This window comes from Sphingobacterium bovisgrunnientis (assembly GCF_009829085.1).
GTDB classification, from domain to species: domain Bacteria; phylum Bacteroidota; class Bacteroidia; order Sphingobacteriales; family Sphingobacteriaceae; genus Sphingobacterium; species Sphingobacterium bovisgrunnientis.
The window spans coordinates 1-57,671 of sequence record NZ_WUQY01000007.1; the positions used below are offsets into that span (position 1 = coordinate 1).

General features: G+C 36.1%; 54 protein-coding genes and 4 tRNA genes. 23 read left to right on the forward strand and 35 right to left on the reverse strand.

Annotated features, from left to right (window positions below):
* Positions 1 to 172 precede the first annotated feature (172 nt).
* Complete coding sequence (locus GOQ16_RS05105) at positions 173 to 571, reverse strand: hypothetical protein (RefSeq protein ID WP_160068319.1); 399 nt, start codon at positions 569 to 571, stop codon at positions 173 to 175.
* A 189-nt stretch (positions 572 to 760) separates the two neighbouring features.
* Between GOQ16_RS05105 and GOQ16_RS05110 the strand changes: the two genes are divergently transcribed.
* The 3 genes from GOQ16_RS05110 (at position 761) to GOQ16_RS05120 (ending at position 1,786) form a co-directional block, all read left to right on the forward strand.
* A complete protein-coding gene (locus GOQ16_RS05110) occupies positions 761 to 1,273 on the forward strand; it encodes a CinA family protein (RefSeq protein ID WP_160068320.1) in 513 nt (170 codons plus the stop codon).
* Between the two features lie 17 nt (positions 1,274 to 1,290).
* Positions 1,291 to 1,512 carry a hypothetical protein gene (locus GOQ16_RS05115; RefSeq protein WP_160068321.1) on the forward strand — a complete coding sequence of 74 codons (222 nt, stop codon included), beginning with the start codon at positions 1,291 to 1,293 and terminating at the stop codon, positions 1,510 to 1,512.
* Between the two features lie 70 nt (positions 1,513 to 1,582).
* Positions 1,583 to 1,786, forward strand: a complete 204-nt coding sequence (locus GOQ16_RS05120; protein ID WP_160068322.1) for a hypothetical protein — start codon at positions 1,583 to 1,585, stop codon at positions 1,784 to 1,786.
* Between the two features lie 36 nt (positions 1,787 to 1,822).
* Here GOQ16_RS05120 and GOQ16_RS05125 read toward each other — a convergent pair whose 3' ends face one another.
* Entirely contained in the window at positions 1,823 to 2,335 is a 513-nt protein-coding gene (locus GOQ16_RS05125; protein ID WP_149915722.1) for an RNA polymerase sigma factor, read from the reverse strand.
* Positions 2,336 to 2,616: 281 nt separating this feature from the next.
* Between GOQ16_RS05125 and GOQ16_RS05130 the strand changes: the two genes are divergently transcribed.
* A complete protein-coding gene (locus GOQ16_RS05130) occupies positions 2,617 to 3,120 on the forward strand; it encodes a hypothetical protein (protein ID WP_160068323.1) in 504 nt (167 codons plus the stop codon).
* Positions 3,121 to 3,239: 119 nt separating this feature from the next.
* Here the strand turns inward: GOQ16_RS05130 and GOQ16_RS05135 are convergent, their stop codons facing one another.
* Complete coding sequence (locus GOQ16_RS05135; RefSeq protein WP_160068324.1) at positions 3,240 to 5,396, reverse strand: ATP-binding protein; 2,157 nt, start codon at positions 5,394 to 5,396, stop codon at positions 3,240 to 3,242.
* Positions 5,397 to 5,875: 479 nt separating this feature from the next.
* Between GOQ16_RS05135 and GOQ16_RS05140 the strand changes: the two genes are divergently transcribed.
* Positions 5,876 to 6,532, forward strand: a complete 657-nt coding sequence (locus GOQ16_RS05140; RefSeq protein WP_160068325.1) for a response regulator transcription factor — start codon at positions 5,876 to 5,878, stop codon at positions 6,530 to 6,532.
* Positions 6,533 to 6,603: 71 nt separating this feature from the next.
* Here GOQ16_RS05140 and GOQ16_RS05145 read toward each other — a convergent pair whose 3' ends face one another.
* A complete protein-coding gene (locus tag GOQ16_RS05145; RefSeq protein ID WP_149915726.1) occupies positions 6,604 to 6,834 on the reverse strand; it encodes a hypothetical protein in 231 nt (76 codons plus the stop codon).
* A gap of 221 nt (positions 6,835 to 7,055) precedes the next feature.
* Between GOQ16_RS05145 and GOQ16_RS05150 the strand changes: the two genes are divergently transcribed.
* Both GOQ16_RS05150 and GOQ16_RS05155 read left to right on the forward strand, forming a co-directional pair.
* Positions 7,056 to 7,265: a hypothetical protein gene (locus GOQ16_RS05150; protein WP_160068326.1), complete on the forward strand. Its 210-nt coding sequence runs from the start codon at positions 7,056 to 7,058 to the stop codon at positions 7,263 to 7,265.
* Positions 7,266 to 7,500: 235 nt separating this feature from the next.
* Positions 7,501 to 8,460, forward strand: coding sequence for a manganese catalase family protein (locus GOQ16_RS05155; protein ID WP_160068327.1), 960 nt, complete (start codon positions 7,501 to 7,503; stop codon positions 8,458 to 8,460).
* A 176-nt stretch (positions 8,461 to 8,636) separates the two neighbouring features.
* On the opposite strand, the gene GOQ16_RS05160 is transcribed toward GOQ16_RS05155, so the two are convergent.
* Positions 8,637 to 9,227 (reverse strand): hypothetical protein, encoded by a 591-nt coding sequence (locus GOQ16_RS05160; RefSeq protein WP_160068328.1) that lies wholly within the window; start codon positions 9,225 to 9,227, stop codon positions 8,637 to 8,639.
* A gap of 212 nt (positions 9,228 to 9,439) precedes the next feature.
* Here GOQ16_RS05160 and GOQ16_RS05165 point away from each other — a divergent pair, with 212 nt between their 5' ends.
* From GOQ16_RS05165 to GOQ16_RS05175, 3 genes are read left to right on the forward strand one after another with little or no spacing between them, the layout of a single operon-like run.
* Complete coding sequence (locus tag GOQ16_RS05165) at positions 9,440 to 10,579, forward strand: zinc-dependent alcohol dehydrogenase (RefSeq protein ID WP_160068329.1); 1,140 nt, start codon at positions 9,440 to 9,442, stop codon at positions 10,577 to 10,579.
* Positions 10,580 to 10,598: 19 nt separating this feature from the next.
* Complete coding sequence (locus GOQ16_RS05170) at positions 10,599 to 11,078, forward strand: hypothetical protein (protein WP_160068330.1); 480 nt, start codon at positions 10,599 to 10,601, stop codon at positions 11,076 to 11,078.
* Positions 11,079 to 11,084: 6 nt separating this feature from the next.
* Positions 11,085 to 11,348 carry a hypothetical protein gene (locus GOQ16_RS05175; RefSeq protein ID WP_149915731.1) on the forward strand — a complete coding sequence of 88 codons (264 nt, stop codon included), beginning with the start codon at positions 11,085 to 11,087 and terminating at the stop codon, positions 11,346 to 11,348.
* 702 nt (positions 11,349 to 12,050) lie between these two features.
* Here GOQ16_RS05175 and GOQ16_RS05180 read toward each other — a convergent pair.
* The 7 genes from GOQ16_RS05180 to GOQ16_RS05210 all read right to left on the reverse strand — a co-directional run bounded on the left by GOQ16_RS05180 (position 12,051) and on the right by GOQ16_RS05210 (position 23,175).
* On the reverse strand, positions 12,051 to 13,136 hold the full coding sequence (locus tag GOQ16_RS05180) for a hypothetical protein (RefSeq protein WP_160068331.1): 1,086 nt from the start codon (positions 13,134 to 13,136) through the stop codon (positions 12,051 to 12,053).
* A gap of 9 nt (positions 13,137 to 13,145) precedes the next feature.
* Positions 13,146 to 14,288: a glycosyltransferase family 4 protein gene (locus tag GOQ16_RS05185; protein WP_160068332.1), complete on the reverse strand. Its 1,143-nt coding sequence runs from the start codon at positions 14,286 to 14,288 to the stop codon at positions 13,146 to 13,148.
* A gap of 92 nt (positions 14,289 to 14,380) precedes the next feature.
* The gene (locus GOQ16_RS05190) at positions 14,381 to 15,109 is read right to left on the reverse strand and encodes an SDR family oxidoreductase (protein WP_160068333.1); all 729 of its coding nucleotides are present in this window, start codon (positions 15,107 to 15,109) and stop codon (positions 14,381 to 14,383) included.
* 6 nt (positions 15,110 to 15,115) lie between these two features.
* Positions 15,116 to 17,299: a hypothetical protein gene (locus tag GOQ16_RS05195; RefSeq protein WP_160068334.1), complete on the reverse strand. Its 2,184-nt coding sequence runs from the start codon at positions 17,297 to 17,299 to the stop codon at positions 15,116 to 15,118.
* Positions 17,300 to 17,473: 174 nt separating this feature from the next.
* Positions 17,474 to 19,303: a glycoside hydrolase family 15 protein gene (locus tag GOQ16_RS05200; RefSeq protein ID WP_160068335.1), complete on the reverse strand. Its 1,830-nt coding sequence runs from the start codon at positions 19,301 to 19,303 to the stop codon at positions 17,474 to 17,476.
* A gap of 24 nt (positions 19,304 to 19,327) precedes the next feature.
* The gene (locus GOQ16_RS05205; protein WP_160068336.1) at positions 19,328 to 21,529 is read right to left on the reverse strand and encodes a bifunctional alpha,alpha-trehalose-phosphate synthase (UDP-forming)/trehalose-phosphatase; all 2,202 of its coding nucleotides are present in this window, start codon (positions 21,527 to 21,529) and stop codon (positions 19,328 to 19,330) included.
* Positions 21,530 to 21,654: 125 nt separating this feature from the next.
* Positions 21,655 to 23,175: an FAD-dependent oxidoreductase gene (locus GOQ16_RS05210; RefSeq protein ID WP_160068337.1), complete on the reverse strand. Its 1,521-nt coding sequence runs from the start codon at positions 23,173 to 23,175 to the stop codon at positions 21,655 to 21,657.
* Between the two features lie 146 nt (positions 23,176 to 23,321).
* Between GOQ16_RS05210 and GOQ16_RS05215 the strand changes: the two genes are divergently transcribed.
* Complete coding sequence (locus tag GOQ16_RS05215) at positions 23,322 to 23,777, forward strand: hypothetical protein (protein WP_160068338.1); 456 nt, start codon at positions 23,322 to 23,324, stop codon at positions 23,775 to 23,777.
* A gap of 607 nt (positions 23,778 to 24,384) precedes the next feature.
* On the opposite strand, the gene GOQ16_RS05220 is transcribed toward GOQ16_RS05215, so the two are convergent.
* From GOQ16_RS05220 to GOQ16_RS05230, 3 genes are all read right to left on the reverse strand, one after another.
* A tRNA-Leu gene (locus GOQ16_RS05220) sits at positions 24,385 to 24,469 on the reverse strand.
* 5 nt (positions 24,470 to 24,474) lie between these two features.
* Positions 24,475 to 24,550: transfer RNA gene (locus GOQ16_RS05225), tRNA-Gly, on the reverse strand.
* A gap of 204 nt (positions 24,551 to 24,754) precedes the next feature.
* Positions 24,755 to 26,785, reverse strand: coding sequence for a M3 family metallopeptidase (locus tag GOQ16_RS05230; RefSeq protein ID WP_160068339.1), 2,031 nt, complete (start codon positions 26,783 to 26,785; stop codon positions 24,755 to 24,757).
* A gap of 362 nt (positions 26,786 to 27,147) precedes the next feature.
* On the opposite strand from GOQ16_RS05230, the gene GOQ16_RS05235 reads away from it, so the two are divergent.
* From GOQ16_RS05235 to GOQ16_RS18000, 7 genes are all read left to right on the forward strand, one after another.
* Positions 27,148 to 27,696, forward strand: coding sequence for a YeeE/YedE family protein (locus tag GOQ16_RS05235; protein ID WP_160068340.1), 549 nt, complete (start codon positions 27,148 to 27,150; stop codon positions 27,694 to 27,696).
* A gap of 1 nt (position 27,697) precedes the next feature.
* The gene (locus tag GOQ16_RS05240) at positions 27,698 to 28,114 is read left to right on the forward strand and encodes a DUF6691 family protein (RefSeq protein ID WP_240140962.1); all 417 of its coding nucleotides are present in this window, start codon (positions 27,698 to 27,700) and stop codon (positions 28,112 to 28,114) included.
* Positions 28,115 to 28,125: 11 nt separating this feature from the next.
* Entirely contained in the window at positions 28,126 to 28,905 is a 780-nt protein-coding gene (locus GOQ16_RS05245; RefSeq protein WP_160068341.1) for a sulfite exporter TauE/SafE family protein, read from the forward strand.
* A gap of 16 nt (positions 28,906 to 28,921) precedes the next feature.
* Entirely contained in the window at positions 28,922 to 30,286 is a 1,365-nt protein-coding gene (locus tag GOQ16_RS05250) for an MBL fold metallo-hydrolase (RefSeq protein WP_160068342.1), read from the forward strand.
* Positions 30,287 to 30,297: 11 nt separating this feature from the next.
* Positions 30,298 to 30,927: a Crp/Fnr family transcriptional regulator gene (locus tag GOQ16_RS05255; RefSeq protein WP_160068343.1), complete on the forward strand. Its 630-nt coding sequence runs from the start codon at positions 30,298 to 30,300 to the stop codon at positions 30,925 to 30,927.
* Positions 30,928 to 31,030: 103 nt separating this feature from the next.
* Positions 31,031 to 31,504 (forward strand): 23S rRNA (pseudouridine(1915)-N(3))-methyltransferase RlmH, encoded by a 474-nt coding sequence (gene rlmH, locus GOQ16_RS05260; protein WP_160068344.1) that lies wholly within the window; start codon positions 31,031 to 31,033, stop codon positions 31,502 to 31,504.
* A gap of 49 nt (positions 31,505 to 31,553) precedes the next feature.
* Entirely contained in the window at positions 31,554 to 31,676 is a 123-nt protein-coding gene (locus GOQ16_RS18000) for a hypothetical protein (protein ID WP_262886247.1), read from the forward strand.
* Positions 31,677 to 31,856: 180 nt separating this feature from the next.
* Here the strand turns inward: GOQ16_RS18000 and GOQ16_RS05265 are convergent, their stop codons facing one another.
* Genes GOQ16_RS05265 through GOQ16_RS05275 form a run of 3 tightly spaced genes read right to left on the reverse strand, consistent with a single transcriptional unit; the run spans position 31,857 to position 33,848 of the window.
* Positions 31,857 to 32,309 carry an NUDIX domain-containing protein gene (locus GOQ16_RS05265; RefSeq protein WP_160068345.1) on the reverse strand — a complete coding sequence of 151 codons (453 nt, stop codon included), beginning with the start codon at positions 32,307 to 32,309 and terminating at the stop codon, positions 31,857 to 31,859.
* 8 nt (positions 32,310 to 32,317) lie between these two features.
* Positions 32,318 to 33,112, reverse strand: coding sequence for a 3-keto-disaccharide hydrolase (locus tag GOQ16_RS05270; RefSeq protein WP_160068346.1), 795 nt, complete (start codon positions 33,110 to 33,112; stop codon positions 32,318 to 32,320).
* A gap of 4 nt (positions 33,113 to 33,116) precedes the next feature.
* The gene (locus GOQ16_RS05275) at positions 33,117 to 33,848 is read right to left on the reverse strand and encodes a hypothetical protein (protein ID WP_149912569.1); all 732 of its coding nucleotides are present in this window, start codon (positions 33,846 to 33,848) and stop codon (positions 33,117 to 33,119) included.
* Between the two features lie 131 nt (positions 33,849 to 33,979).
* Here GOQ16_RS05275 and GOQ16_RS05280 point away from each other — a divergent pair, with 131 nt between their 5' ends.
* Entirely contained in the window at positions 33,980 to 36,400 is a 2,421-nt protein-coding gene (locus GOQ16_RS05280; protein ID WP_160068347.1) for an alpha-ketoacid dehydrogenase subunit alpha/beta, read from the forward strand.
* A 4-nt stretch (positions 36,401 to 36,404) separates the two neighbouring features.
* Here the strand turns inward: GOQ16_RS05280 and GOQ16_RS05285 are convergent, their stop codons facing one another.
* The 6 genes from GOQ16_RS05285 to GOQ16_RS05310 all read right to left on the reverse strand — a co-directional run bounded on the left by GOQ16_RS05285 (position 36,405) and on the right by GOQ16_RS05310 (position 42,195).
* Positions 36,405 to 37,271 (reverse strand): ROK family protein, encoded by an 867-nt coding sequence (locus GOQ16_RS05285; RefSeq protein ID WP_160068348.1) that lies wholly within the window; start codon positions 37,269 to 37,271, stop codon positions 36,405 to 36,407.
* Positions 37,272 to 37,356: 85 nt separating this feature from the next.
* The gene (locus GOQ16_RS05290) at positions 37,357 to 37,659 is read right to left on the reverse strand and encodes a hypothetical protein (RefSeq protein ID WP_160068349.1); all 303 of its coding nucleotides are present in this window, start codon (positions 37,657 to 37,659) and stop codon (positions 37,357 to 37,359) included.
* Between the two features lie 46 nt (positions 37,660 to 37,705).
* The gene (aroC, locus tag GOQ16_RS05295) at positions 37,706 to 38,797 is read right to left on the reverse strand and encodes a chorismate synthase (protein WP_149912565.1); all 1,092 of its coding nucleotides are present in this window, start codon (positions 38,795 to 38,797) and stop codon (positions 37,706 to 37,708) included.
* Between the two features lie 156 nt (positions 38,798 to 38,953).
* Positions 38,954 to 40,204 (reverse strand): 3-phosphoshikimate 1-carboxyvinyltransferase, encoded by a 1,251-nt coding sequence (gene aroA / locus GOQ16_RS05300; RefSeq protein WP_160068350.1) that lies wholly within the window; start codon positions 40,202 to 40,204, stop codon positions 38,954 to 38,956.
* Entirely contained in the window at positions 40,204 to 41,316 is a 1,113-nt protein-coding gene (locus GOQ16_RS05305) for a chorismate mutase (protein ID WP_149912563.1), read from the reverse strand. The genes aroA and GOQ16_RS05305 overlap by 1 nt, the downstream gene beginning before the upstream one ends.
* Before the next feature lie 54 nt (positions 41,317 to 41,370).
* Positions 41,371 to 42,195, reverse strand: coding sequence for a prephenate dehydratase (locus tag GOQ16_RS05310; RefSeq protein WP_149912562.1), 825 nt, complete (start codon positions 42,193 to 42,195; stop codon positions 41,371 to 41,373).
* A gap of 542 nt (positions 42,196 to 42,737) precedes the next feature.
* Here GOQ16_RS05310 and GOQ16_RS05315 point away from each other — a divergent pair.
* Together GOQ16_RS05315 and GOQ16_RS05320 are read left to right on the forward strand one after the other, a co-directional pair.
* Positions 42,738 to 43,595, forward strand: a complete 858-nt coding sequence (locus GOQ16_RS05315) for a DMT family transporter (RefSeq protein ID WP_160068351.1) — start codon at positions 42,738 to 42,740, stop codon at positions 43,593 to 43,595.
* Positions 43,592 to 44,209 carry an IMPACT family protein gene (locus GOQ16_RS05320; protein WP_160068352.1) on the forward strand — a complete coding sequence of 206 codons (618 nt, stop codon included), beginning with the start codon at positions 43,592 to 43,594 and terminating at the stop codon, positions 44,207 to 44,209. The genes GOQ16_RS05315 and GOQ16_RS05320 overlap by 4 nt, the downstream gene beginning before the upstream one ends.
* Positions 44,210 to 44,213: 4 nt before the next feature.
* Here GOQ16_RS05320 and rodA read toward each other — a convergent pair whose 3' ends face one another.
* From rodA to GOQ16_RS05360, 8 genes are all read right to left on the reverse strand, one after another.
* Positions 44,214 to 45,485 (reverse strand): rod shape-determining protein RodA, encoded by a 1,272-nt coding sequence (gene rodA, locus GOQ16_RS05325; RefSeq protein ID WP_160068353.1) that lies wholly within the window; start codon positions 45,483 to 45,485, stop codon positions 44,214 to 44,216.
* Positions 45,472 to 47,451 (reverse strand): penicillin-binding protein 2, encoded by a 1,980-nt coding sequence (mrdA, locus tag GOQ16_RS05330; RefSeq protein ID WP_160068354.1) that lies wholly within the window; start codon positions 47,449 to 47,451, stop codon positions 45,472 to 45,474. Before mrdA ends, rodA begins: the two co-directional genes overlap by 14 nt.
* A gap of 13 nt (positions 47,452 to 47,464) precedes the next feature.
* Positions 47,465 to 47,989, reverse strand: coding sequence for a rod shape-determining protein MreD (locus GOQ16_RS05335; protein ID WP_160068355.1), 525 nt, complete (start codon positions 47,987 to 47,989; stop codon positions 47,465 to 47,467).
* Positions 47,982 to 48,827, reverse strand: a complete 846-nt coding sequence (gene mreC, locus GOQ16_RS05340; RefSeq protein ID WP_149912556.1) for a rod shape-determining protein MreC — start codon at positions 48,825 to 48,827, stop codon at positions 47,982 to 47,984. Before mreC ends, GOQ16_RS05335 begins: the two co-directional genes overlap by 8 nt.
* 102 nt (positions 48,828 to 48,929) lie before the next feature.
* Entirely contained in the window at positions 48,930 to 49,952 is a 1,023-nt protein-coding gene (locus GOQ16_RS05345) for a rod shape-determining protein (RefSeq protein ID WP_149912555.1), read from the reverse strand.
* 161 nt (positions 49,953 to 50,113) lie between these two features.
* Entirely contained in the window at positions 50,114 to 51,781 is a 1,668-nt protein-coding gene (locus tag GOQ16_RS05350; RefSeq protein ID WP_160068356.1) for a M1 family metallopeptidase, read from the reverse strand.
* Positions 51,774 to 52,217: an acyl-CoA thioesterase gene (locus GOQ16_RS05355; protein ID WP_160068357.1), complete on the reverse strand. Its 444-nt coding sequence runs from the start codon at positions 52,215 to 52,217 to the stop codon at positions 51,774 to 51,776. Before GOQ16_RS05355 ends, GOQ16_RS05350 begins: the two co-directional genes overlap by 8 nt.
* 111 nt (positions 52,218 to 52,328) lie before the next feature.
* A complete protein-coding gene (locus tag GOQ16_RS05360; protein ID WP_160068358.1) occupies positions 52,329 to 53,591 on the reverse strand; it encodes a DUF819 family protein in 1,263 nt (420 codons plus the stop codon).
* A 115-nt stretch (positions 53,592 to 53,706) separates the two neighbouring features.
* On the opposite strand from GOQ16_RS05360, the gene GOQ16_RS05365 reads away from it, so the two are divergent.
* The gene (locus GOQ16_RS05365; RefSeq protein ID WP_160068359.1) at positions 53,707 to 54,978 is read left to right on the forward strand and encodes a Gfo/Idh/MocA family protein; all 1,272 of its coding nucleotides are present in this window, start codon (positions 53,707 to 53,709) and stop codon (positions 54,976 to 54,978) included.
* Positions 54,978 to 56,048, forward strand: coding sequence for a Gfo/Idh/MocA family protein (locus GOQ16_RS05370; RefSeq protein WP_160068360.1), 1,071 nt, complete (start codon positions 54,978 to 54,980; stop codon positions 56,046 to 56,048). The genes GOQ16_RS05365 and GOQ16_RS05370 overlap by 1 nt, the downstream gene beginning before the upstream one ends.
* A gap of 64 nt (positions 56,049 to 56,112) precedes the next feature.
* Here the strand turns inward: GOQ16_RS05370 and GOQ16_RS05375 are convergent, their stop codons facing one another.
* The 3 genes from GOQ16_RS05375 to GOQ16_RS05385 all read right to left on the reverse strand — a co-directional run bounded on the left by GOQ16_RS05375 (position 56,113) and on the right by GOQ16_RS05385 (position 57,410).
* Positions 56,113 to 57,066 carry a glycoside hydrolase family 43 protein gene (locus GOQ16_RS05375; protein WP_160068361.1) on the reverse strand — a complete coding sequence of 318 codons (954 nt, stop codon included), beginning with the start codon at positions 57,064 to 57,066 and terminating at the stop codon, positions 56,113 to 56,115.
* Between the two features lie 177 nt (positions 57,067 to 57,243).
* Positions 57,244 to 57,328: transfer RNA gene (locus GOQ16_RS05380), tRNA-Leu, on the reverse strand.
* A 9-nt stretch (positions 57,329 to 57,337) separates the two neighbouring features.
* Positions 57,338 to 57,410: transfer RNA gene (locus GOQ16_RS05385), tRNA-Gly, on the reverse strand.
* Between the last annotated feature and the right edge of the window lie 261 nt (positions 57,411 to 57,671).

Sequence of the window (57,671 nt, forward strand, 5' to 3'; positions counted from 1 at the left end):
AACCGCCGTATGCCGAACGGCACGTACGGTGGTGTGAGGGGTCAGGTAATCAAATAATGATTACCTTCCTACTCTATGTTTAAATGCGTGTAGAAAATAATAGCGCAGTCACTCGAAAAAGTGCTGCGCTAACTATATAGATTTGACTAATTGTGGATTGTTAAATGTTTTGTTAGAGGATTTGATCATCTTCAATATCCTCATCAATCATATCGTCTTCCTCTTCAGATGGATCGATGTCTAAATCATCAATTTCTTCATCAGGCTCTATTTCATCTAGGTCGGGTACAGGTTCTTCCATTGGGATATCATCAAGATTTTCGTCACCTTGTCTTTCTTCGAATTCTTCCGGATCAGGCATATTTTCTTCTTCGCCTGCAGGCATTGTCTCGTCTAAAGTTTGACCTGGTTTAATTAAGTTTTCTTCGTCTTGCAATGTTTCGTTTACATCAGAATCGTCACTATCTATTGTTCCAGGTGTGTTTCCTATAGTACCTGGATTATTACTTTCCATCATAATGCAAACCATTGGACCTAGTCCTTGCGTTGCTGATATTGTTTGTGCTTTCATAGTAAATAAGATGTTAATGTACTCTAAGAACCAATGAATGAGTTGATTAGTTTTAAGAAATAATACGTTAAATGGGGTGTAATAAACACGTGTTACTGGAGAATTATGGCGTATTAAAACTTAAAATCTAAAGTATATTCAACTATTAGGGGTTTCAAACGTTAATTCTTAAGAAGCATAAAAGATAATATGAGCAGAAACATAATAGATGAACGCAGTTTATTTCGTTTGGGAAGTTGGCTTTCGGATAATAAGTTGAAGCTAGTATGCGCTGAAAGTATGACTACAGGTTTTTTGAGTAGTACTTTCGGTTTAGAGGTTTGTAGCGGAGATTATTATCTAGGTTCAGTCGTTTGTTATGATAACAAAATGAAAGAAAGATTGTTAGGTGTCTTACCTTCATTGATAGAAACGCATACAGCAGAATCACAAGAGGTAACTTTAGCGATGTTGCGCGGTCTGCAGAATCTGGTGCCATATTCGGATGTATACCTCAGCATAACAGGACTTGCGTTTGACAGTTCAAATCCCAAGCAAAACCGTCCAATAGGACGTGTTTATTATGCTTTTAGCTATAAAGGAAATCAACATGTTGTCGAGAAGCAATTCAAAGGAAATGCAGGACAGATTATCATTGCTACCTGTAATAGTATTTTTTCTGATTTGTATTCTTGGCTACAATCACTGCATACGAATTCATAAACTTTAAAATTAACGATATGAAAAATTTAAGCATTTTATCAATTTTCTTATTGTCCTTATTAATGAGTTGCGGGCAATCAACTAATGAATCACAAGAGAATGACGAAAATTCGCCAGGACCAGTAACTGAGGCGGATAAACAGCGGTATAATTTAAATTCCAATGATGAACTCATATACGGCACGGTGGATACTTTAAATCAAGATTCCCTTCGTCTAGACAGTTTAAAGAAACCCTAGTTAACATCTAGGTGGCATAAATTCTGAAGCGAAGAACAAATAAATTTTTACACATCATAAATCACATAATATGGCTACGATACATGAAGATAAACCACTGGGTAGGGATATGCATAAAAAGAAAAAAGAAATCTTAACAAAAGATGGTCACAAAGAAATTGATCGCGATATTAAATTGGATGGTGATGCCGAAGCTGGTGTGGACCCTCAAGTCGAGCAGCTGAATGACATGCCCAATGATCCAACTGATATGCCCAAAGAAAAGAATGAATAAATACAAAAATGGTGTTCAACAGGAACACCATTTTTACTAACTCGCGTATTTTACTTTTAACCTTTTTTGAAGTGTTTTACGAATGATATGTATTCGTGATTTGATTGTGCCTTCGGGAATACCGTACATTTCAGAAAGCTCTCTGTATTTATAACCATCGATATAATTATTAAACATTTCGCCGTGTGCAACTGGTAGTTCTGCGATAATTTTAGAAATGTCCCCCAACATCATTCTCTTATCTGAACTATCCTCTGTATAAGGCTCTGAGGATAAACTGTGGTTGTAATAATACATACTGATGTCATCATAGTTTTGCTGATAACTCAGACGTTTGTATTGGTTTATATAAATATTGCGCATGATTACAAAAAGCCATGATACGACGCGTGGATTGTCAAAAAATTGATCCATGTATTTCAAGGCACGAATAAACGTCTCTTGTACTAGATCATTAATAGCTTCTTGATCTTTTGTGAATTTCTTTGCTAAGCCTTTTAGGATGCGCTGATACTCTAGTAGTTGGGTGTTAAACGCTTTGTCTTTCATAGATGTATGTTTTTAATAGTTGCTGCAACAGTACTTACAAAAACAGTGCATATATTTCTGATTTGGTGCCATTCAGGTATTTACTAAATGATAAAAAGTAGATACTTCCTCTATACGGAGATTTAGCGCAATTCAATATGGGTTTACTGCGTACTTATACGCGCTTAAACCTGGTGTAAAGTGTAAAGCTTTTGTTTTTTTACTGCTTTTGCTAAAATGTAGGTTATCGCCTACAACATTAACTATTCTAAGATGTTATTCTAGTATAAAATCTGACAGGTATGAGATTGATTATTTATTTATTAGGAAGTTTGTTTTTGATATCGTGCTCGAGTGCCCCTAAGAAAAATCTGAAGGAATCAATAGCACTGGAGGAAATAATTTACCAACGAACAGAGGGATTACTTTTATTAGAGAAAATCCTACATAGCTCGCATTGCGAAAATACCAATATGATTTGTGAGAAAATCAAACTTTTCTATGCGGAAAGTCAGCCTGAATTGCTTGGATTGTGTACGAATAAAGAGCTTAATTTGACAATGGCTACTTATGAAGAGATCAATGAGGATGTAGAAGTACTTTTTCAAGATAGTACTACATATGCTGATTATTTGGCCGATAAATTATTGACCAATTTGCATAATCAAAAGAAATTCTACCTACAAATACTGGAAGATCGCGAACTTGCTTCTTTACATATGTATACACTTGATTCTTATTTGCAAATGATGTGTTTTGTGGACGATATGAAATATATGCTTGATGAAACATATGCTGTTCAATAATAGCTAAAATCTAAATCGACCGCTAATAGAATTCGAATAAATTTATCCAAATATTATTACGTTTAGGGTTAAATTGATAGCCAACGGTGTCTTAATTTCTTTAAGACGCCGTTAGTATATTATGATGTTTCTGAAGTATCCAAAATAACTTTAGGGAAATCCATTACCATAGGAAATTTCATTATTACGGTAGTTCCTACATCCACCACAGAGCTTACTTGAATTTCACCCTCGAGTCTTTCGATAATACGTTTCACCAGAGACAAACCAATACCACTTCCTTTGTAGTTGTCGGTATTCATAGCGCGACCAAACATTTCAAATATATGACTCAGATCTTCTTCTGGAATTCCAATACCATTGTCTCTGACTTCATAACAGACGTAATTATCTACTATGCTGCTCGAGACATGTATTTTGGGTTTGTCCAATTGTTGGCTGTATTTTATAGCATTACTAAGTACATTAGTGAATATCTGATATACCGCACTTTTCTCACCCCATACAGGAAGGAGCTTACCAAATGTTACCTCACATTTATCATCTTCATAAGCCAGCTCCGTTTCTTCCACTATTTTACGAAGCATGTATTGTAGCGGTATAGTATCTTTAGTTATTTTATTGATTTTATCCTTAGAAAGATTGACGATGTTATCAATGATATCCTGAATATTTTGTAAACCCATAGTGATGGTACTAAACCATTTCTCTTTTTGGTTTTCGTTGATGTTCCCATTTTTTGATTTAAGAAAATCAATACCCATCTTCAATACAGATAAAGGATTTTTTAAATCGTGAGATAGGGTATAGGTAAACATTTCCAACTCATTGTTGAGTTGTGAAAGAGTCTTGGCTAAATCTTTATTTTCGATGAGCTTTTGCATCATCGAATGATTAAGCGTGTTTTTTAATCCATCTAAGAGATTCAGTTCTTCGTCATTCCAAGGAATGGCCGTTTCGTAAATGGTCTCTTCATAGACATCAAAAGTATAGGGGCTTTTTTCACTTATCGTCATCTTTGTTTCTGTTGAAATTGTTTCATTTCGAAACCAAATGATGTAATAATCCTTGTTGATGTCTACGTTGTAAGCAAGTAAGCCCGCAAATGGCAATGATTTCTTAAAATTATCTTTATGGTTTTTCTTAAAGTTATGATCAATAAATACTGTTAAATCACTGTTTTGCTGCAAGTAATTGATGATTTCAAAACAGGTTTCGGTAGTGGGTGTCTCGCCTTTGAGGAAAAGATCTCCTTCATTGTAGATAGCGATCCCATCCGCCCTTAGCATCCAGCGTAAGTTATCCATACTTTCTACCAATGCACAGTTTATAGTTTTATGAAAAGACAATCGCTTGATCAATGAATCCTGAAATTGTTGAACTTGCATATTTATGTCAATCAAACCTTGTTGAATGAACATTTCGTACTTACTCATTGCATTTTGCACAATAAAGGTGCATATCTTTCTGGTCTGTAAGTCTACATGCTTTTCCTTAATGTTTTGTGCTACGACCATTCCCCAAAATTTCCCTTTTAGGTAAAGTGGAAAAAAGAGTGCTGTTTTTATGCCTATGAATTGATAATATTCAGCTGTGAGGTCAGGAACGCATATCAGTTGGGTTGATTTTAAATCTATATTTTGATCAATGGTATAGAAATTCTGGGGTTGCTCATGGACATTAGCCAAGAATCGATACGGTGAATGCTTGAAATGTTCAATTAGCACCTCGGGAAGAAAATCCTTCGAAAAGTATTTGTTTTCAAGAGGCTCTGAGGATATATGACTGTTTTCAGCTATAATACTACAATTGCCAGTTTCTAGGACTTGTAGAACGAATACTCTGTCAAATTGAATTATCTTGTTTATAGCTTTACATACAAGCTTCCAGTTTTTGTGATGGTTGCTGTCAAATAAAAAACCTATTTCATTAAGATCACTTGTCGAAATATGTTTTTTGACCTGACGTTCTGCTTCAATATAAATGTGGTTATCTTGCTTGCTTATTTTTAAGTAGTACGGCTTGCTATTTATCTTACAGGTGATTACTGATCGCGGAGAATTACCTTCAAAATAGGATTCTATGACGCTCTTCACCTTATTAAAAGAGCTTAAGCTGGAAAATATTTTTTTAAAAAGATCTTCTGCAGAAGTGTTTAAAATATTTTGTGGTAAAATATCAAATTCAGAAAATAAATTTTGAGAGATGCCCGTAATCTTTAGGTTAAGATCTAAAACAATTAAATGCCCGAATTTCTGAATTCTTATAGTGTCCAAAGCTGTGTATTAGGTGATGCAATACATAAAGATATTATAATTCAATACATCTACGAAATCTCAATGGAAATTAACTTAGGGTGAAATTTTACTTCTTAAGTATAAAAATATAGGCTTTGTAGTCTTTTAGTGTTCGAAGAGGTAATTTATTGTTTTTGTAATTATTTTATTAAGAACTTTTGTTGTTTATGTTAAAATATTATTTTTTTCACTGTGTTAAGTTACTCAAAAATACCGTATTAGTACCTGGGATTGTATATTTATACCATTTTTTGAAATTTAAATTTTACTTGTAGTTAATAGTTGCCCTTTATTGTGTTGTTAGAGAGTTGTTTATTTAGCAAGAGGTACATTTTCAAACTTTGGGTAGTATAAATTCCCTGAAAAAGTTTGTTCCTCACGTAAAACAGAGAATTTGGCAAAATTTTTGTTGTTAAATTGTCATCTATGAAAAACAAGCCTAATTAATAATTCTTTGTATGATTAAAGTTATTTTAGTGGAGGATCATTTGGTAGTAAGAAATGGTATTAAACTATTATTGGATTCTTCGGGGGAAATAGAAATTATAAGTGAGGCGCGAGATGGGAGTGAACTTATGTCTTTACTCAGCGATGGTTTACAACCTGATGTCATACTATCTGATATCAACATGCCATTGATGGATGGGCTTGAGGTCACAACATATTTGTCCGAAAAGTATCCAAATATTAAGGTAATATTATTATCAATGCTGAATACCGTTGACCAAGTTATTGATGCATTCGGACGTGGCGCTAAAGGTTACTTAGTGAAAAACGTGGGCTACAACGAATTGATATTCGCAGTGAAACATGTGGCAAGCGGGGGACGATATGTGTGTGAAGAATTGACTATGTTGATGTTAAATATTCTTTCTTCATCTTCTTCATCGGTAATACTGAAAAAAGAAGTTGATATGGAACTTGACCTTTCAGAACGAGAAATAGAAGTCCTACAATTGATCAGTGAAGGCTATACAAATATGGAAATAGCGGATAAACTATTCTTAAGCAAAAGAACTGTAGAAGGACATCGGCAAAGTCTAATCACCAAAGTAAAAGTCAAAAATTCAGCAGAACTTATAAAGTTTGCTGTACAACATCATATGGTCAACTAACTATTTAAAGAAATCGCCATCACATTAATTGTTGATGGCGATATTCATTTAGTTACCTTTAATAAATCGAATTAATCGTGTCCTTCAGTTTTCACGATTTTATTATAAATGCCGAATAACAAAAATGGCGCTACCCATTGGCCAATAAATAGTGCATCCTTATCTCTACATAAGCATTTCAATGTAGCTGATGCGACCATTGCTGTTACGGCTACGGCCAGATACGTTGTAGAAGGAAGCTTTGAAGTCTGTTGTTCAATTTGTTTGGTCGTCTGACCTTCGTTTGGAGTTGTTAGTGCCATAATATTAATGTTTATGTGTGAAAAATAATATTGTTTACTAACTAACAGCCCTCAATTTATTGTGTTCAAGATATTTATAAAACAAGTATAAATGCAACAACACCGTAAAAATCCCCATTCACCCGATTGAATTACGTTATTTTTTGTTAACTCAACGTTTTGATTATCTGTATGTTCAGTTGTAAGAAAAGAATTATTTAGTAAACACTAAAACACAACGTATGAAAAATCTATTTTTAATTATCGTCACCACATTGTTCCTAAGTGGAATAGTGGCCTGTTCAAATTCTAATAATAACAATACAGAAGAAGATGGTCATGCTTTTGATTCGACCAATACGATGTATGATGATGGACAGAGTATCCACGATACAATCGGAAGAGATACATTATCTACAGATTCGCTTATACCACCGACCCCAATGAATTAATCTAAATACAACAGCATAATAATATTTTTTCAGTTAGTTATAGGAAAGAATATTTTACTTACAGAAAGAGAAAGAAGCCTACTTTGATAAGTAGGTTTTTTTTGTTTCATACTACAGGGTTAATACGCATTAAATTACTGCAAACACTTGTATTTCAGAAATTGACAACGATGCTGTAAAGCAAATGTTCGAGTAGTACAAAGCATAAATTATTCACACTAAAAAATCAATGCTTATGTTCTACCATGTAAAAAATCTTATTCATCCTATAGTGGATGATCAGCCGGATCCATCAGCAGCCAATGCACTACAAGAAGGATTGGGTGGACAATTTGGAGAAATGCGTACCATGATGCAGTTTCTTTTTCAAAGCTTCAATTTCCGTGGAAATGGTATTCCATATCTTGATTTAATTCAAGGTATCGGACTAGAGGAAATCAGCCACGTAGAATTAGTAACCAAAACCATTTCCAAATTATTGGATGGAGCGCCAGGTTATTATGGTGACAAGTTTGACACGCCAAGTGCAGGAGGTGTTCCATCGATGGAGATGGCTAAAGAGCAACAAAACCCACATCATTTCATTATGGGTGCACAAGGCGCGTTGCCTGTTGATGCCGCTGGAAACCCGTGGAGTGGCTCTTATGTACACAATCACGGGAACTTGGTACTTGATCTTATGGACAATCTAGTGCTAGAAGCTACTGGTCGTCTTCAAAAATCCCGTATCTATCAAATGTCCAGCAATAAAACTTTGCGATCCACTATTTCTTTCTTAATAGTGCGTGATGAAGCACATCAAATGGCTTTTGCTAAAGCGCTAGAAACACTGGGTGTCAATTGGGCTAAAGTGTTGCCTGTACCCAAATTTGATGCTTCACAATTCCCTGAAGTACGTAAACTAATGGATCAAGGCATACATCGTGAGCAATACACATTCCGTTTAGATGGGTCGATGATGGACCAAATATTCCAAGGTTCATCTCCGTCTAATGATGGGACTGAACTGGTGACGATGGCTGAACCGCGGGAGTCCTTCCCTAATCCAATAGCACCGGAACGACCAGAAGAATTTGCGCCAGGCTTAGATCCTGAATTGCAAAAATTAGCGGATGCCTTTGAAGAGTTTAAGGAAAAAACCTTGAAGGATATGGAAGATAAAGCTGGTCCAAATCCACGAAACCCAGAAGGATAATAAAATGTGTCTGTGTTTTTATAGTTCCAATAGTTCATAGGGAACAACAAGCCCCTGATGCTATTCAGGGGCTTCATTTATGTATTGGATCATTAAACTTGTTGTAAATAAATATAGTCGGATTGAGTGGCATACGTATAAACAATTGCTATTCTATAATCCGTAAGCTTAATATTTTACTTTGCTAAACCATCAATCAATGCTTTCCATTGGGGGTAAGAAGCCCCAAGTTTCGCGCCTAAGCCCACCAAGAAATTACGTATGTTATCTAGTACATTTTCTGTTTCTGTATTTATGACTTCATTTCTACCCGCATAATGTAAGCTTACGCTATTTCCTTCTTGCTTGATCACAATATTGGAAGATGTATATTTCTTGAAAAAATGTGCTGCATCATCCCCCAGTGTGCTGGGGTCAGGACTTGGTTGTAGGGAGAGAAATGTTTTCCTTTTGTTTTGATGATCGTATTGATCAAGCGAGGTCACTTTTACATAATCATATCCACCAGCCGAGGGACTGCCAGGCCCAGGGATATCAATTCGTATAAAGTCATTTTTCTTTACCCTACGCATTTGTACTTCTTTTTTCTCATTAACTATAACAAATTCTGCAGATAATCCCACAGCGATTTTTTGCCAAGCATTTACATCAATAAGTTTTTTGACGATTTCTCTATAGCGATTATAGGCCATTGTTTCATTCGGCAAAGTTAATTCTCTCGAATAATCTAAGGATTTACCTACTACCTGTTCTGGAATCTTGCTCATATGCTTAAGTATTTAGTTTACAATGAATAAATAGCTAACACTTCCTGTGGATAATCGTTGAAATGAAATAGGATAACAGGTAATAATTACCTAATCGTATAAATACGGATAACATACTTAATTAATACGCCTTTTGTAAAACGTGTCAACATGTAAGGGTATCGGCTGGTTCAATCGGTAATCATACACACTAGTAATTAAAAACTCTGCCTATGAAAGCAATGAACTATAGAGGGCCTTTTCGCATTCGAGTCGATGAGAAACCAATGCCCGAAATTTTACACCCGAGAGATGCAATTGTACAGGTGACAAGAGCTTGTATATGTGGATCAGACTTACACTTATACCACGGTATGGTTCCAGATACACGTGTGGGAAGTACATTTGGACATGAGTTCATAGGTATTGTGCGTGAACTCGGTAGTGGCGTGACTAACTTAAAAGTTGGTGACAAAGTATTGGTGCCATTCAATATAGCATGTGGTGAATGTGTTTTTTGTGTGCAAGGCTTATTTGCCAACTGCCATGAATCCAATACGATGGCTACAGCAGCAGGTGGTATATTTGGTTATTCGCATATTGCAGGCGGCTATGATGGCGGACAAGCGGAGTTTGTGCGTGTCCCCTATGCAGATGTAGGTCCCACCGTTATTCCAGAGGGTATGGACGAGGAAGACGCACTTCTATTGACCGATGTACTCCCGACGGGTTATCAAGCAGCAGAAATGGGTGGAATACAAAAGGGAGATACTGTAGTTGTATTCGGTGCAGGGCCAATAGGTATTATGGCTGCTAAATGTGCATGGCTTTTCGGCGCTGAACGTGTAATTGTTATTGACCATTTGGAATATAGGCTTGATTTTGTAAAGAAATACGCCAATTGCGAAGTTTATAATTTTAGATCCATTGAAGATCCTGTTTTATTTATCAAGCATATTACGAATTGGCTGGGTGCCGATGTATGTATCGATGCCGTAGGTTCGGATGCATGCGGAAATGCCATGCAAACTATTACAGGTAAGAAACTACTGTTGCAAGCAGGAGCTGCTACAGCATTACATTGGGCAGTGAATTCCGTTAAAAAGGGTGGAATCGTTTCTATTGTGGGTGTTTATGGTCCTACAGACAATTTGGTTCCAATCGGCAATGTGGTGAATAAAGGGATTACAATTCGTGCCAATCAGACATCTGTCAAACGCTTATTACCTCGTTTAATTGAGCATGTACAATCAGGCGTATTGAGCCCAAAAGATATAATTACACATCGCTTTTCACTGGAAGAAATTTCAGATGCGTACCGAATATTTTCTTCAAAATTAGATGAATGTATTAAGCCTGTAATCATTGTATAACTCTTAAAACTTAAAGACTATGAATGTAGTAACAACAGATACCCCTATAAAAGATAGTTGGGCTATAGACGAGAATGTAGAAAATGACCCAACTTATCCGATGCGCAACCGCAAGAATACGAAAGTACCTTCTCGGCCTGAACAGCAAATAGCACGTGTCGAGATATTACAATCCATTGAGCGTCCACACTACAGTGCGGTCTTCGGCGAGACTGTGCCTCCATCAGGGCTGAGCGGTCAGCTACGTAGGTATGCTTTTCAACATAGCGAATCGCGGTACCGTCATTGGTTGCCACTTCTATTGGCTGATCGGATCAATGTAGTAGAAGAGTTGGTGAAAGATGTAAAGAATGGACATATACCCAATCTTTTCGTCGAGATGGGAGGACGAGCATTGTGGAAATATGATAAGGCTACTTTGTTTAAAAAGACAGCATTTTATGCCCTAGGTACACTCGCTGCCGTTTGGGCAGTAAGACGAATTTTTAGTAATAAATAGCAGCATATGGCAGTAATGTATTTAGATACCATACACAGATTTAAGATTATAAAAAGTACTAAGGGAAAGTTTGATCTTACATTCAATGAAGTAGTGTATCAGGAATGCGAAGATCAGGATGAGGTCTTGTATTTGTTAAAATCAATTCAGCGCGAATATGAGAATAATCCCTGTTATGAATTATTGCATGGAATGAAAGATCGTCTATCTGTGTGTTTTCGTAATACCTACAATGATGAAGATGTATGCTTTTATTCTTCAGATGAATAGTTTTTTCTACCTATAATCACATCTATATCTACAACTAGAAGATTAGGCTTTTATTAGTCTAATCTTTTTGTTTATATGTAATATTCGTTACCGAAATATCGGAAGATTCTCTTACTTATGTCACGATTAATTAATGTAAGATTGAATTCAGTAATATGTTTAAAATAATAGATTGAGTAGTTTCTTTACACTATAATTAGGTATTGAATCCCAATTAATACGATAAAGAATGAATCAGGAATAGCTTTACAATTTTCCCATTGGACCAATAGATTGCTGACTAAACATATATGATACTTTATACCTTATGGGGTTTCCTTCGGTACTTGTTTGGAAAAAAGTCCCTTTTTCCGAAGGACACCCGAATAAGACCCAAACAAAATATGTGAAAGTGTTCAATTTCGGTCAAATTCTTGTATCCGATTTTTACGGCTCTACTTATGATTTTAATAAATCGAAGTATTGATGTAGTCTTTGATATTATAAAATTTAATGTCACTTTAGAAAGTTATTACTAAATTATGAAGTTTAAAGTGATACATTTTCTAATGGAGAAGATTTATAGTATTATAATTGATCTATATAAGGAAAATACAATGACATATATTTAAATTAAATAAAAAAAGGCGTTAAAAAACCAAGTTTTATCGCCTTTATATATAAAGAGAGAATGAGTCTTTTTATTATTCGTATTCCTGATTTTTAATAGATCTCGTAATGAATATAAGTATGCGCTAACCAATAACTAATGGTGCTTTCAGCTCCTTGATTTTGATTCACTGCATCCTTATCTATACCATCGCGACAACCTTTAGTGGTGGCATCAAAGATTACTGCATTCAATCTGTTATTACCATAAAACCAATTGAAGCAATCTTTGGCTTTACCATAAAATTTTGGAGCATTGTTTATTTCTGCTAGTTTATGGTACATCAGTATTAGGGATGGTATCTCGATAGGTTGTTCCCCGACACAAGATTTTGAACCGTTCTTTTTATACCAACCTGCATTACCAATCAACTCTAATTTATCATTTTTGAATATAATTTCATCTAAGAAAGCAGCGCTATCCAGACTATACATGAGGTACTTCTCTTCAAACAATATGCCTTTTGTAAGCATCAAGCTGTATGGGATTATGGCATTATCATAACTAATAATTTCCTCATACCATAGCCATTCGTCCGTAGCTGATTTCTCGTATTCATTACTGATGAAATCCGCTAAGAGGTAAATCTCTTGGATTAAATCCTTTTTGTATTGTTTGGAGTGAAACATATAAACCAATCCACACAACGCGTAAGCGGCAGCTCGTATAGATTTTATGTCGGAGATGTGCGTGTATGCCTTGTCTATTATTTCCTTTAACAATTGTTGTACATGCTTACGATCGTCATTATACATAAGGCTACCTAGAGCCCATATTGTGCGTCCAAAAGCATCTTGAGTGCCATATTTATCTAAGAATTGATGATCAAATGCTAAGAAATTCCCAAACTGGCCATTGTCACGTTGCATATAATGAATAAAGGCTAGATAGGTATCAATCAATTTGTCGCAAGAATGTGGATACACACGATTAGAAAGTCCTGCTAGCATTAGCGCACGCGAATTGTCATCTAAACAATAGCCGTGATTATAATCGGGCGTAGCAAATTTGGCGTGTTGTGCGATACCTACTGGATTAGTCAGGCGTCGGATATGCGCTAAGTCTATCTGTGTATCGTGCGCATAAAATGGAATTTCTTGATAGTGCTGAAATGTACGTTGATGCGAAGTTAATATCATAAGAATAGATTAAGCACGTTTGAATAATTTTCTACTATTGGTATATGTTGTTGCAATCAATTTGGAATAACGGTTTCCTACATTTGGCCACTGCATTTTTTCACCATGCTCACGTGCATTAGTTCTGTATTTTGCTAGCGTCAATGGATTTTGTACCAGTTCATTGATAATTTTAGCAAGTTGCTTGGCATCGCAGAAGTCAAATAATAATCCTCTTTCCTCTGCCAAAAGATCTTTCGCATACAGGTAGGGGGTAGAAATAACTGCTGCTCCTGCACCCAATGCAAAGGAGAGTGTACCACTGCTGATTTGATTTTCATTTGGGTAAGGTGTGACATACATATCACAGGCTGTTAAATATTCGGCTAGCTGCTCATTGGTTGCAAATTCATTGATGAATTGCACTTTATCCGAGATGCCTAATTCCTGGCATCGCTTTATGAGCTGATTTCTATAGGCTTCACCTTCTTCTTTGATTACATTAGGATGGGTGATACCGAGGATGAGATATTTAAAGTCTTTATCCTCAACATCCTTAACCGCTTCAATAGCTGTCTCAAAGCCTTTGCCACGCCCCAAGAAACCAAAACTTAATAATACTTTCTTACCAGTCAAACCAAGCTTTTCTTTAGCGGAATCGTGTTTGTAATCGAAAACTGGTACACCATGAGGAATCATTTCAATCTTACGAAATGGGATCTTGTAAATCGAATGCAACATATTCACCGCCCAATTGGTCATCACTGTAACCATACTACTTATTTGCCCAATTTCTTGTAAGACGATTCGCTCTTTTTCAGAAGGTTTTGGTAGTATAGTATGAAAATTAGTAATGATGGGAATATGTAATAATTTGCACAAAGTCAGAATATAATCGCCACTTTCTCCACCAAAAATACCATACTCGTGCTGTATAATACACACGTCATAGCTGCTATTGATAAAATTGGCAGCTTGAACATAACTTTTTAATTTATCCTTCTCAATGCTATATACGACCTCTTCGGGGAAGCTGACGGCATCACAATTCGTAATAGCTGCAATGTGTACGGTGTCTGTTTTGGCTATTTTAAGGCTTTTGTATAAGTCATGCGCGAATGTGGCAATGCCACACTTCTGAGGTGTATACGTCGATAGTATGATCGTTTTCATAGTGGTGTTGACAAAATATATTAGTGCAATAGTTCTAATACCTTAACAACAAATAAATTGACAAATAGTTGTAGGTTATAATTACTAAAATATTAAATAATTTGTTTTAGCGGTTTTACTTTAATCTCGCAAAGGTCTACACGCTTTGGTTGCTGTAAGACGAAGAGTACTACATTGGCTATGTCTTCTGTTGTCAACATTGTCTTTTCTGCTTGTTTTTGTCGTTCTTCGTCCGGTGTAGTGGATTGCATATCCGAGCCTACCAGGCCTGGTTCAATTAAAGTCACACGGATATTAGATGGATTAAGCTCTTTGCGTAATGCTTCAGAGAAACCACGTATTGCGGATTTAGTCGCTACATAGCCAGAGCTTTCTGCATCTTTCGTGGTCGCACTCATTGAACCTATTTGAATCATTTCGCCTTCGATACCTTTTTGTTTCATTTTTTCGCCAACAAATCCGGAGAGCCACATGTACGAAAGTAAGTTGGTATTCAATAGATAATGTAAGTCTTGAATGGATTTTCCTTCTACAGCGTCATAACCAATAGCTGCGTTATTTACCAATACATCAAAAGAACCATATTCAGCATCCCAATCTTTTATTTGTTGTTCGAATGCTGTAAGATTTGTCACATCCGTAAGTGAGAAGTGGAAGCGATGCGTTAATCCTAATACCGCGATATCTTTTTTGAGATCTTCCAACTTTTCTTCGCTTCTGCCGATAAGAAATATAGTGTAGTCATGTTGAGCTAGTAATAACGCTATGGCTCTTCCAATCCCAGCTGTTCCGCCTGTTAATAATACTTTTTTAGTTTCCATAATGATTTATTTACGTATGAATTTTAGTGTGTCGTCTGCTTTAATCTGATGGTACTCTTTGTTGGGTTGTTTTTTCCTATTTATTTCTACTTGTATCGAATTTGTTTTAATCCATAAAATGCCTTCTTGACTTGTAGCGCCCAGTATTTGTATTTGCTTTTGTTTATTCCCGTTCTGTATCAAGGGAAGCGAAGAAACGACATAGGTATCCTCATCTAGTTTAACAACGTGATGAATACAAAGGTTGAGAAAAAGTGCGGCTCCATATACTTCTTGTCCGACTTGCCCCATTGCTTCCCATCCATCCCCCAGGTCTTCAATTGGAATATTAATAGTAGGATTTACATAGCCCGTCTTGGCTTTGTCCGCGAATATGTCTGTGGGAAGAAATGGTGGGAAATAATAAGGAAGTCGGTGTAATGCGTACTGTATGTATTCGCTCATGAAAAATCGTAGGTATGGCGAAATGGATATTTTCTTTTGATGTATAAGGTGAACTATTCGGTTGAATATCGCTACTGTCTCGTGTTCTTCGAATGGTGCGGTATACAGTGTTTTTCGTAAAGGAAATAGTGCAAAAAAAGTTTCCCTTTCTTTGGCATTGCCATACTTCATATCCCAAATCGCACAATTGCGTATAATATTACCCAGAAATACTTCAGCTATTTCCAAATACTTTTTGTTGGATGTCATGACATATAATTCCAATAAAGCTTCTGCGGTATAAGCTGCATTATTGGATTGGTATAATGAATCTAAATCTACAGATTTGAGTTGATTGGCTGCACGTTTGGCTTCGGTTAAATACACATCCTTGTTGTATAGTTTATAGCTCTTGAGCATGATCTGAATGTATAGCCCAGCGGTATCCACTTCTCCAAATACGTCGTGATTTCCTTCGTCCTTTAATACTTCTAAGGTGTAGATGTTGAAGAAAATTGGCCAATCGTAATCAAAGGCTTTGGCTGCTCTTCGGATATACAATAGAGACTTTTGAAATTGTTCTTCGAGTATATTATCCTTAAAACCTTGTTCAAATAAGAAAGCTAACTGTAGCAACGGATAGAGTAAGTACCAACTGTCCATGATAAAAGACCGTTTTTGCTCCTCATCAAAATCGAGTAAATAAGAATCGGCAGGTAGCCAACGGTGGATAACACCTAACTCTTCGTCGTAAAAGCGAGCTATATTTATTGTAAACTCTCGGATGATTTGCTCAGAGAGCGGAGTGCCGAATTGCTGATGGTATTCAAACAGTGGTCTTAACACAGCCATTTGCACCATACTTTCGGGCGGAGTCTCATAGCTATTAACATAAGCATTGAGATAGGCTGCATCTTGCACTTGTTTCCAACAGCCTTTATGTTCGGAAAGATCCTGCAGTGTTTTAGTCGCATTCTCTAGTATATCTACGACCTTCTTTTTAGGTTTCTGTAGACTAGGATAGATGTGATAGAGTAGACGAATATAAAGATTGGATGCGTGCCGTGCATTTTGCGGTTTTTGATTAGAGTAACTTACAAAAGTTTGTTGGATGCAATAGCTTTCCCCTGGAGGTAATGGCAATTTCGCACGTGGGAATTTAAAACCAAGCTGAGGCCATTCTATCTTTACGGTGTCCAAATAAGATACTTGTGTGTATTCCGCTATTTGTTGGACTGCTCCTAGGTCTTGAAGATAGAGTAGACAACCTGAAGTTTTCTTTCCGAAATCAACAAAGCAATGCCCACTTCGTCCTTCTATTTGTTCGATGTGTTGTGTAGGAGTTTTGGGTAAATCATAATCATTTGTTAATAATAATACTTCACGATCTTCTTGCTGATGAATATGTTGCTTTTTACAGTCAAGATAAGTGCTTGTATTTAGTATTATGGATTCTTCCTGAGATAGATCGACGGATAATATTATATTAATAGTACCTACTACGACAGGAAACACTAATTCAACCTTTTTATCTGATTTAGAATTAAAATGTATTGATTTTATATCGTTAGGTAATGCGCCTTGATAAAGACGTTGGATTAGAATATGTTTGTTTGGGAGATGTACTTTTAAAAGCAATTCATTGTTGCAATACAAGAGTTGCAAGAAATAGTCAGTATAAGGTTGGTTAAGTAATTCTACATAATTGCTGCTTTTTAAATCTTCACATAACTGTATTGTATTCAGCGTCATATAGTTTTTATCCATAGGTAAATTTAGCTTGTTATCATATCTTCATTCCTTATAAGTATGAACAAGTTATACTATAGATAGTTTATGAATATGTTCGAGAATCGTTTAGGGTATTTATAATAAATACAAAAGCCTTAATATGCATTATAGCACATTAAGGCAGATTGTGTAAGTGAAATATTAAAAAGATTAATTTTGTTCGGAGATAAAATTATTCATTTCGGCATTTTCGAAAAATGTAGGTTTATCCAATTTAATAGCGATGCGGTAAGCAGCATTCATTAGTCCTACATGACTGTAAGCTTGGGGGAAATTACCCCATTGACTGCCGTCTTCTTCGTTGATGTCTTCACTGAATAACATCAAATGATTACCGAAGGACAACAATTGCTTAAAAACAGATTGTGCTTCTTCTACGCGGCCAACACAAGCTAAAGCTTCCACATACCAAAAGGCGCAAACTAAAAAAGTAGACTTTGGTTTTCCAAAATCATCTTTATGCAGGTAGCGATAAAATAGACCGTGATTACCTTTGAGTTCGTCTTCTAAGACGGCTAAATGCTTCTTCGCTTTATCCGAGTTAGGATCTAAATAACCCATCATAATCAACTGCAAAGTCGAAGCATCCAGATTAGAAGAGTCTGTTGAATTTGTATATACTCCACGCTCTTCATCATAACAAGCCTCAATATATGTCGCTGCTTTTTCTTGCAAAACTAAAGCACGTTGTTCTATTTCTTTAAAGCCGTTTTGACGCGCTATTTTTAAAGCTGCGGTTGCGCCAGCCCATTGAAACAAATTCGAGTAACAATGTCTTTGTTGGAAGTTCCGAAATTCCCATATACCTGCATCGGTTTCATCTATTGTGTTTTCAATTTTGGTAAGAATAAAATTTGTCCATTCTTCTGCTACCAATTTATTTTGGTATTTGAATCGTTGATCCGTAAAGAGCGGTAATAACGCAATCAGTGCTTGACCGTATACGTCATTCTGCACATGTTCGTAGGCCTGGTTACCAATACGAATAGGGGTGTTTCCCAGATAACCCGCTAAATGATCTAAGTGAAATTCCTCTAACTTAGTTTTACCCAGAATGCCGTACAAAGGTTGTAATCGTCCTGTATCTGTCTGTGTGATGTTAGCAATGTAGGAAGCGTATTTTTCCATTTCTTCAAAATGACCAACATGACTCAGTGCTGTCAAAACATAAAAACTATCACGTAACCAACAAAAGCGATAATCCCAATTACGTCCCGACCCCGGAAACTCAGGAAGGCTGGTAGTGCTGGCTGCAATAATAGCTCCTGTATCTTCAAATTGATGTAGTTTCAGCGCCAGAGCAGAACGAACAACCTGCTTTTGATAGAAGGATGGGATAGAAGCATTCTTCACCCATTTCTGCCAATAAACAATAGTACGACGTAAGAAGTCCTCGCAGGTACGCTCAATCGGTGCCTCAAAAGGACTCCCAAACGTCAAAATCATATGTATGGGGCGATCTAAGACATGAGGTATATCATCAAAAAAATGATTGATAGGCATATCTGTCGCTAGACGTAGTTTTATATCTCCTTGTTCGAATTGGATGTGATTGCTTCCTCTGTTTACATGGAATGTTGTTTTTCCATATTGATAGACTGGTTCACAGCGCACACGAATACGGGGTCTTCCTTTTAATGGTTCCACCTTACGGATCAGTGTTAGTGGTTTAAAATAACGCTCATACTGTTCGAAGCGTGGCGCAAAGTCCGTAATTCTGTAGGATCCTTCTTTAGTGGTAATTTCTGTACAGAGGATATTGGTATTTTCGATGTAATATTGTTTGGATTCGTAATCCTCATCTACAGGTTTTATATCAAATTTTCCTCCTTTATCTTCGTCTAACAAACCTCCGAATACAAAGGAGTCTTGAAAAGTAGGCCAACACAACCAACTTATATTTGTGTCTTTGTTTACATGTGCAATAAATGCACAATTTCCAATTATTCCACTGTTATAAATGTGTTTTGTATCTAACATGCTAATTTTTTAGGTGAAGAAATATTAAACAGATTGATAAGTAGGTTGCGCGAACTTTTTAATGAGTTTTAATACTTCTTCTTGTGTTTCAATATAATATCGAGCGGCAGACTTGCGACTACCAACCTTGACAGTGATGGAATCAGCAGGTAGCTCTAGGAACATATCCTCATCCGTAGCGTCATCGCCAATGGCGAATATAAAGTCAGGTTTGAAATCATTAACGATTTCCATCGCTGCTCTACCTTTGTTGAGTTCACTATTTTTAACTTCAATTACTTTGTTACCCATTAACAATTGCAGACCGTGATGTGGTAACAAATAGCGTAAATGATCTACAAGCTCCTGTGCCCTTAGGTTACCCAGTCCGCTTTGTACTTTACGGTAGTGCCAAGCTAACGAATAGTTCTTTTCTTCGACTACAGAGCCCGCCGTCATGTTTGTGAATTTGGTCATCACGTGTTTGATTGGGTATTTCCAACGTGTGGAAATGTGGGTTTTGGTATGCCAAACAAACTCGGGATAATTACTCCAAGCTCCATGTTCTGCTACTAAATAGTACTGTTTATCTGCGAACCAATCCGATAAAGTGTCATGTGGTCTACCACTGATGATCACAATTTGATTATGGGGATTGGACTGCAAATCTTCCAATACTTCGTATAAATCATTTGTCGGTGTAGCTTCGCTTGCATTATTGTTGAAGCCAATCAATGTGCCGTCGTAATCTAAGAAGAATAGACACTTTTTACTTTCGCTATATTTTGACAAGAAATTCTGTAAAATCTCAGGGTTAATTCTTCTCGCACGTTCTTCCTGTTGAATAGATTTAATTTCTTTTAATCTTTTGAAGAATAAGCGAACCCAGTGTCTAATATTGAATTTCTTTACAATTTCTAGACTGTCATCCAAACGCTTCCGTTGTTCCTCTTCGGGCATATTTATCGCTGTACGAAGGGCTTCACAAATTTGTTGTGTTGAGTGCGGGTTAACTAGAATGGGGCCGATAAGCTCTTTGCTTGCGCCAGCCATTTCACTCAATATTAAGACCCCATTGTTGACTTCCTTGCTGGCAATAAACTCCTTACATACTAAGTTCATGCCATCGCGAAGCGAAGTCACCAAACAAATATCCGATGCAACATACAGCGCGGACAACTCTTTAAAATCGTAAGAATTATAAAAATAGCTGATAGGTGTCCATTCGTTATTGCCGTAAACAGCATTAATTTGCCCCACCATGCGGTTAATTTCATCATGAAGCTCTTTGTACTTTGGTACGGTATCGCGTGACGGCACTACCAGCATATACAAGATTACTTCATTCTGAAATTCGGGATATGTCTTGAGCAGCGCTTCAAATGCACGTAAGCGCTCAATAATTCCTTTGCTATAGTCCAAGCGGTCAATGCTTAGAATAAATTTTCTATTATTGTAATATGTACGTATTTCTTGAGCTCGTTCTTGAATCTCTGGCGATTGCGCCATATTGTTGAATTTATCGTAGTCAATCCCCATCGGAAATACTTCGACGTACACACTTCTTCCGCCACTACGTAAACAATTGTTTTGAATGGGTATTCCCAAGATATGTGTACAAGCATTCAAGAAATGCTGTGTATCATTGTACGTGTGGAATGCGATTAGATCTGCACCCAATAAGCCTTTCAAGAGTTCATCACGCCAAGGAATTCCACGGAATAACTCATCTGGTGGAAAAGGGATATGTTGAAAATAGCCAATAGAAATACGACTATTATATGCTCTTATCAATTTAGGCAAAAGCATTAATTGATAATCGTGTACCCACACCTCATCCAGATCTGCTATATCTTGTTCCATTACGATAGTAGCAAATTTTTTATTCACAGACTCGTAGGTGTTCCAATACCATTCATCGTACACTGCGTAGGAGGGATGGTAATGAAATATTGGCCAAAGGACTTCATTGGAGAAGCCTTCATAGTAGCCTTCTAACTCGCATTCTGTTAAGAAAACAGGAATTAAGTTGAGGGATTTTAATTTTTCGGTAACATCAATTTTCTCAAGTTCGTTTTCAGGTACAAAACCCGGCCAGCCTATCCATATATTTCCATCTTCTTTGTAAATAGAGCCGAGACCTGTAGCCAGACCACCCTCACTTGGAATAACAAGAAGCTCCCCATTGCTTCTTTCAATTCGTACGGGTAATCTGTTTGAAACGATTATAGTTCTTTTTTTGTGCATAGTAAATTTGAAAACAGTATAAATGAAATGTATAGGTAGCGAATATATACCGTCTATATAACTAACAGTTTATAACGCTTGTAGTTTTAATTAATTTGAATCCGTGCTTTCAGTATATGTCATGATTACTGTGTTTTTTCGTTAACACGCTCTAAGCCAGTAGTTGTAGGGCCAGTCAATATTTTTCCATTAATATTGAATCTAGAACCGTGGCAAGGACAGTCCCAAGATAATTCCGCATTATTCCAGCGGACTTCGCACTGTGCATGCGGACATGTGCTCTTCAAGATGTGTAGTTCACCGTCTTTTTCTGCAAACACGGCATAAGAATTACCTTCGTATTTAACTACTTTAGCTTCTCCTTCTTTTATTTCTGCTAAGGAGTGTATTCGTTCCATACTTACTTTATCACCAATAAAGTCTTTGACTACTGTTGCATTTTCTTTTACAAAAGAGGTGAAGCCTGCTGTAGGTTTGAATCGCTTAGGATTGAATAATTTTGCATATGAATTTTCGCCTCCGATAATCAAATCTGTTATAATAGCTGATGCTAATGTTCCGAATGTCATACCATTTCCACGAAATCCTGTTGCTACAAACATTCTACCATCACTAGAGGGTAATACCCCAATCGATGGAAGGCCATCTGCAGGTTCGAAGTATTGACTTGACCAAGCATATTCTACCGTATCCACCTCAAAATGTGTTCTGCAATAGTTTTCTAATTTCGCAAAGCAAGAACCAGTATCGTCAGAATGTCCAGTTTTGTGGTCTTCACCGCCTGCAATAATTAATTGTTTGCCATCAATTTCGTGTGTGCGGTAATAATGGTATGGATCGTGCAAATCATAACCAAGCGTGGTAGGGTAGTTGTCATTCTTTAAAGTAAATGCAATTGCATAACTCCGGTACGGCGCTGTCGTAAAATGCAAAATGCTAATTCCTGGTGGTGTATGTGTTGCGTATATACCGTGCTTCGCTTGAATTTCGCCTAGGGAGGTTTTGAAGGTAACACCTTCGCTATCTTCTTCGTGAGATTCTACTAAGCAATTTTCTACAATCATTCCACCTGCTTTAATATAGGCTTCCGCTAAGGCTTTCACATATTTTATGGGATGGAATTGTGCTTGTTTGGGAATATGTACGGCTTTTTTGAAAGGTATTGGATAGTCGATTTCATCAATATATGTCATTTCGTAACCGACTTGTTTCGCACCATCCACGATATCATCTAATTGTTGGACTTGATCATCATCAATAGCAAAAAGCTGTGCATTCTTATACTCAAAATCACAATCAATTTCGTGACGTGCTACATTGGCTTGAAATATATGGATGGCTTCTTTACCCGCTTGCACTAGAAGTTTGGAGTTCTCTAATCCAAACTTACTAATAGTTTCTTTGAAAGTAGTGTCGAAAAAATCATTCAAATGAGCTGTAGTACCGCCAGTCGTTCCAAACCCAATATTATTAGCTTCCAGAAGAATACATCTTAAGCCAGAAAGCTGTAGGCGATAAGCAGTAGAAACTCCTGTAATTCCACCACCAATAATAGCCACATCAAACATTTGATCATGTGTGGGCAAATTTTCGAGCCTCTTAGTCTCTGCTTGCCACATGCTTTTGCGAGCTCCGTCTCTGAACATATCCTATATATTATTGTTATACAATTACGATGATTTGTACCCAACGAACAGTTATTCTTAAGAATCGTTGGGCAATTTTTAGGAATGCAGATGGGAAAAGGAAAATCATACAGATTTTAGTGAATTATTAAAATGAATGAATTGATATGGAAAAGTTTGAGAAAAGGTTGGCAACCTATAAAGAAAAATATGGCGAGGAAAAGCGTCAGAGTAAATTTAGTTATAACCAAAGTGCTGAACAGATAATTTATCGAAATGAAGCCTTACGTACTGGTCAACGTGATATGTATGCGGAATATTTAGGTGCACACCATGATCTGGATGAGTCGAATGAATTAAAGGCGTTTGATAGTATTGCACCCCGAGTAATGAAACTAGATAGACCTTCTTTTTTGGCTTGGGCTACAGATAAGGGAATTGAATTAGTCGAAAGTGATATTTATATTTTTGATGAAGATGCTATCCTAAAAGGTATACGTCTGGATGATACTGAATTGGAGGATTATGATGTAGAAGCCAGCTGGGACGATCTTGTACATAATTTGCACAAGCCCGAAGATCTTGCAAAGGAGCGAGCTTACTTTTGGGTGTTGGATGAATAATTCTTATTTAAATTTATGGATTGATTTCAATAAGTTAAACTATGTGTGGCTTCTGCTATATTTATTTTCTGAGAATCAATGGCAGTCCATTGATATAGGCTTAGTAAAAAATAAAATATCCAAGTTATGTCGAACCGATTGGGTACTATAGCGAAAAAGATTTTGTGTTTTGGATAGAATTGTGTTTGGAATATAATAAAGTACTTATGCAATCTAAGAAATAGTAGATGAATAAATCTGAATTTGAACTTGTTCTAAGAGAATTTATGCTGATTGTTTATCCCTCAAATGAAGAAGTTTCGTGTATTAATTTTAGAATCACATTTGTGATATGAAATATGGGGCAGAGGATTAAGTTTGGAGGGCATTATTTTGCTGGGGATAATTATATTCCAATAAATCTAATTAAGATTGAAAAATTGAAATGTCGTCAGTTTTGTGAAAGTATAGAATTGTTTCGCAGTCATAATTTGGTATCTGCCAAATGGAATACAATAGATTTAACACTGGACCAAGATAATTTAATAAGCTATAGTTTTAGGTGGGAGGAAGAAGAAAATCGTGAGAATTTAAAACAAAAAAAGCCCGACAATATTGTCGAGCTTTGTACCTAGGGCGGGAATCGAACCCGCACTCCTTTAACAGGAACAGGATTTTAAGTCCTGCGTGTCTACCAGTTCCACCACCTAGGCAACTCTGGAGCGAAAAACGAGATTCGAACTCGCGACCCCAACCTTGGCAAGGTTGTGCTCTACCAGCTGAGCTATTTTCGCTTTTTTAAGTCTTTCAATTTTGTTTCGAACATCGCGTCCGTCCCGATTTGATGATGCAAATATAGAGCTATAATCCATTTCTGCAAAATGTTTTTTAAAATAAAATGCCTTCTTACATCGGTAAAAAGGCATTTGTTTGATAATCAGTGATAATAAATTTTATTAAATTATACTAAATACTGTATAGAAGTATGTTTAATTTAATTATTTCAGCAATCCTGCTCTTCTTAACAACGGATCAACTTGCGGTTCTTGCCCTCTAAATTGCTTATAAAGCTTCATGGGATGAACCGTGCCACCTTGCGAAAGGATATTATCTTTAAATTTTTCTGCAATTTCCTTATTAAAAATTCCATTCTCTTTGAAATATTCGAAAGCATCAGCATCCAATACTTCCGCCCACTTGTAACTGTAATAGCCAGATGAATATCCGCCATTAAATATATGGGAGAATGACGTGCTCATCGCATTATCCTCTACATCGGGGTAGAATTGCGTAGAAGCGAATTGCTCTTTTTCGAATTCTTTAACATTCGAAATGGATGAAGGATCTTTACCATGCCAGCCCATGTCGAGCAAACCGAAGCTCAATTGACGTACTGTTGCCATACCTTCAAGGAATGCAGCAGATTCTCTGATTTTTTCAACCAATTCCATTGGAATAATCTCACCTGTCTGGTAATGTTTAGCAAATAAGGTTAAAGCTTCTTTTTCATAACACCAGTTTTCCATAATTTGACTTGGTAATTCCACAAAATCCCAATAAACTGAAGTGCCAGAGAGGTTAGGATACTGTGTATTTGCCAACATGCCATGCAATGCATGACCAAATTCATGAAATAGCGTCGTTACTTCATTGAATGTCAATAAAGCTGGTTTAGTTTCTGTTGGAGGTGTGAAATTGCAGACAATAGAAACATGCGGTCTTTCATTAGTGCCATCTTTAATATATTGCGGTTTGAAAGAAGTCATCCACGCACCTTGACGTTTGCCTTTGCGCGGAAAGAAATCGGCATAGAATACAGCAACAAAATTATTATTTCCATCTGTCACTTCATATGTCTGCACATCTGGATGATATTTGTCAATGGTTTGTACCTCGGTAAATTTCAAATCAAATAGTCTATTGGCAATCTCAAATGCACCTTGTAATACATTTTCTAATTTGAAATAAGGTTTCAAAAGTTCGTCATCGAGCTGGAATTTTTCTTGTTTTAGTTTTTCGGAATAATATGATCCATCCCATTTTTCCAATTGCTCAATACCATCTTTTTGCTTAGCAAATGCTGTAAGTTCTTCGAATTCGTATTGCGCTGCTGGTTTTGCTTTTTCTAACAAGTCATTTAGAAAAGCAAGTACTTTGGCAGGTGACTCTGCCATTCGCTCTGCTAACACAAAATCAGCATGTGTTTTATAGCCTAGCAGTTGTGCCCGTTGATGACGTAGCTTGGCTATTTCTAAGACATTACTTTCATTGTTGTTATCATTTTGTTGAAAACCTTTACGTCCTGCAGCCAAAGTAATCTCTTTGCGTAAATCGCGATTATCAGCATAAGTCACAAAAGGGATATAACTTGGGTAATCCAACGTAAATATCCAACCTTCTTTGCTTTCTGATTTTGCAAGTGATGCGGCTGCTTCTATTACACCTTCAGGCAGACCAGCTAAATCTTTTTCATTTGTGATATGCAATTGGTAGGCATTAGAATCTGCCAGAACATTTTCACCGTATTTTAATTTTAATACAGCTAATTTGGAATCTATGTCGCGTAATTTTTGTTTCTGCTCATCATTCAACAGAGCACCATTACGAGCAAAATCTTTAAATGATTTTTCCAGTAAAGTTTCTTGTTCAGGAGTCAGGTTTAAAGTGCTTTTCTGATCGTATACTGCTTTCACTCGAGAGAACAAATCAATATTAAGCGTGATATCATTGCCAAGCGCAGAAAGTTTTGGTGCGACTTCTTGTGCAATTTTTTCTAATTTATCATTTGTTTCTGCGGAATGCAGATTAAAAAATAGATTACTAATTCGATCCAAGGTTAAACCTGAATACGCTAATGCTTCAATCGTGTTTGCAAAAGTTGGAGGCTCGGGGTTGCTTACAATGTCTTCAATCTCTTTTAAAGTCAATGTAATGCCTTCTTCAAAGGCCGGAATATAATCCTTTTCCGCAATTGCCGAAAAAGGAGCTGTATCGTGTACGGTATTAAATTTTTCTGTTAATGTTGCCATGTGCTAAAGCTATAAATATTTTAGGAATTATTAAATCAATATAGCGTCAAGTCTAGTTGGCTTTGCTGATATGTCTGAATTGATTTAGGATTTAAATAGCATATATTTTGTCTCTTAAATCCATATTCTTAGTAGATATTATTTTAAGGCTATTTAGTCTTAATTCTGTTGTATTTATGGTAATAATAAATTAAAAATGAATTATTTTCGGATAATGAGTTATTAAGCTATAATTAGTTTTGTTTTGTGTAAATTAGATAAGACTTGAAAGTTTTGTTTTGGTAATTATGATCTTTAAGTAACTTAAGTTACCTACATAATGAATTAGAGCAATTACTTTTGTAGTATAAAATGAAATAAATATGGAAATGATATTTGGAACATGGCCTTGGTACGTTGGAGGACCACTAGTCGCAATCATCATGTTGATTCTAATAAAATTGGGGAAATCTTTTGGATTTTCATCCAATTTCAGAACGATGTGCGCCGCAATGGGGGCAGATAAGAGTTGTGATTTTTTTGATTTCAACTGGAAATCACAACGTTGGAATTTATTATTCTTACTCGGAACTATAATCGGTGGATTCGTAGCAGCAAATCTTTTAGCAAATAATCAAGCAGCACCTATTTCGGAAGAATCAATCGCCGCATTACAAGCGTATGGATTTGAAAGTGCGGGTAAAGCATATTTACCTACAGAATTATTTTTTGATTTAAGCCCGAAGAATATAATCATTCTGTTGGTAGGTGGATTATTTATTGGCTTTGGAACACGTTATGCAGGTGGCTGCACGTCCGGGCATGCGATTTCGGGTTTGAGTGATCTGCAATGGCCTTCATTAGTCGCTGTCGTTGGATTCTTTATTGGTGGACTTCTGATGGTTCATATTTTGTTCCCTTTAATTTTTTAGAATGATGAGAAAGTTAATTTTCGTGCTATTAGGAATAGCATTCGGTATAGTAATGTATAAAGCAGAAGCAGCTTCTTGGTTTAGAATATTTGAGATGTTTAATTTCCAATCTTTTCATATGTATGGATTTATTGGGTCTGCATTAGCAGTTGGCGTAATCGGAGTACAATATTTTAAAAGAAGTCAATCGAAGGATGTTGATGGGGAGGATATAGTTATCCAACCAAAAGCAAAATCAATTCCCAGATATCTTATTGGTGGTGTTTTTTTTGGATTAGGTTGGGCCTTAGTTGGGGCATGTCCAGGACCGATATTCGCACTTTTGGGATCTGGTGTGTTTTCAATCATCATCGTTATCATCGGCGCATTGGCAGGAACATATTTTTACGGTTTGATTCGTAAATATTTGCCTCACTAATTGGATACTAAATGTTTGTATTTGGATTAATATTAGCGGTTTTCGTTGGTATAACGTTAGGATTAGTTGGCAGTGGAGGATCCATACTCACCGTACCAATTTTTGTTTATGTATTTGGGGTTGATCCTGTGTTAGCAACGGCATATTCGCTTTTTGCTATCGGAGCAACATCAATTATAGGTGGTGTAAAGGGATTTATACATAAAGATGTTGATTTTGATAAGCTTTTGAAATTTGGTATTCCATCAATGATATCAGTTTTCTTGACACGGAAATTTATCGTTCCATTAATCCCTGATCATTTGAATTTATTTGGCCATACTGTTGCGCAAGAAGTTGTCCTAATGGTTCTATTTGCGATCCTGATGCTTTTTGCGGCTTATGCTATGTATCAAGAAATTAATATTCCACAGACAAACTTTCCCTTTTTAACTATTGTATTAAAGGGCATATTTGTGGGGAGTGTAACAGGAATTGTGGGGGCTGGAGGCGGATTTCTAATTATTCCTGCGCTTACTAATTTCTTCAATCTGAGTATGAAAAAGGCTGTAGCAACATCTTTAGTGTTGATCGCTATCAATTCTATTTTAGGATTGTTAGGTGATTGGAGAAGGATCGAATTATTTGATTGGAATTTATTACTGCTATATACGCTTTTGACTATTGTAGGGATTTTTATAGGCTTTTTTATCAGTAATAAAATAGATGGAATGAAGTTGAAGCGTATCTTTTCAATGGGGATTATGGCTGTAGCAATTTTTGTGTTACTTACTGAATTTGGTGTTATTTAATTAAAAATTATTAGAAATGTTTTTCGAACAAATATATGATAAAACTTTAGCTCAAGCGAGTTATATGATTGGTTGTCAAGTGTCAAAAGAAGCAATAGTTATTGACCCTAAGCGCGATGTAGATACGTACTTGGAAATCGCTAAAGCCAACAATCTAACAATAACGCATGTTGCTGAAACACACATTCATGCAGATTTCTTATGCGGTAGTAGAGAACTTGTTGCTTTGACAGGAGCAAAATTGTACTTATCTGACGAAGGTGGGACTGATTGGCAGTATGAGTTTCCACATATCGGCTTGAAGCATGCTGATGTTATCTCTATTGGTAACTTGACTTTGGAGACGATTCATACGCCTGGCCATACGCCTGAGAGTATTTCTTTCTTATTGACAGATCATCCAGCTACAGAACAACCAGTGATGCTATTTACGGGAGATTTTGTATTTGTAGGTGACGTAGGAAGACCTGATTTACTGGAAGAAGCTGCAGGAGTCGAAGGTTCTAAAGATATTGGTGCACAGCAATTATTTGAGTCGTTAAAATTTTTTAAATCTTTACCCGATTATATTCAAGTATGGCCTGGACATGGAGCTGGTTCTGCATGTGGTAAATCTTTGGGAGCAGTCGCAAGTACCACAGTAGGGTATGAAAAGATTAGAAATTGGGCATTGCAATATGACGATTTTGAAACTTTTAAAGAAGAATTGTTACGTGATCAGCCAGAAGCTCCTTACTACTTTGCTAAGATGAAAAAATTGAACAAAGTAGATAGAGCGTTATTAACTGAGGTTCCGAAGCATCCAACAATAACACTTGATGAAATAGCTACTGATGCAATTCTTGTGGATACGCGGAATAAAGTGGAGTTTGCGAATGGTCACTTGCCAAAATCTATAAATATTCAAAACAACAATAGTTTAGCAAATTGGGCAGGATGGATGTTACCATATGAAAAACCGCTGGTATTAATTGGCGAAGAAGTGGATAAGGAAGATATCACCCGAAAACTGATGCGTATTGGATTAGATAATATTAAAGGTTTTATTACCGATATTGGAGATAATTTGACCAAAACTATAATCGTAGATGCGGAATTCGTCAAACAAGAATTAGCGGAAGACCAATCAATAGTATTAGATGTACGTAGTGCTGTGGAATTTAGAAAAGGACACATTGAGGCAGCTAAACATCATTTTGTAGGGCATATAGCCAAGAATTTACCTACTTTTCATAAGGATCAATCGCTAATTATTCAATGTCAATCTGGTGATAGGGCAACAATAGCAACATCTTTCCTTGAGAAAGAAGGATTCACGAATGTGAAAAATTATGCAGGAAGTATGCAAGATTGGATGGCTAAGGGGAATCCTGTGGTATAAATAATATAAATATGCAGAATTTGCTGAGAACGCGCTATGCAGGCGTTTTGGATAATAATATTCTAAGTGAGATCGAGACTGTTGCTAAGTTCAGAAGCTTTGAAAGAGCGGAAGTAATTTTAGAAATAGGTCAATCCATTCATTTTATACCTCTTGTATTAAGCGGAGCTGTCAAAGTCATGCGCGAAGATGCTGACAAAGGTGAGTTGTTATTGTATTATTTAAGCGGTGGGGATACTTGTACAATGACAGCTACCTGTTGTACCCAAAATCGGATAAGTGCAATTCGTGTTATCGCTGATTCCAAGGTTGACATAGCTTTTGTTCCAAATAATTATTTCAGCATATGGTTAGCAGAAAATGAATCTTGGAGAAACTTTATTCTATCAAGTTATTCTATTCGTTTAGATGAAATGATACAAGCTGTTGACAGTTTAGCATTTTCAAATATGGAAGAAAGAGTAATGTCTTATTTAAATCAAAAAGTCAAACTTGAGGAAAATAGAATATTAACAATAACGCACGCAGAAATTGCAACAGATCTGAATTCTTCACGTGTTGTTATCTCTCGCATCTTGAAAAAATTGGAATCAGATGAGAAAATTGTGTTGTTACGTAATGAAATACGAGTTTTAGTTTAATTAATTATTGAAAAACAATAATTAATTTTCTATATTTATTTCAATTAGTGATTACTATCACTAATTATTTTTTTAATGCAAATATTTAGTTGAATTTTACGTTATGAAGATAACGCTTGTGTGCATAGGAAAAACAGATGACAAATACATTCAAGAGGGAATTGATAAATATAATAAGCGATTAAAACATTATATAACCTTCAATATCGTAGTACTACCTGATGTCAAGAATGTGAAAAATCTTTCTCAATCACAACAAAAGGAAAAGGAAGCTGAATTATTTAATAAACATATTCAAAACACGGATTATGTAGTTTTATTGGATGAACGTGGGAAAGAATACAGTTCTATAGAATTTTCATCTTTTTTAGAAAAAAAAATGATAGCTAGTGTACAGCATATCGTGTTTTTAGTCGGTGGACCTTATGGATTTTCTGAAGAAATAAAACAACGCGCCAATTCACTTGTTTCATTATCGAAGATGACTTTTTCTCACCAAATGGTTCGCTTGTTTTTCATTGAACAAATATATCGCGCTTATACGATTATGAAAGGTGAACCCTATCATCACGAATAGAGTATGTAATACAGTGACAATTTTCATCATATACTAAAAGGAGAACGCTATGGATTTAGATAAATATAAAAGAGACTTCAAATATAGAAGTAGAGAAGGTGATAAAAGTTTCAAATGGATAATTATTCTGGGCGGAATAACTATTGCGATATTGGCTTATTTTTTGAATTAAAAAAATAAGGCGATATTGGGAGTATCGCCTTAAAATCACACTAACTATTTATCTCTTATGAAAAGAGAATAGGGCATCGATGGTTTGAAATTATCAAGGAAACATCGATGATATAAATTTAGTAAATTAAGTTTTAATATTTCAAAATTTTATAGAAAAAAATATTAATTAGTTTAATTATTAACTATTGGTTAATAATTTAAATATTTCTAAAGCTTTTTTGTCCGTTTTAAATGTTAATTCATCTACCGTGAAATCTTTTAGATTTATTAATCTAAATACTTCTAGTTTATCCGCAATAATATTGTTATCAAATTCGAATGGTGAATTCTTTAGATCGATATCTAAATCTTCTAAAGCTTTAACCTCATAATATACGCTAATTATTTGGCTATTATTAAAACTTGATTTCTCGTAAAAATCAGTAGTATATATATGCCTTACTATGTCGACTTTTAAATTGCACTCTTCGATAAATTCTCTTTTGAGCGCATCTATTAACCCTTCTCCATATTCTAATCCTCCTCCTGGAAACTTAGTGAAAGATACGCTTTGAGTTCTTTCATCCGTGATCAGCACATCATCGTTTTCTGTTCTAAGTATTCCGTATACTCTAACGTTAAATGGAAACATTGATTTTTTTAGTTTTTCTTAGATAAATCTTTTAAATATATATTTCTGAACTCTACAGGCTGACCTTCACTTTGTAATGCAATAAAACCTTCTTTGAGAGCTGAGCCATCTACTTTGATACGAGGATCGAAGTTATTTACAACAGGACCACCTATATGTGGTTTGGAATACGTTAATACCGTATCGCCCTCTATGATATGTTGAATTAGTGAATCGCCCAAAACAATGAGTTCAGCTTTTACCCATTGATCGCCATGATATGTTTTGGATGAAGAATTAATGCAGTGTGTAGTATTCAATTCTCCATTGAGGTATATATGTGTACCTGGCGAACACATGTTTCCTGTCGTTCTAGATTTTCCATCAGACAATCCTCCTAAAAATTGCATTTCAACTGATATTGGCCAATCTTGATCAGCGGGCATTGTACGAGGATCTTGTGAATGAAACATGATTCCACTATTTCGCAACGTATAACTTGGTGCTCCAGGATACAAATCCCCATAAAATCTATATTCTAATTTCAAATGGTAATGTGAATAGGGCATATCGTAATATAAGTGACCGAAGCGATCCTCATATTTGTCACCGTAGCCATCATAATTCACTTGAATCACATTATCTTTGATACGAAACGTATTGGCATAATTATTACCTACTTCATAGGGATAAATCTTAGCTGTCCAGCCAGTTAAGTCTTTGCCATTAAACAATGGTTTCCATTCTTCCTTATGTTCTTTTCTTGCAGAACATCCTATTAGCGATGCGCATAATAAAGCAGAAGCAAAATATTTAAAGGTCATAAGCCTAAATTTCTATAAATCCTTTTTCAACAGCATTTTCGTCTACGAATAATACCGAGTAATGTCTTGGCAAAAGCCATCCTATGGTATTTGAAATAATTTCAAATTTTTTCTCGTCAGCAATTTGTGGAGGTGTAAAATTAAAAACCAAATCTTGCTTTACATCTTGCTCATTCTCATAATTACGTGCTATCATCATTGCTTTAGGCGTTTCGATTCCGGCATGCTTTAAGAATTCACGTAGTTGATTCTTAACATATTTTGGTAAAATTGAATCCGAAGGTGCACCAACTAAGATTTGTTCGTCGGGTTGTATAACAATTTGTTCTTTATTATTGGAAAAAATGCTTTCATCCGAATAAAAAGTATCATTCAGTTCATAATTTACAATATCACCATAAGTAAAAATCCAGTCTGGTCTCTCGTTTTGCGCATTAATCACAATTCCAAATCCCTGAGTAAGTATAGCGGGAAGCTGTTTATTAATTACAAATGCTTGGAAGCTTTCGTCTGTTTTTACATTTTGAAGTTGTATATATGGGAATCCATCGCTAGCAATTACCACTTCTGGACTTCCTAATTTTAGGTTGGCTTGATCGATGGATTGAAGAAATCTTTCTACCCATTTTTCGTTGCGTTCTTCAAAAGGTACTTCTAATAATGAATTCAATATCACCGTCTTCTCTAAATCGCCTAATCCAACTTCTGGATTATTCTCATTATTCGTTACACTCATATTCTAATTTAATTCTTTAAGTTGTGCTTAAAAGTACATAATTCTTATCTATATTTTAGATGTAATATTAAATTATTGGCTATATTGTAAAGAGTTATTTTGCTACTTTTGTTGAACAAGAATATAAGTTAATGATAGATACGAAACTGAATACACCAATGGATATCGCTGCTTCAAAGTTAAGTTATGATGATTTTCGTGAGATCATATTGAAAGACTATGAAGCTGCAGTTCAAAGTCGGTATGTAAGTTTACTAGGTAGAAAAGAAGTTCTTACAGGCAAAGCTAAGTTTGGGATTTTTGGTGATGGCAAAGAAGTAGCACAGATTGCTTTGGCAAAAGTTTTCAAAGAAGGAGACTGGCGGTCTGGTTATTACAGAGATCAGACATTGGCTTTTGTATCTGGAATTAGTACGCCATATCATTTTTTCTCTCAGTTGTATGCCAATCCTGATATAAAAGCAGATATATCTTCGGCAGGAAGACAGATGGTTGCCCATTTTTCAACGAATCTAACAGAAGATAATGGAAGTTGGAAAGACCAGACCAAACAAAAAAATTCATTTTCGGATATTTCAACTACTGGTGGGCAAATGTCACGTACACTTGGATTGGGATTAGCTTCTAAATTATATAGAAATAATAAAGCATTAGATTACTTACGATATTTTTCACATAGTGGTAATGAGGTCGTGTTCTGTACGGTAGGTAATGCATCGACTTCCGAAGGGGTTTTTTGGGAAACTGTTAATGCAGCTGGTGTGAAACAAATTCCAGCTGTCATTTCGATTTGGGATGATGGTTATGGTATTTCTGTACCAAATGATATTCAAACGACCAAAGCTGATATTTCAGAAGTCTTACGAGGTTTTCAACGTGATAATAGTCATTTTGGTTTCGAAATTTTTAAAGTAAAGGGTTGGGATTATGCCGGATTGTGTGAAACCTATGAAAGAGCAGCTAAAGTAGCGCGAGAAAAACATATTCCCTGTTTGGTGCATGTCACTGAAATGACTCAACCACAAGGACACAGCTCTTCAGGTTCGCATGAACGCTATAAATCCCAAGAGAGATTGCAATGGGAACAAGAATTTGATTGTAATGTCAAACTGCGTAAATGGATAATAGATGCAGGAATTGCTTTGGATGATGAGTTGAAGCAGATTGAGTCATTGGCTAAAGATTATGTTCGTAAAGAACAAAAGCGTGCATGGACAGATTATCGAAAAGTAATACAAACTGAGTTGGACGAAGCTATTCATTATCTTTCTGAGCTTGATAATGAGATCGTTGAGCTTCCATTGAATATTTTAAAAAGTACTACAGAGCCTTCTTTAAAAGAAATTTATTCAACAGTTCGGCAGGTTTTGCGAGATCTGCGTTTTGAGGATTCTACTGAGAAAGCAGCCTTATATACTTGGTATCAGGAAAAACTAAAATTAAACGAAGACCGCTACAACAGCAAATTGCATGTAGAAAATTCGTTTTCTCCACTTGAAGTAGAAATTATAGAACCTTCATATTCTGCAGATTCTCCTATTTTGGATGGGAGAGAGGTGCTCAACGCCTGTTTTGAAGCTAATTTCAAAAATGACGATCGCCTAGTTGCATTCGGTGAGGATGTCGGAAAAATTGGTGATGTTAATCAAGGATTTGCAGGCTTACAAGATAAATTTGGCGATTTACGCATCTTCGACACTGGAATACGTGAATCAGCTATCATTGGAAAAGGAATTGGTTTGGCTGTAAGAGGTCTTCGTCCAATTGCGGAAATTCAATATTTAGACTATCTAATTTACGCATTACCTGTTTTGAGCGATGATTTAGCATCTTTGAGCTACAGAACAAAAGGTCAACAAAAAGCGCCGGTCATTATTCGCACACGTGGACATCGTTTGGAAGGAATTTGGCATTCTGGTTCTCCGATGACTGTTTTATTGGGAGCTTTGCGCGGCTTGCATATTTGTGTGCCACGTAATATGACGCAAGCTGCGGGTATGTATAATACGCTATTACGCGGAGATGATCCCGCAGTAGTAGTTGAATGTTTAAACGGTTACCGTTTGAAAGAAAAAATGCCATCAAATGTTGGGGAATTTACGGTTCCTATCGGTGTTGCAGAGGTTATTCGTGACGGAGCAGATATTACGGTAGTTTCTTATGGTTCTACATTACGTCTGGTACAAGAGGCGGCAATGGAATTGGATAAAATTGGTATTTCGATTGAAATAGTGGATGTACAATGTCTACAACCATTTGATCGTACGCAAGTATGTTTGGCTTCATTGCGCAAAACAAATAGAATTTTGGTTGTAGATGAGGATATGCCTGGTGGTGCCTCCGCATTTATTTTACAACAAATTCTAGAAGCTCAAAATGGGTATTACCATTTGGATAGCAAACCGAGAACTTTATCGGCTAAAGCGCATCGTCCACCTTACGGATCGGATGGAGACTATTTCACTAAACCGTCTGTTGATGATATTATTGAAACGGTGTATGAAATTATGAATGATGTAAATCCACAACAGTTTCCTAAGTACTTAGCCTAGAAGACTACGTATTTGGATTTGAAAATATAGAAGCAGCACCGATTAATGCTGCTTTTTCAGCATATTGTGCTTTTGTAATTTTAAATGCGGAGAACTCATCATTTGTAGCAATGTAATCCCAAGCTTTGGTTATATTTCCTCCAAAAATGAAGTGATTGCATGAGTGGATTTCACTAAAATAGGCTAAAAAATCTTTTAAGTGAATTCTATATTCTTGTATTAATTGCTCAAATGCGATTGTATCTTTATGATTTTCTATAATCTCTTTTAGACCTTTCTCTTGATTTCCTGTTAATTCTTTAAAACGTCGTGTAAACCAGCGTGTCACTAGATATTCTTCGAATATGGATTCTTTGTATTTTTCTTTCCAAAGATCCGCATCAAATGCTGTTTTTCCTTTTGACCATACAGCTGATCCCAAACCAGTGCCTAATGTAATTCCTAAAACTTTATTCTCCGATGAAAGATGCTGCGCATATATTTCGCCTTGTAAAAACGCCGCTGCATCATTGATGTATTTAATTTCCAAATTTTGAAGTTGCAATTCAGTCAAAATGCCTTCAGTCGTATTAAGTTTGTAAATAGCATCATACTTGTCCTGATTTTTCATTAAGGAAATACCACCCTCATAATCAAAAGGTCCAGGCATCGCTATTCCAATATGCTTAATTATTCCATCAAATTTATCTAGAGAAGATTTTATATTACCAGCCCATCCTTGAAAAATCGATTTAGCATTTGAAGACGAATTAATATGCGCGCGAGTTAGTGTATATGATAAAATTTCCCAATTTTGGGTATTAACAATAGCAGAAGTAATATGAGTTCCACCAATGTCACACGCTAAAATAAAAGAAGGGGCTTCTGACATAATTGCAATTAGATTAACTTAGTTATGATCCAAAGATATGTTTTCTTATTAAATTTTGAATATAAAATTTTTAATAAGTTAAATTTTAATTACATAGGCTGCGATCCACGTAGGTTTTACCACCGTTTCTATTTATATAATAGCAGCCTCCTCGAGGACCACGTATATAGGTTCTGCCTGAATTATTCGTTGAATTACTTCTAAAAGTTTGAATTTTATTATTGGAAGAAGAGGGATTACTCGAAATTGATTTACTATTCACGTATTCCCAAGTGCCATTGGATCGAAGTAATACTTTCTTTCCATCTTTCGTTGTGGCATATTGCTCTTGAGCTTGCACAACGAAAAATAGCATAAAGCTAAGAAAGGTGATGAATAAAGATTTCATAGGTAATAAAAGGTTAAATAGTTTCCGTGAAAATACGGAAACTATTTTAAATATTTGTATAAGCTCTTTGCTTCAACAATTGGTCTGCAATAACTAAAGCTGCCATTGCTTCAACAATTATTACCGCACGAGGAACTACACATGGGTCGTGTCTTCCTTTGCCCGAAATGGTTGTTTCTTCGCCTGCTTGGTTCAAGGTATTTTGATCACGCATAATAGTTGCTACAGCTTTGAAAGCTACTTTGAATGTGATATCCATACCATTAGAAATACCTCCCTGTATACCTCCTGAGAAGTTAGTTTTGGTCACTACCTTGTCGTTTTCAGTAATGAAAATATCATTGTGTTCAGAACCTTGCATTCTCGAACCTTCAAATCCAGAACCGTATTCAAATCCATGAACGGCATTAATGCTCAACATAGCTTTGCCTAATTCCGCATGTAATCTGTCAAATACAGGTTCGCCCAATCCTGCAGGCACACCTCTAATAATAGTAGAAATACGTCCACCAACAGTATCGCCATTTTTGCGGATATTATCAATGAAATCAATCATTTCATTGGCAGTTGCGGGATCAGCACAACGAGCGATATTCGATTCACGTGTTTCTAACAAAGCGTTCAAATCCGAAGAATCCACATTTGGTGCTTCAATTTGACCTACTCCAGAGACATGCGCAAAAATCTCAATACCCTGTTGTTTTAAAAATAACTTGGCGATAGCACCTGCCGCTACACGAGCTGCTGTTTCTCGTGCTGAAGAACGACCTCCACCTCTGTAATCACGAATTCCATATTTCATTTGATATGTGTAATCGGCATGCGAAGGACGGAATTTATCTGAGATATGAGAGTAATCTTTAGAACGTTGGTCTTCGTTGGGAATCACAATCGAAATTGGTGTACCTGTAGATTTTCCTTCGAAAACTCCTGATAAAATTTGCGCGGTATCGCTTTCTTTGCGTTGTGTTGTGATTTTTGATTGACCAGGCTTGCGTTTATCCAATTCAGATTGAATAAATGCTTCGTCAATTTCAATATTTGAGGGGCAACCATCTACAATAACGCCAATTGCTTTGCCATGGGACTCACCAAATGTGGTTATTCTAAATAAATCGCCGAATGAATTTCCTGCCATAATTTGATTTTAGTAGCGTAAATATACTATTTGCCGACTAATAATTTTACATCCTGTCATTCCGACGTTAGAAGAAATCTATGCAATTAACAGTTATCCTTTCTGATAGATTTCTCATTATTTTGAAGCTCGTTCAAAATGACAATCAGCGTTATTTTAATCTGCTATGGAAAAACCTTGTGCTGTTAAATGATCCCAATACATTGGATATGATTTTTCAACCACGTGTGGTTCTTCTATTTGGATTTCTTTGAAAACTAAAGCCAAAGGTGCAAATGCCATTGCCATTCTATGGTCTTCGTACGTCGCTATCGAAATTGCTTCAGGCTCTTGTACATTATCGGTATTCAAATGATAAACTTCATTATCTTCTGTAAATGTAGCTCCAAATTTTCCGATTTCATTTTGCAATGCAGCGATACGGTCTGTTTCTTTAATTTTCAAGGTTTCTAAACCTGTAAAAGATACATTGCGTTTCAAAACAGCGGCAACAACAACTACAGTTTGCGCTAAATCAGGACATTCTTTCAAATCAAATAACGTTTTATCCGATTGTAAAGCTGTTTTCTGGAGCAAAATTCCTTTTTCTTCGAAAGTCGTTTTCACGCCAAAATGTTCCATGATTTCAGAGATCGCGATATCACCTTGCAGACTGTTTTTCTTCAATCCTGGAAGTCTGACTTCAGCTTCTTCAGCCAAGGCAACCATAGCATACCAGTATGAAGCTGCGCTCCAGTCTGGTTCTACGTAAATCGTTGCTTCTTTCGCCTCTTGTGGAAGAATTTGAATATTATTGCCTTCCCAAGTGTGTTGAATACCCGCTTCAGCAAGCATATTTAAGGTCATTGTTACATAAGGACGCGATGTCAATTCCCCTTCAATTTCAATAGTCAAACCTTTTTTCAAAGATGACGCTATCAATAGGAGCGAAGAGATGTATTGACTACTTACATCGCCTTTGATGCTTACTTTATCTTTGCCTTGAAATAATTTGCCTTCAATATGTAAAGGAGGATAGCCTGTTTTCTTGACATAATGCACATCCGCACCAATAGTCTTCAATGCATCCACTAAAATACCAATCGGACGTTGTTGCATACGTTCTGAACCAGTCAGTATAAAATCACCCGGAATCAGATTCAAATAGGACGTCATAAAACGCATCGCAGTTCCAGCTGGACCTATGTCAATTGTTTTTTGACCTTCGCCTTCTGCGTTTGCATCTTTTATGGCTCTTGTCAATAATACAGTATCATCAGCTTCCGAAAGATTTTCAATAGAAACTTTGCCTTTACTTAATGCTTGTATAATAAGAGCACGGTTGCTCTCTGACTTAGAGCCAGTAAGTTGTACCGTGCCACTTAATTTTTTTGTTGAATGAGATAGCTTAATGCTTGTTTGACTCATTATGCCTCCGTAGCTGTATTAACGTTCATAATCTCATTTTGCTTGCGGATTGACTCATTGTGCAATAACTCTAAGTATTTCACTGAGAAATCTTCACCCAAATTTAATGCTTTAGCTAATTGAACACGTTTTTGAATAATTTCATCCCAACGAGAAACTTGTAAAATAGTAACATTGTTATCACGTTTGTATTCGCCGATTTTCTCCGCTACTTTCATACGATCACCAATTAACTTTAAGATTTGGTCATCCAATTTGTCAATTTGTGAACGTAATTCTGCTAATTTATCAGAGAAAGCAGGGTCTGCAGATTCAGGTTGACGGTATGATAGATTATCTAACAATTCTGCTAAAGCAGCAGGCGTAACTTGTTGTTTTGCATCTGTCCAAGCTACTGAAGGATCGATGTGTGATTCGATGATGAAACCTTGCATATCCATATCCATTGCTTTTTGCGCAACGTAAGGAATCAATTCACGGTTACCACAGATGTGGCTAGGATCATTGATAATAGGTAATTCTGGAGCGATTGTTTTCAATTGAATCGCTAAATCCCACATTGGTTCATTACGGAAAGCAGTTTTTTCGTATGATGAGAAACCGCGGTGGATAGCAGCAATTTTCTTGATTCCAGCACCATTAACACGCTCTAATGCACCAATCCATAGCGACAAATCTGGGTTGACAGGGTTTTTAACAATAACTGGAACATCTTTACCGTATGCTTTGATCGCATCAGCAATTTCTTGAACAGTGAATGGGTTTGCTGTCGAACGCGCACCAATCCATAAGATATCAACGCCAGAATCTAGCGCTTCTTTTACGTGTTGAGCTGTTGCAACCTCAGTCGCAGTTAATAGACCAGTTTCTTCTTTTGCACGTTTCAACCATTCTAATCCAATACTTCCGATACCTTCAAATTCTCCTGGACGTGTACGTGGTTTCCAAATACCTGCACGTAATACATGAACTTTACCTGTATTTGCTAGTAAGTGTGCTGTAGATAATAATTGCTCTTCAGTCTCTGCACTACATGGACCTGATATAATTAATGGTTTACCGTCTGTATTTATCCAAGAATTTAATGGTTGGATTTCTAATGAATGTTTCATTTTTATTTCAATTTTTTTATTTACAATTTGATTAGTTACGCTGATATGTTTGTGTTATACTTTTTCGTTTTTAATGTATTCGCCCATGATACTAAAATTCACCGTATGCTTCAGTACTTTGCGAATGGCTGCATCGAAGTCTGATTGTTTTTTCCATTCTACATCGACATAGAAATCATATTCATTGCGACGACCGACTACTGGCATCGATTGGATTTTGCTCAGATTTACATTTTGTTCTGCGAAACATTGTAATACAGCAGCTAATGAACCAACTGCATTACCTGTTTGAAATGATAAAGAAGCTTTATTCGCATTTTTCTGTTCTACTACTTCGTTTGCTAGAATAAGAAAACGCGTTGCATTTTTTTTATGTGTCTCAATTCTCTTTTCTAAAATATTAAGACCATAGATTTTAGCTGCATATTCACTTGCGATAGCTGCTGTTGAAGTCAATTTATCTTCTGCAATTTTCTTAGCACAGCCCGCAGTATCCATTCCTTCTTTAATTGTCCATTCTGGGTGTTCTCCCAAAAACTCATCGCATTGACGGATTGCAATAGGGTGGGACTCCACAGTTTGAATGTCACTCAACTTCACGCCTGGCAAAGCCAAAAGATTTTGTTGAATATTCAGATGTACTTCACCGATAATGTGGAATCTGTAATCTCTCAACAGATTGTAATTCGGTAGGATACTTCCTGCAATGGAATTTTCGATTGCCATTACCACATAATCTGCTTTACCTTGTTTAAGCATTTCGCAGGTTTGTTTGAAAGAACCACACTCAATTGTTTCGATATCTTGACCGAAATATTTGTAAGCAGCTTCTTCGTGGAATGATGCTTTAACACCTTGAATTGCAATTTTTATACTCATGTTGTTTTTATGTTCACAAAAAAAAGTCCCAGTTTTCAAACCGGGACTTAGTAGTTATGTTTTAACAATTACACAATTAGTTGTCCCAGCTCTTATTGCTAAAATAAAAGAAGTTAAAATAATATGTGTTAAAGTTTTTCATGTTCTCGTTTTGATATTCCAAAGGTAGACTAATAATTTATAAATGCAAAATATTTTATTAAAAAATGTTTTTTCATATCATTTATTAGGGTAAAAATTGACGTTTTTTTAAACATAAAAATCACTATATTTTTATTGAAAATAATGTATAAATTCATTCATTTAATTTAAAAATGTGCCTTAATTGTGATTTTAAATGAGTTTATAGATTTTTTTAATGAATTTTATTTGTCTAATTATTATATAAAAAATAGGCTTATTTTTTGATTAATTTTTAATCATTTTTTGGTTGAAAAATATCGTAAATTGAATGATAATTTGTCGATTATATAGCTGATTTTTACGATATGTCTAATTCAATTTTATTTGATATAATTGTAATCGTAAAAAAAAGTTGTTATATGATATATGTTTTGATAAGTGTCTGTTGTAGTGTAATCGTTGGTGTACTTATAAAGATAGCTAGGCAAAGGCAAGTCGATGTACAACAGTTGGTACTATGGAATTATCCTACAACGGTATTACTGACTTATTTCCTGTTTGATCCATCGTTGGCCGGTTTGAATTGGACAAAATTACCTTATCAATTCTATATTCCATTAAGCATACTTTTACCCACCTTGTTTATTTTTATCGCACTGGCTGTAAAATACAGTGGTATTGTGAAGACAGATGTAGCTCAACGCATGTCTTTGTTTGTTCCATTAATTGCATCCTTTGTTCTTTTTAAGGAGGTAATACATCTTAATAAAATTATAGGTATTGTGATAGGTTTGGTCGCGGTAGGCTGTTCAGTCGGCTGGACAAAGAAATCATACACCAATACATCAACTAACTCCATATATCCAATAATAGTTTTCGTGGGTATGGGATTTATAGATATATTATTCAAACAAATAGCGCAATACAAGGAAATCCCATATACCACATCGATGTTTGTTGTTTTTATTGGAGCTATGCTGTTTGCTGCGCTGATCTTAGCATATAAAGTTGGTTGGAAAAAGGATTCGTTGGATAAATCGGCAATTGTTTGGGGATTGATTTTGGGTTTGTTTAACTTTGCAAATATTTATTATTACATGAAGGCACACCGAGCAATTTCGGAGAATCCATCCATAGTTTTTACAGCTATGAATGTAGGTGTTATCGTTTTGGGAAGTTTAGTGGGAGTTTTTATGTTTAATGAAAAGTTGAGCTTTACCAACAAAATAGGTTTGGTATTGGCTGTAATTTCTATTTTATTAATTGCATACCTGTGAGTTTATTTGAAGATACGTATTTTACAATTGAGGAAACTGCGGAAGGAATTTTCCGTGACAAGGGAAGTAAATTTATAGCTTATGCTTATCCTTTTAAGGATGAAAATAAGCTCAAAGAAATTATTGCTGAACTAAAATCTTTGCATCCAAAGGCTAGACACCATTGTTGGGCGTATCGCTTGTCTCCAGATCGGACGGTTTTTCGTCTCAATGATGATGGTGAACCATCAGGAACTGCAGGTAGACCAATACTAAATGTCTTATTATCCAAAGACGTTACAAATATTCTCGTAGTCGTAGTTCGTTATTTCGGGGGAACATTATTGGGCGTACCTGGCCTAATTAATGCCTACAAAACTGCTGCACAAGAAGCTTTGGCAAATGCAGTAATTGTTGAGAAGACTGTAAATGATGTTTATCAAATAGATTTTGAATATTTGGTTATGAATGATGTAATGCGCATCGTCAAGGATGAAAATATCACTGTATTAGACCAACAATTTGATAATGCGTGCACCATGACAGTTGAAATGCGCAAAATGCAAGTAAATTCATTTGTGACCAAAATGGAAAAAGTCGAAGGGACTAAATTTAATTACTTGCGAACTTTATAGTAATTTAATTCGGTGAAAGTCCTTTTCTTGTCGAATCAAATTTTAAAAGAATAAACAATAATATCGTAAAGCTCCACAAAGATGACCCACCGTAGCTAATAAAAGGCAATGGAATCCCAATTACTGGTACAATCCCAATTGTCATCCCAATATTAATAAAGAAGTGGAAAAATAGGATAGAAGCGACTCCGTAGGCATATACCCGAGCAAATGTAGTTCGTTGCCGTTCGGCGATATGAATGATTCGCATGAGTAAGAAGATGTAAATTGCTATTACAGTCACTGAACCTACGAATCCCCATTCTTCACCTACCGTACAAAAAATAAAATCTGTACTTTGTTCTGGGACAAAATTGTACTTGGTTTGTGTACCCTGAAGATAGCCTTTTCCAAATATTTTACCAGAGCCAATAGCAATCTTAGATTGATTTAGGTTATAACCTTGACCTTTTGGGTCATCCATTTTACCTAAAATAATATCAATACGATTTCGCTGATGAGATTGCAATACATTTTCATAGGCAAAATCCACACTAAGTACATATATACTTGCAACAGCGAAAATAACACCTATATCAATCAAATACTTTCGTTTTTTGCCAAGAAGAAATATAAATATTACACACACGGCAGCTATAATTCCAATGAGTATCCATTGATTGATCAACAATGCCATAATGAAGAGTAAAATAGCTAATCCACCAAAAATAAGTAGTTTGGTACTCACATAGCCTTCTCTATAGAAAACGAAAATTAACGAAAAGAATGCCAACGCAGAGCCTGTATCTGGTTGTAGCATAACCAAAAAAACCGGAAATAGTACAATACAAGCACCAACTACTAAGCCTTTTAATGTAGGGTTTTTGTTAGTCTGGGTATTTAAAAAGTATGCTAGAAGTAGACAGGTTGCTAATTTTCCAAATTCGGAAGGTTGTAAACGAAAGCTTCCTATTGGAATCCAAGCCTGATTTCCTCCAACATTTCGACCAACGACCAATACAGCAACTAATAACAGCACAACTACGATATAAATAAAAGGTGTGGCTGAAATAAAGAATCTTTGGTCGATTATTAGTATACTAAATCCAATGATTAAAGCTGTGAAAATATAGATCGATTGCTTCCCATAATTCGTAGCCATGCTAAATAATCCCGGGTTTTCGGGGTCATAAACTGCAGCATGTATATTGAACCAGCCAATAAGACACAAGACCAACCATATTAAAATGGTTATCCAATCAATTCTACCCAAAAATCCTTTCTTATCGTTGTTCATAGTTTCTTCTCACTTGGCTGTGATGAACCAATATATTGCCGCTATTTGTCTTGTGATTAGCAGCTTGTTTAGTTGTTCCAGTTGAACCTTTAGTGTTATTTGTGCTGTCTTGTTTTTGCTTAACCTGTGGTTTTACTTCTTTAGTTTTTACTTTAGGTAAAATAACGGCATTCATTACACGATCTTGAATATGTTTTGGCAAGCTAATGGTATCGCGAATATATTTTTCAATAATCATACTTGCAATTGGAGCCGCCCAAGTACCGCCATAACCAGCATTTTCAACGAATACAGCTATCGCAATTTTCGGATTATCTCTTGGTGCAAAAGCAAAATAAACAGCATGATTTTCACCGTGTGGATTCTGTACAGTTCCTGTTTTACCACACATCTCTATTCCCGGAATTTTTGAAGCAGCAGCTGTACCCGAGGAAACCGCTCGACTCATTCCTTCGATTACTGGTTCAAAGTGCTTCGAATCTACACCAGCCCAAATCTTCTCCGTAAATTCTTTTTTAATAATCTTTTTTTCACCTATGCCTTTTATAAGATGAGGTCTATAATAATATCCTCGATTGGCAACAATCGCCGTGACATTCGCCATTTGCAACGGAGTAATACCTAATTGCCCCTGACCAATCGATTGTGATATATTGTAACTCGAAGTCCATTTATTGCTACCGAAATTCTTCGTATAATATTCTGCGGAATATACGTTACCACCTTTTTCACCTGGTAAATCAATGCCTAATGGTTGTCCAAGGCCAAATTGTAATAATCCATCGCGCCATAAATCATATGCCTGATATGTTGGCATCCCACGTTTGTCCAACATATGCGCATATACATAACCATAGTATGTATTACAAGACTTTTGGATAGATCTGACTAGATCAGTGGGACCGTCAACGTGTGTACATCGCATAATCGCATTTCGACCATAGCGATATCCTCCTGGGCAATTAAAAATTGTTTGGGGCGTAATAAGTCCTGCCTGTTGTGCAGTAAGTGCGGCTACTACTTTGAAAATTGATCCAGGAGGGTAGGAAGCCTGTATGGGGCGATTGAACATAGGCTTATAAGGATCATGAAGCATTTTCATGTAATTGTTGCCTCTTTCACGACCTACCATAAGATTTGGATTGTAGCTTGGGCTACTTACGTAAGTTAAAATCTCACCTGTCGAAGGCTCAATGGCAACAACTGATCCCAATTTATTCCGCATCAATTTTTCAGCAAGAAGTTGTACTTCTTTATCCAATGAAGAGATTAATCCTTCTCCCGAAATAGCTAATGTATCGTATTTCCCGTCCATGAATGCACCTTGCGGACGATTCAAAGCATCCACCATTTGGTTTTTTACACCACGCGTGCCTCGTAACAATTCCTCATAAGAACGTTCGACACCCGATGCACCAATATAATCCCCCGATCGGTAAAATCCATTTGAACGCTCTATATCTTTATCGTTTACTTCTTGAATGTAACCTAAAAACTGTGCTGCTACACTATCTGGATAAGTACGTATATTTCGATCCACTGTGTAAAATCCATGAAACTTGTCCATATGTTCTTGGAGTATAGCAAAAGTTTCCTTGGGAATTAATTTTTCGAAAAGAGAAGCTCGATATGGCGAATGATCACGCGCCTTTTTCATACGTTTATCAAATCCCTCTTTATCAATTCCAATCAGTTGGCAAAGCAATGCCGTATCAATATTTTTTGCCTCCCTAGGTGTAACCATAAGGTCATAGACAGGTTCATTTTGAACTAAAATTTCACCATTACGATCCAAAATAACTCCTCGAGCTGGGTATTCTATTACTTTACGTAAGACATTGTTATTGGCTGATAATAAATAGGAATCATCGATTATTTGCAAATAAAATAATCGTGCTACTAACGTAATTGCTATAATGAGGATGATTCCCTGAATAACATATTTTCTCTCAAAAAAACTATTCATGATTCATCGAAGTTTAATTTATTACACGTGATTTTTTATGATAAGTCAATAGACTTATTACAAAAATAAGGACTAATGTGAATATAGAGCTAAATGCAATACTTAGCACTGTCTGTATAAAGTTATGGAATGAAAAGGCTTCCACAAAAAACAATATTACGTGATGAATGAGAATAGAAAGCGAAATATAAGTTAAATACCATTTAAAGCCCATGTTTCCCCACGACGGTGTATTAAAGGATTCTTGTTCGTCTAATTCTATGGTAATTTTGTGAAAGAATATCCTGAAAAAAGCAAGTGCAACACAGGTTGCTGCATGAATTCCTATACTATCGTAAAATGCATCAATGCTTAATCCCGTCAAAAATGCCAATACGTAAAGCAGAATATTCGGAATTCCGATGGGTAGTAGCAGAACGATTAAAATATAAGGGAATGCTACTGCTAGATTGTAATAGCCTATATTCTTTAATACTGCAACCTGAATAAGGATCAACACTAAAAATCGAATAATATTGAAAAGTACAATTTTAGCCATCGTTTTGCTCGCTTAATGTTTCTAATTCTACCTTTTCTTTAGCCAATTTGTCTTTGACAATATATACATGTGTCAGTTTTTCAAATTTAGTTGTCAGTAATATTCGTACATCCTTGAATGATCCTCCAGATACAATATCTGTTTGCACAATATAACCCACCTTTATGCCTTTAGGAAATTTCGATGAAAAACCAGATGTATAAATTGGCTGTCCAACATATAATTTTACATGATTAGGAATATCTCTAACCATAGCAAATCTTGATTCGGTATTGTCACCCCACACCAATGAACCAAATGCTGACGACGTAGAGTCTATCGAAACTGAAATTTTCTCAGTTTTGTGCAGCAACGATTTAATTGTACTAAAATTAGGTGAGACATTCAAAACCGTGCCTACCACGCCAGTAGATGAGATAACGCCCATATCTTTTTGAATTCCATCACGTGATCCTTTGTTAATAGTAATATAATTGTTTTTCTGGTGTACACTATTATTTACAACAGAAGCAACTATGAATTCATAACGACTAGGATTGTCAAGTGAGTCGGTATTCAAAGCTTCAAAAAGGGTATCTCTACTTCTTAATTCTTGCAGTTGATGTCTAAGAAGTGCATTTTCATCCAAAAGATCTTTATTAGATTCTGCCAAATGCATATATTCTTTCCAAGAATTGAATTTTGTAAAAAAAGATCCAACAATTAAATTTGAGGAGTTGATGAAAGAGGAACGCTGGTAATTGTTATTGTTAACAACCAAAGCTAAAGCTGACACGAAAAATAGTATAAACCAAAAAAAGGCATTATATCGGACCAAGAAAAGCCACAGATTTTTCATGTATTGTTGTTGACTAAAAGTTTAATTTACTATTAACAAATACGCGATATAGAAGAAGTTTTACTTATCTATATCGCGCTTAAATATCTTATATCGAAATGATTATTGCATTAAGAATTTGAATCTTCCAATGTTTTTCAATGCAATACCGGTACCACGAACAACCGCGCGAAGAGGATCTTCAGCGACATGGACAGGCAATTTCGTTTTTGCTTGGATACGTTTGTCTAAACCTCTTAATAAAGCTCCACCACCAGTCAAATAAATACCAGTTTGATAAATGTCAGCTGACAATTCTGGAGGAGTAATTTCTAAAGCTTTTAAAATTGCTTCTTCGATTTTCGAAATCGATTTGTCCAAACAGTGCGCAATTTCTGTATATGAAACTGTGATTTGTTTTGGGATACCCGTCATCAAATCACGACCTTGAACTGCAAAATCCGCTGGTGGATCTGAAAGCTCTGGAAGAGCAGCACCAACTTCGATTTTGATTTTTTCAGCCGTACGATCACCGATCATAATATTGTGTTGACGGCGAATATATTGTACGATATCTGAGTCAAAATTGTCACCAGCTACGCGAATAGATTGGTCACATACGATTCCTGATAATGCAATTACTGCGATTTCAGTAGTACCGCCACCGATATCAATAATCATATTTCCTACAGGCTCCTCTACATCGATACCAATACCCACAGCAGCAGCCATTGGTTCATGGATAAGATATACTTCTTTCGCTCCAGCAATTTCAGCAGAGTCACGCACAGCACGTTTTTCTACTTCTGTAATTCCTGAAGGAATACATACTACCATTCGTAAAGAAGGGAAGAACCAAGATTTACCATTGTTAACTAGCTTAACCATGCCGCGTATAAGTGCTTCAGCAGCAGTAAAATCTGCAATAACACCATCGCGTAAAGGTCTAACTGTTTTTATATTGTCATGTGTTTTACCCTCCATTTGCATCGCTTGTCTACCAATAGCAATTACTTTATTGGTAGTGCGGTCAAATGCCACTATTGAAGGTTCATCCACTACTACTTTGTCGTTATGTATAATTAGGGTGTTTGCCGTCCCCAAGTCAATCGCAACTTCTTGCGTAAACCAATTGAATAAACCCATTTAAAAAGTCCTGATTCTTTGTGTAAAATTTGAACAAAATTAATTAAAAAAAACTGATAATGATAGTAGGATTGCCATAAAATCCTACAATTAGTTATCTTTTTTATATTGAAATTGATATTCTATTCCTCAATGCGTATTTAACGACTTTTGAAGCGTTTTTATTGTAATTGAACTTTGATATAATAGTTATGTGTATCAATTTTTAAATTATCTTTTGTTAATCCTTTAATATCAATTTTAGAAAATTCATCTGTTAAATTTACACGCGAAGTAGGTCTATCCAATCCCAAGTGAATTGGCATTTTAAAATTTTTTACATTTGTTTTCCATCTTGCAAATACATCGCCGTTTGTTTGAAACTTAACTTCGAGTGTAGGAATGGTAGTGTTTTGAATATATTGCTCAAAAACTTTACTAAAATCATAATTTGCATGTTGAGAAACATAATTCAAAATATCATTATAATCTACCTGTTTGTGCTTGAAATCTCTGTTCAAGCTTCTTAGAATAAATCTCCATTTAGCATCGTCGCTGATTATTGTGCGTACCATATTCCATAGTACGCCGCCTTTGACATACATATCCCCCGAACCTTCTTTATTTACGTGATAAGGACCTTGTAAAGGTGTGTCGTTTCTTATCCCCGAGCGATTTCCATAGACATATGCTTGACCAGCTTCTTTGCCGTAATGATAGTCAATGAATAACGCTTCGGAATAGTTGGTGAAGCTTTCGTGAATCCACATATCTGCTAAATCTTTAGCTGTTATGTTATTTCCAAACCATTCGTGTCCCGACTCATGCACTACGATGAAATCCCATTTTTTTCCCCAGCCCGTGTTTGATCCATCACGTCCCAAATAACCATTTTGATATTTATTACCATAGGCAATAGCAGATTGGTGCTCCATGCCCAGATGTGCTGTTTCCACGATTTTGTAACTGTCTTCAAAGAATGGATATGGACCAAACCAATATTCTAATGCTTCTAATGTCTCAGCTACATTCTTTTTCAAGTGGTTGATTTTTTCTGCTGTTGCATTTTCATTCAGCACATAATAATCTACATCCATCAACCCGTCTTCGGTTTTCAGCTTTTCATGGATACGTACATAATCACCAATATTTAGTGATATGTTATAGTTATTGATAGGCTTTGTTACCCGCCAATGGTATTTTGTATAATTATTGTCTAATACTTCAGTTCTGATCAACCTACCGTTTGAAACATTCATCAAACCTTTGGGTACTGCGACCGAAATCAACATACTATCTGGCTCATCGGAAAGATGATCTTTGTTCGGCCACCAAGCACTTGCACCAAGTCCTTGCACTGCAGTAGCTACAAAATGTTTTCCGTTGCTGTCTTTTTTCCAGTCAAATCCACCATCCCAAGGTGCTCTTGTAGCCTGAATAGGATTGCCCGAATAATACACTTTGAAAGATTCTATTTGGTCTTTTTTGATGTGCTCTGGAAACGTCACAAAAACAGCGTTAAATTCGCGGGTAAACTTCAACTTTTTGCCTTTGTATTCAATTTTATCAACAGATAAGTTATCAAAAAGGTCAAACTGTAATTTTTTAAAATCATTTACAGCTTTAAATTTAAATAGGTTAGAGCCTGATATAAACTTGTTTTCAAGATCAACCTTGACATCCAGATGGTAATATTGTACATCGTAACAAGTTCGTAAAGGTGTCAATTGCCCTCTTAGGGAGTCAGCTTTTGTGTACAAGTCTTTAGCACGCATCAATTGTGCTTTTGATGGAGATGCAATTAAGCAACATGCACACAAAAGTGCAGATGCAAGAAAAATTTTATTCATTTACTTCTAAATAGTCAGGTGATTTAGGAATGTTTTGTAGTATGGGCTTCCAATTTTCAGGAAGTGAGGTTAGTTTTCTAGCGACCAAATCGAGCCATGCACCATCGACGTTCACTGTAGCAGCTATATCTCCGTTAGATTTTAGGATTTTGTGTACAAAAGAAAATCGACCATTCGAGGTGTTATATTTACTTAATTCGGTACTAACCTTAATGTATTCATCAAGTTTCACTTCACGTTTGTAGATTAGTTCTTCTCTAAATAAAATAGGACCAATTTTTTGCTTAGCAAATTCGTCTAATGATAATCCTGCCTTTGTGAGCATATTGCTTCGAGCTTGCGCACAAAAATCCGCGTATGCAGAATGCCTTAAATGACGGTTTGCGTCAATTTGAGACCATAATACCTGCCCTTCGTAAAAAATATTTTCGCCCATAATGATTAAGTGTCTTCTAAAATAGCGATTATTATTTAAACGGGCATTTATGAAAAAAGAAAGAGCGATAGATGTAAACTTTATCGCTCTTATTTTAAATTCTAAATATTTCTAAATTTGAGAAGCCAATTGCATAAGTATAGCTGTTAGCCAGCCAGCGTATGTTCCAATAGCATAGCTAAATACAGATAAAATAACACCTACAGAAATCAATGATGGATGGAATGCAGCTGACATTACCGAAGCTGATGCTACACCTCCCACATTAGCCATACTTCCGACGGCAAAATAGAAAAAAGGAATTTTAAAAATCTTAGCTACTAATATAAGTAATAAAGCATGGAAGGAAATCCATAAAATACCTACTATAAAAAGTCCTGGATTGTCTAGAATGGCTAAAATGTCCATTTGCATACCAATCGTCACGATTAGCATATATAATAGAGCGGTACCCATTTTGGAAGCACCAACGTTTTCCAACTTACGTGCTGGCGTAAAGGATAATATTATACTAATAATTGTGGCAAATAAAACAATCCAAAAGAAGGTGTTTGTCAATGAAAATGTTTCCAATTGTGGGTGATTTTCTGCTATGTACGCAGCAACAGGTTCAGCTAAAAAAGTTGCAAGCCCTGTGCCTGCAAAAGCAACAGACAACATCAAAATAATGTCTTTCGTTTGTGGCATTTTAGCATTTTCTTGCGCTTTCTTTTCCAGTTTTACCATCAATTCATCCACATCTTGCGAATCAGCTTTGAAAAATCTGTCCATCATTTTGCTTTTGCCAGCGCCATACAACAAGAGAGCCATCCACGTGTAGGCTACAAAAACATCAACAGCTATAATGGAAGAAAATAGTGTTGGTGAGGGTTGAAGAATTTCCTTCAATGCCACTTGATTCGCGCTGCCTCCGATCCAAGATCCCGCTAAAGTCCCCAATCCTCGCCATACTTCATCGGGGCCTATACCACCCACAACCTGAGGAGCGACAAGTGCGGTCAACCATACAGCCAGAGGTCCGCCCAATAAAACACCAATTGTACCTGTTATAAACATCAAGCCTGCGCGTTTGCGCAATGCCCACATTTCTTTAATATCTAAATTGAGTATAAATAAAATCAAGCAGGCTGGAAGAAAATAGCGACTTCCAATCGTTGTTAGTGGCGAATTAGCACCATCGAAAACATTAAACGAATTTAATAATCCTGGTAAAAAGTAGCAGAGCAACAAAGGAGGGATCATATCGTAAAATCCTTTAATAAATTTGTTGTTAATATTTGATGTGTAAAATACTAAACCTAAAATTGCCATTAAAATTCCGACAATTACGGTGTTATTGGTAATAAGTGGTTCTAAATTTTGTGTGCTTTCCATAGTTTATACCATTGCTGCGTGAAAATATGTAATATTTTTGATGTTTTCTGTTATAAAAATGGAAACTAATGACTTTCAACTTTCTAAAAATTTTTAAATGTTGCATATTTATAGCATGAAATACTCTAGACGAAATTTTATCAAAACAAGTGGTCTAGTAATTGGTAGCTTACCATTTGCTTCCATGGCTAATTCTATACCTATGAATCGAAAAATCAAAGTCGGCTTAGTGGGGTGTGGAGGAAGAGGAGTAGGAGCTCTAGTACAAGCAATGACTGCAGACCGAGATGTAATTGTTACAGCTTTAGCTGATGTCTTTCCTGAGCAGCTGGATCAAGCTTTAAAACTTGCACAAAGAAAGGATAACGCTAGAGTTGATGTGCCTAAAGAAAGACAATTTTTGGGTTTCGAAAGTTACAAGCAATTGATTGATACGGATGTTGATATCGTATTGTTGTGTAGTCCGCCAAACTTTAGACCCGACCACATGGAATATGCAGTTTCAAAAGGTAAACATATCTTTTGCGAGAAGCCTGTAGCTATTGATATTCCAGGATTAAAGCGAGTTATGGAGAGTGTAAAAGCTGCTAAAGAACAGAATTTAAATATAGTGTCTGGTTTTTGCTTTCGCTACCTCGTACCAAATCGCGAAATCATGAAGCGTGTTTTAGGAGGAGATATTGGGGATGTTCGTTCGGTCACAACTTTTAGATGTGGGGGTGAAAATACGGTTAAACCGAGATTGGCACAGTATAATGAAATGCAGTATCAGTTAAAAAATTGGTATTACTTCCAGCGTTATGCCGGGGATTTAATTATTGAACAGACCGTGCATAGTTTAGATTATATGAACTGGATTATGCAAAATAGATTGCCTAAATCCGTATTCGCTACAGGGGGTAGACAAACATGGAAATGGGATGCGCTAGGTAATGGGTACGATCATTTTGCCGTAGAGTATGATTATGGTGATGGGGTAAAAGGTATACATTTTGGTAGACAACAAAGTGGAACTGATAGCCGTAATTCTGTTGAAGTATTAGGAACCAAAGGGAATGTTGATGTAAATATTATGAGTTCTTACAAAATTCACGGTGATAAACCATTCGAATATTCAGGTGCTTCGAATAATATGTATCAAACGCAACATGATGAATTGGTCGCAGCTGTACGTAGTGGAAAAACAATCAATGATGGTGACCATATGGTAAACTCTACTTTATTCGCCATTTGGGGGAAAGTATCTGCATACACCGGTAAACGTATAACACTAGAACAAATATTATCCTCACAAGAGGTTTTAAGTCCGAATTCAAATGCCTATTCGTGGGATATGCCAGAGGATACTTTTGAAATTGCAAGGCCAGGGATGAAATCATTTGTATAATGAATAAAATTAAAATATTAGTTGTAGGCTGTGGAAATATGGGGGCTTCACATGCCAAAGCTTACCATGACTTTTCAGAATTTGAAATTGTAGGCTTAGTGTCTCGCGGTAATAGTAAAGTTGAATTGCAAAAGCAATTGGGTGTTGATTATGCGCTTTTCGATGATTACGAAGATGCATTATTAGCGACAAATCCTGATGCTGTGTGTATTTCTACATATCCTGATACACATGAAGATTATGCAGTCAAAGCATTTGAAAATGGTGCCCATGTGTTTATTGAAAAGCCTCTTGCGGACACGGTTATTGGTGCTCACCGTGTGATTGATGCAGCCAATAAAGCCAAGAAGAAATTAGTAGTTGGTTATATCCTAAGACATCATCCTTCTTGGATGCGATTCATAGAAGAGGGGAAAAAGTTAGGTTCGCCTTTGGTATTTCGAATGAACCTAAATCAACAGAGTCAAGGTTATATGTGGGATGTACATCGTAACTTAATGAAAAGCTTAAGCCCAATAGTGGATTGTGGTGTTCATTATATAGATATCATGTGTAAGATGACCATTGCTAAACCAGTATCTGTATCTGCTATTGGCGCGCGATTGACGGATGATATTCCTGTGGATAATTACAATTATGGACAGTTACAAATTCGTTTTGATGACGGCTCTGTAGGATGGTATGAGGCAGGCTGGGGGCCTATGGTTAGCCAAACAGCTTTCTTTGTAAAAGATGTCATCGGTCCCAAGGGTGCTGTTTCTATAGTTGCAAACGCAGCTTCAAAAGATGGTCAGTCGGATTCTGTAGAAGCGCACACTAAGACAGAGTCAATTCGTGTGCATCATGCTTTAATTGATGAAAATAATAAGTTTGTAAAAGAAGACGAATGGATTAATCTTGCAGATGAACCAGATCACCAAGAATTATGCAATCGTGAGCAGCGTTTTTTTTGGGATGCAATCAAAAACGATTGGGATCTTTCCAAATCAATGGATGATGCGTTGAATAGTTTAAAAATTGCTTTAGCCTGTGATGAAAGTGTAAAATCAGGAGAGATTGTAAGATTATAAGCGGAATGCAAATAAAAACAAAGCCGTCTCGATTAATAAATTTTAGACGGCTTTGTTTTTGCAATTATTTTAAAGGATGTTTCACCCCAGTAAATGTCATCTTAACGGGCAAAATTTTACCATCTTTATCGAATTTCATCTCATCAATACAGGTTACACGGTCGTGAGCGCTTGTCTTACCAAGAGGTCGTCTGTGATACACGATATAATATTTTTCTTCGTTTGGAATCTTAATTATAGAATGGTGTCCAGCGCCAGTAGCGACGGCAGGATCTTGTTCAAGGATAGTATTTATTCTTTCAAAAGGCCCTAAAGGGTTGTCCGCGATAGCGTACGCGACTTTATAATCTGGACCTGTCCAGCCGCCTTCAGACCACATGAAATAGTATTTTCCATCTTTAATAAACATAGTTGGTCCCTCAACGTAATCCTTCGGTGTGACTTCTTTATAATAACTTCCGTCTTCAAAGGGTAGCAGTTTTGTGAAATCAGAACTTAGCTTAACCACATTACAGTGTTTCCAACCTCCATAGTACATGTAAAAAGTTCCGTCTTTATCCTTAAAAACGTATTGATCAATTGGCTGAGCTCCGTTTATAATATCGCTTATTAAAGGTTTTCCTAATAAATCTTTATAAGGTCCTTCTGGTTTATCGGATACAGCCACACCAATTCCTCCAATTTGCCCTTGATGTACATCATTTGCTGCGAAAAAAAAATAATACTTGCCTTTATTTTCTATTACAGAAGGAGCCCACATTGCACGTTTTGCCCATTTAACCTCAATATTATCAATTATGTTGCTGTGTTTTTTCCAAGATACCAAATCCTTAGAGGAGAATGCGTCAAATTTAATTTGTTCATCATAAGGAGCAGAGTAGGTAGGGAAAATCCAATATGTATTGTTATAAATAATTGCTTCAGGATCTGCATAATTTCCTGGAAAGACGGGGTTTTGTTGACTAAATGCATTTAGCGATAATGCAAAGAGTATGCTGAATAAAAATGTTTTTCTCATAAAATCTATAGATTGATGTGTTGATAGGAATAAAGATACTGAATTGTTCCAAGGATTAGCGGAATAAAAGTAACATATTGAATATAACTTGTTCGAAGTGTTGCAAAGGAAGTTTGTATAGATGTGGTTATGGGATAGCTATAAACGCAAAAAGGCTTATCATATGATAAGCCTTTGTACCTAGGGCGGGAATCGAACCCGCACTCCTTTAACAGGAACAGGATTTTAAGTCCTGCGTGTCTACCAGTTCCACCACCTAGGCAACTCTGGGAGCGAAAGACGAGATTCGAACTCGCGACCCCAACCTTGGCAAGGTTGTGCTCTACCAACTGAGCTACTTTCGCTTTTTAAGTCTTTCAATTTTGTTATGAACATCGCGTCCGTCCCGATTTGATGATGCAAATATAGAGCTATAATCCATTTCTGCAAAATGTTTTTCAAAATAAAAGCGCTTTTTTCCGCTTAAAAGCTCCATTTGTTTGATAATCAGTGATAATAATTTTAGGACAGATAATAAAAATTGTAAATCTGAGTTTTGAGTAGAATTATTTTTAGAATTTATCTTCTAAAATGTTTTTGAGTATATTTTAATCTCTTTTGTTCTG

Excerpts from the sequence above, each read along its gene's own strand:
- GOQ16_RS05175 (WP_149915731.1), top strand. The coding sequence starts at position 11,085 with ATGGCAGTAATGTATTTAGATACCATACACAGATTTAAGATTATAAAA.
- rlmH (WP_160068344.1), top strand. The coding sequence starts at position 31,031 with ATGAAGATAACGCTTGTGTGCATAGGAAAAACAGATGACAAATACATT.
- GOQ16_RS05370 (WP_160068360.1), top strand. The coding sequence starts at position 54,978 with ATGAATAAAATTAAAATATTAGTTGTAGGCTGTGGAAATATGGGGGCT.
- GOQ16_RS05215 (WP_160068338.1), top strand. The coding sequence starts at position 23,322 with ATGGAAAAGTTTGAGAAAAGGTTGGCAACCTATAAAGAAAAATATGGC.
- GOQ16_RS05185 (WP_160068332.1), bottom strand. The coding sequence starts at position 14,288 with ATGAAAACGATCATACTATCGACGTATACACCTCAGAAGTGTGGCATT.
- GOQ16_RS05110 (WP_160068320.1), top strand. The coding sequence starts at position 761 with ATGAGCAGAAACATAATAGATGAACGCAGTTTATTTCGTTTGGGAAGT.
- GOQ16_RS05235 (WP_160068340.1), top strand. The coding sequence starts at position 27,148 with ATGGAAATGATATTTGGAACATGGCCTTGGTACGTTGGAGGACCACTA.
- GOQ16_RS05180 (WP_160068331.1), bottom strand. The coding sequence starts at position 13,136 with ATGATATTAACTTCGCATCAACGTACATTTCAGCACTATCAAGAAATT.
- GOQ16_RS05275 (WP_149912569.1), bottom strand. The coding sequence starts at position 33,848 with ATGAGTGTAACGAATAATGAGAATAATCCAGAAGTTGGATTAGGCGAT.
- GOQ16_RS05105 (WP_160068319.1), bottom strand. The coding sequence starts at position 571 with ATGAAAGCACAAACAATATCAGCAACGCAAGGACTAGGTCCAATGGTT.
- GOQ16_RS05120 (WP_160068322.1), top strand. The coding sequence starts at position 1,583 with ATGGCTACGATACATGAAGATAAACCACTGGGTAGGGATATGCATAAA.
- GOQ16_RS05125 (WP_149915722.1), bottom strand. The coding sequence starts at position 2,335 with ATGAAAGACAAAGCGTTTAACACCCAACTACTAGAGTATCAGCGCATC.
- GOQ16_RS05140 (WP_160068325.1), top strand. The coding sequence starts at position 5,876 with ATGATTAAAGTTATTTTAGTGGAGGATCATTTGGTAGTAAGAAATGGT.
- rodA (WP_160068353.1), bottom strand. The coding sequence starts at position 45,485 with ATGAACAACGATAAGAAAGGATTTTTGGGTAGAATTGATTGGATAACC.
- GOQ16_RS05350 (WP_160068356.1), bottom strand. The coding sequence starts at position 51,781 with ATGAATAAAATTTTTCTTGCATCTGCACTTTTGTGTGCATGTTGCTTA.
- GOQ16_RS05285 (WP_160068348.1), bottom strand. The coding sequence starts at position 37,271 with ATGTCAGAAGCCCCTTCTTTTATTTTAGCGTGTGACATTGGTGGAACT.
- GOQ16_RS05265 (WP_160068345.1), bottom strand. The coding sequence starts at position 32,309 with ATGTTTCCATTTAACGTTAGAGTATACGGAATACTTAGAACAGAAAAC.
- GOQ16_RS05205 (WP_160068336.1), bottom strand. The coding sequence starts at position 21,529 with ATGCACAAAAAAAGAACTATAATCGTTTCAAACAGATTACCCGTACGA.
- aroA (WP_160068350.1), bottom strand. The coding sequence starts at position 40,204 with ATGAGTCAAACAAGCATTAAGCTATCTCATTCAACAAAAAAATTAAGT.
- GOQ16_RS05355 (WP_160068357.1), bottom strand. The coding sequence starts at position 52,217 with ATGGGCGAAAATATTTTTTACGAAGGGCAGGTATTATGGTCTCAAATT.
- aroC (WP_149912565.1), bottom strand. The coding sequence starts at position 38,797 with ATGGCAGGAAATTCATTCGGCGATTTATTTAGAATAACCACATTTGGT.
- GOQ16_RS05160 (WP_160068328.1), bottom strand. The coding sequence starts at position 9,227 with ATGAGCAAGATTCCAGAACAGGTAGTAGGTAAATCCTTAGATTATTCG.
- mrdA (WP_160068354.1), bottom strand. The coding sequence starts at position 47,451 with ATGAATAGTTTTTTTGAGAGAAAATATGTTATTCAGGGAATCATCCTC.
- GOQ16_RS05375 (WP_160068361.1), bottom strand. The coding sequence starts at position 57,066 with ATGAGAAAAACATTTTTATTCAGCATACTCTTTGCATTATCGCTAAAT.
- GOQ16_RS05200 (WP_160068335.1), bottom strand. The coding sequence starts at position 19,303 with ATGTTAGATACAAAACACATTTATAACAGTGGAATAATTGGAAATTGT.
- GOQ16_RS05255 (WP_160068343.1), top strand. The coding sequence starts at position 30,298 with ATGCAGAATTTGCTGAGAACGCGCTATGCAGGCGTTTTGGATAATAAT.
- GOQ16_RS05150 (WP_160068326.1), top strand. The coding sequence starts at position 7,056 with ATGAAAAATCTATTTTTAATTATCGTCACCACATTGTTCCTAAGTGGA.
- GOQ16_RS18000 (WP_262886247.1), top strand. The coding sequence starts at position 31,554 with ATGGATTTAGATAAATATAAAAGAGACTTCAAATATAGAAGTAGAGAA.
- GOQ16_RS05245 (WP_160068341.1), top strand. The coding sequence starts at position 28,126 with ATGTTTGTATTTGGATTAATATTAGCGGTTTTCGTTGGTATAACGTTA.
- GOQ16_RS05290 (WP_160068349.1), bottom strand. The coding sequence starts at position 37,659 with ATGAAATCTTTATTCATCACCTTTCTTAGCTTTATGCTATTTTTCGTT.
- GOQ16_RS05365 (WP_160068359.1), top strand. The coding sequence starts at position 53,707 with ATGAAATACTCTAGACGAAATTTTATCAAAACAAGTGGTCTAGTAATT.
- GOQ16_RS05155 (WP_160068327.1), top strand. The coding sequence starts at position 7,501 with ATGTTCTACCATGTAAAAAATCTTATTCATCCTATAGTGGATGATCAG.
- GOQ16_RS05230 (WP_160068339.1), bottom strand. The coding sequence starts at position 26,785 with ATGGCAACATTAACAGAAAAATTTAATACCGTACACGATACAGCTCCT.
- GOQ16_RS05270 (WP_160068346.1), bottom strand. The coding sequence starts at position 33,112 with ATGACCTTTAAATATTTTGCTTCTGCTTTATTATGCGCATCGCTAATA.
- GOQ16_RS05315 (WP_160068351.1), top strand. The coding sequence starts at position 42,738 with ATGATATATGTTTTGATAAGTGTCTGTTGTAGTGTAATCGTTGGTGTA.
- GOQ16_RS05240 (WP_240140962.1), top strand. The coding sequence starts at position 27,698 with ATGATGAGAAAGTTAATTTTCGTGCTATTAGGAATAGCATTCGGTATA.
- GOQ16_RS05210 (WP_160068337.1), bottom strand. The coding sequence starts at position 23,175 with ATGTTCAGAGACGGAGCTCGCAAAAGCATGTGGCAAGCAGAGACTAAG.
- GOQ16_RS05280 (WP_160068347.1), top strand. The coding sequence starts at position 33,980 with ATGATAGATACGAAACTGAATACACCAATGGATATCGCTGCTTCAAAG.
- GOQ16_RS05310 (WP_149912562.1), bottom strand. The coding sequence starts at position 42,195 with ATGAGTATAAAAATTGCAATTCAAGGTGTTAAAGCATCATTCCACGAA.
- GOQ16_RS05360 (WP_160068358.1), bottom strand. The coding sequence starts at position 53,591 with ATGGAAAGCACACAAAATTTAGAACCACTTATTACCAATAACACCGTA.
- GOQ16_RS05335 (WP_160068355.1), bottom strand. The coding sequence starts at position 47,989 with ATGGCTAAAATTGTACTTTTCAATATTATTCGATTTTTAGTGTTGATC.
- GOQ16_RS05345 (WP_149912555.1), bottom strand. The coding sequence starts at position 49,952 with ATGGGTTTATTCAATTGGTTTACGCAAGAAGTTGCGATTGACTTGGGG.
- GOQ16_RS05305 (WP_149912563.1), bottom strand. The coding sequence starts at position 41,316 with ATGAAACATTCATTAGAAATCCAACCATTAAATTCTTGGATAAATACA.
- GOQ16_RS05115 (WP_160068321.1), top strand. The coding sequence starts at position 1,291 with ATGAAAAATTTAAGCATTTTATCAATTTTCTTATTGTCCTTATTAATG.
- GOQ16_RS05165 (WP_160068329.1), top strand. The coding sequence starts at position 9,440 with ATGAAAGCAATGAACTATAGAGGGCCTTTTCGCATTCGAGTCGATGAG.
- GOQ16_RS05195 (WP_160068334.1), bottom strand. The coding sequence starts at position 17,299 with ATGGATAAAAACTATATGACGCTGAATACAATACAGTTATGTGAAGAT.
- mreC (WP_149912556.1), bottom strand. The coding sequence starts at position 48,827 with ATGAAAAATCTGTGGCTTTTCTTGGTCCGATATAATGCCTTTTTTTGG.
- GOQ16_RS05170 (WP_160068330.1), top strand. The coding sequence starts at position 10,599 with ATGAATGTAGTAACAACAGATACCCCTATAAAAGATAGTTGGGCTATA.
- GOQ16_RS05145 (WP_149915726.1), bottom strand. The coding sequence starts at position 6,834 with ATGGCACTAACAACTCCAAACGAAGGTCAGACGACCAAACAAATTGAA.
- GOQ16_RS05250 (WP_160068342.1), top strand. The coding sequence starts at position 28,922 with ATGTTTTTCGAACAAATATATGATAAAACTTTAGCTCAAGCGAGTTAT.
- GOQ16_RS05190 (WP_160068333.1), bottom strand. The coding sequence starts at position 15,109 with ATGGAAACTAAAAAAGTATTATTAACAGGCGGAACAGCTGGGATTGGA.
- GOQ16_RS05130 (WP_160068323.1), top strand. The coding sequence starts at position 2,617 with ATGAGATTGATTATTTATTTATTAGGAAGTTTGTTTTTGATATCGTGC.